A 56,801-nucleotide genomic window follows, 5' to 3' on the forward strand; every position below is an offset into this window, starting at 1 on the left:
TTGCACTCGATGGCGACGCCGATCGCGTGATCCTAGTCGACGAGCGCGGGCATCTGGTCGATGGCGATCAGCTGTTGGCCGTGATTGCGCAAAGCTGGAAAGACGACGGCCGCCTGGCGAAGCCCGGCATCGTCGCCACCGTGATGTCGAATCTCGGCCTCGAACGCTTCCTCAAGGATATCGGCGTTGAGCTCATTCGTACCCCCGTCGGCGACCGCTACGTGCTCGAGCGAATGCTCGCCGGCGGCTACAATCTCGGCGGCGAACCCTCCGGCCACATTATCCTGTCGGACTATGCCACCACCGGCGACGGCTTCGTCGCCGCACTTCAGGTGCTCGCGGTCGTGCAGAAACTTCGTCGCCCGGTATCCGAAGTCTGCCGCCGCTTCGATCCGCTGCCGCAGATCCTCAAGAACGTGCGCTACCGTTCCGGCAAGCCGCTCGACAATGCCGACGTCAAATCGGCGATTGTTGCCGGCGAGAAACGACTCAACGGCCACGGCCGTCTGCTGGTGCGCTCGTCCGGAACCGAGCCCGTGATCCGCGTGATGGGCGAGGGCGACGATCGGCTGCTGGTCGAGGAAGTCGTCGACCATATCGTTTCAGCGCTCGGCCAGGCCGCGGCCTGATGCGGCGCGGCACACGCATCGCAGCCATTTTCTAATGACGGTGGTCGCAAGGACACCCTCGGCGTAGGAGATGCGCATTGCATGCCGCCGGGAATGATTCCGTGAACAAGCCTGTTATCGTCTCCGATGAAACCTTGACCGAGCCGGTCGTTGTCGAGCCCGCGTCGCTGAAGGCAGCCGTGGCCGGGCCGGCCTATATCGTGCTCATCGGCATCAGCTTCTCGCACTTCCTCAACGACACGATGCAGTCGCTGATCGCATCGGTGTATCCGATCCTGAAGGACAATTATGCGCTAGATTTTGCGCAAATCGGATTGATCACGCTGGCGTTCCAGTTCACGGCGTCCTTGTTGCAGCCGCTGGTCGGACATTTCACCGACAAGAAAGCGCAGCCGTTCTCGCTGGCGATCGGCATGTCCTCGACTTTCTTCGGTCTGCTGCTGCTCAGTATCGCCCATCAATATTCAGTCATTCTGATCGCAGCTGCGCTGATCGGTCTTGGCTCTGCGGTGTTTCATCCGGAGTCAGCGCGTATCGCGCGGCTGGCCTCCGGTGGCCGCTACGGCTTTGCGCAATCGGTGTTCCAGCTCGGCGGCAGTTTCGGCACCTCGATGGGACCGGTGCTTGCGGCGCTGATCGTCGTTCCGTTCGGCCAGCCGTCAATCGCCTGGTTCTCTTCGATCGCATTTCTTGCGATCGTCGTGCTGTGGCGGATCGGCCAATGGTACAAGCCGCAGATCAAAGCCAAAAAAATGAATGCGATGGTCGCCCATCCGGACGCGCCGTCTCCGCGCCGGGTTCAGATCGCGCTCGCGGTGCTGGTGATGCTGTTGTTCTCCAAGCAGCTCTACGTCTCGAGCCTTTCGAGCTACTACATCTTCTATTTGATCGAGCGCTTCGGCGTCTCGACCCAGGCGGCGCAGCTTTATCTTTTCGTCTTCCTTGCCGCGAACGCGGCCGGTGCGTTCTTCGGCGGCCCATTAGGGGATCGCTTCGGCCGCAAGATCGTCATCTGGTTCTCGATTGTCGGTGCGCTGCCATTCACGCTGGCGTTGCCTTATGTCGGGCTTGGAATGAGCGCGGTGCTGACCGTGTTCATCGGCCTCATCATCTCCTCGACGACGTCGTCGATCATCGTGTTCGCGCAGGAATTGGTGCCGCATCGCTTCGGCATGATCTCCGGCGTGTTCTTCGGCGTTGCGTTCGGCATCGGCGGCCTGGGTGCTGCGGTTCTCGGCAAACTCGCCGACCACACCGGAATCGCTTTCGTGTATCAGATCTGTTCGTTTCTGCCGGCGATCGGATTGCTCGCGGTGTTCCTGCCGAAGATGCCGCAACACGCAGTGAGATAGCGAATATCAAGCGACCGTCTATTCGCTGCTTGCTCTTCGCCACTCGCCATTTCTCATTCACACCTCGTTAGCACTTGTGACGGCGCTCGCTTTTTTGCCCGAGTGAAATTTACAGCGATAGCTTCGTTCGCGAAATATCAACCTTAAAAATTAGGGTTAAGCGGCGCTTAAACATTTGGTGCCATCGTCCCGGACGTGAGTTTTAGATGTGAGGCCGTTTGCCTCACCGGCCAAAGGGACGAGACCGATGCGTAGCGTGAAGTTTTTTATTGTCGCCGGAGCGGCATCCTTGTTGTCATCGATGGCTTGCGCCGCGGACATGGCGATTGCGCCCCCGCCGATGGGTTACGCTCCACCGCCGGCCGATTTCGGCGGTTGGTATCTGCGCGGCGACATTGGATTCAGCAACCAGCGCGTCGACAACGTTCGCAACACCAATCCTGCGCTCTACGCCAACCTGACGTCTTTCCAGGAAAAAACTGGATTTGACACCGGCGGCATCTACCAGATCGGCGCCGGTTATCAGTTCAATCACTGGTTCCGCGTCGACGTGACCGGCGAGTATCGCGGCAATACCAACTTCCACGGTCTCGACCTGATCAGCTTCCCGAACGGCGGAGCCACGGGCTTCGGCTCGGATGTTTACAACGCTCAGAAGTCCGAATGGCTGTTCCTCGCCAACGCCTATGCCGATCTCGGCACCTGGTATTGCATCACGCCCTATATCGGCGCCGGCATCGGTACCGCGCGGGTGACGATTGCGAACTTCACCGATCAGGGCGTGGGTTCGCTCGGCGGTGGTGGTGTCGGCCCGAGCCTGGTGTCGGCTGCAACCGGTTCGCAGTGGAACTTCGCCTGGGCCCTGCATGCGGGTCTGGCCTACAAGGTCAATCCGAACATGACGGTCGAACTCGGCTACAGCTATGTCGATCTCGGCAATGGCACGACCGGGGTGGACAGCGCCTTCGATCACTCGGCAGGCGGACATGTCTTCCAGTTCCACAACATCACCTCGCAGGACGTGAAGCTCGGCGTGCGCTGGAATCTCGAAAGCCCGCCGGCCTACATGCCGCCACCGCTTGTCACCAAGGGCTGATCGAACAAGTCCTAAGTCAACTCTTGTTAACGGCGCGGGATGTCCCCGCGCCGTTTTGTTTTGCGCAACGCGATCTTCCGAAAAGCGGATGCCGGTTTTCGGACAAGATCTTGCCAATGAAGCGCGCCTGAAAACGATTGATTAAGGTTAACGAGCGATGATCACGCCAGGTTCGAAAGTGTGGATGGGAGTGGTCGATGCGTAGAGTCCTGTTGGCGGTAGCGATGTTCGCGATCTCGGCGAGTGCGCACGCCGCCGATATGCCCGACTTCCTGCGTGGCTCGGTAGGTGAACCGACCGTGCCCAGCAACTGGCAGGGCTTTTTTGTCGGCGGCCAGTACGGCTACGGATCTTCCGACGAGCACTTCAGTGGCTCGAACACCAGCATGCTGAACACCCTGATTGCCAATAACGTCATTCAGCAAATGGGGGTTGGGCAGTGGAATCTTCAACTCGGAGGCGTCTCTGCGCGCTCGTCGGGATATGGAGCCTTCACAGGATATAACTGGCAATGGGACGACGTTGTCGCCGGCCTCGAAATGTCCTATCTGCACGGCTCGTTCGGCGGGGCAACGACGGCCACCGCGGGGCCTCTCATCGGCGGACCGTTGTCTGATACTTTCTATCACAACGTTTCGGTCACTTCCACGGATTCGATCGCGATTTCAGATATGGCGACATTCCGCGCGCGCGCGGCCTATGCCTATGGAGTCTTCCTGCCATACGTGTTCGCTGGACTTGCGCTTGGCAACGCCGATATATCGCAGTCGGTCACGGTCCACGACCAATACGGACCGACCTTTGCAAACGCAGCGTCATCATGTTCTGGTCCGACGCCGCCGACGGTCTGCTATTCGATACACGCCGATAACACGCTCCATAACCACCTGATCTACGGTTACACGGCTGGCCTTGGCGTCGATATCAAGCTGGTCGGTGGTCTGTTCATGCGCGCCGAGTGGGAATATGTCCGCTTCGTCGACCTGATCGAGGTCAACATGAACACGGTGCGCGCCGGTCTCGGCTACAAGTTCTGATCGGCCGCCGGAGCCGATCGACCATGATTGACATCATGGATCGCGCCTGCTGCTCTGTCGCTCTCTCGGCGAAGGCGGCGGATCATGAAGATTTACGGCGACACTAATTCGGGCAATTGCCTCAAGGTGAAATGGGTCTGCGACCGCCTGGGTCTGCCCTACACCTGGATGCCGGTCGACATCATCAAGCAAGAAAGTCGAACGCCGCAATTCCTCAAACTCAACAGCGCCGGCCAGGTGCCCGTCGCCGACTTCGAGGATGGCCGTACGCTGGCCCAGTCCAACGCCATCATTCGCTACCTCGCCCGCGCCAGCGATCTCATTCCGTCCGATGCTTTTGCTGCTGCCAAGATGGACGAATGGCTGTTCTGGGAACAGTTCAGCCACGAACCTTATATTGCCAACTGCCGTTTCCAGATCGTCTATCTCGGCCGGCCGGCTTCCGATCTCGATCCCGAGAAGGTCAAACGCGGCTATGCGGCTTTGGCGCGAATGGAGCATGAACTTGCGGCGCGCCGGTTTTTCGTCGGTGACGCGCTGACGCTCGCCGATATCGCGCTGTTGGCCTATACGCGGGTCGCGCACGAAGGCGGCTTTCGCCTGGACGGCTATGCCTCGGTGCGGCGCTGGATCGGCGAGGCCGAAAAATCCTTGAGGCTCCCTGCCTCGCGCTGATGCGGGCGCCGGATTCGCGCTTTGGTTTTGCCGCAGTTTCGACCGCTCGATGAAGCGGCGCTTGCGAACATTGCGAAAATGAGTGCCGCCCTTCGTTCTCATTAACGCACGATAAACTAATCAGACCATCGGAAATTCTTCGGCGGAACGATCCGTGACACCTTGGCGTCTGTCCGGCGCGGACAACTTTGGTGATGCCACATGAAGAGCTATTCGATCGTCCGGATCGGCGATGACTATGTCGTGCGCGCCGATGACAAGAATATCCTGAAAGTCGGAAGCCGCCGCCGCGCGGTGCAACTCGTGACGGACGCCGCCGAACTGCTGAATGCACAGCCACAGCCGGAATCCGATGCCGGTCCCTCGGAGGTGGAGGTGGAGCGAAACGAAGTTTCTTGACGATTCAGGATGATTCCCTTATTCACGACGGCGGGACACCTCCCCCCAACGGGAGGCTCGCTATCTGGAAGGGTAGATCATGACTGCAGCGAAGCCCGCTTCGCGGCCTCACGTGCCGCACTTTTCTTCCGGCCCTTGCGCCAAGCGCCCCGGCTGGACCCCGCAAAATCTCAAGGACGCAGCCCTTGGCCGTTCGCATCGCGCGAAAATCGGCAAGGAAAAGCTCAAACGCGCCATCGATCTGACGCGCGAAGTGCTTGAAGTGCCCGCCGATTACCGGATCGGTATCGTTCCGGCCTCCGACACCGGCGCGGTCGAAATGGCGCTGTGGTCGCTGCTCGGTGCGCGGCCCGTCACGGCGATCTCCTGGGAATCGTTCGGCGAAACCTGGACCGGCGACATCCTCAATCAACTGAAGCTCAAGGACGTGACCAAGCTCGCCGCGACCTACGGCGAGATTCCCGATCTCTCCAAGGTCGATCCGGCGTCCGATATCGTCTTCACCTGGAACGGCACGACATCCGGCGTGCGCGTTCCGAACGCCGACTGGATCAGCGCGAAGCGCGAAGGCCTTGCGATCTGCGACGCCACGTCGGCAGCGTTTGCGCAGCCTTTGGATTGGCCGAAGCTCGATGTCGTGACCTTCTCGTGGCAGAAGGCGCTGGGCGGCGAGGCCGGCCACGGCATGCTGGTGCTTTCGCCGCGCGCGGTCGAACGGCTCGAGACCTACAAGCCGGCCTGGCCGTTGCCGAAGATCTTCCGCATGACCAAGGGCGGCAAGCTCAACGAAGGCATCTTTGTCGGCGAGACCATCAACACGCCATCGATGCTCTGCGTCGAGGATTATCTCGACGCGTTGAACTGGGCCAAGTCGGTCGGCGGTCTCAAGGCGCTAATGGCGCGTGCGGACAAGAACCTCAAGGTGCTCGCCGATTGGCAGGCCAAAACGCCCTGGATCGATTTTCTCGCAGGGACGCCGGCGATCCGCTCCAATACCTCGGTGTGCATGAAGGTGACCGATCCCGCGATCGCCTCGCTGACCTCGGACGCGCAGATCGACTTCATCAAGAAGATGGTCGGCCTGGTCGAGAAGGAAGGCGCCGGTTACGACTTCGCGGGCCACCGCGATGCGCCGGCGGGTTTGCGCATCTGGTGCGGTGCCACGGTCGAGGCGAGCGACGTTGCGCTGTTGACCCAGTGGATCGACTGGGCGTTTGCCGAAACCAAGGCGCAACTTTCGAAGGCTGCTTGATTTGTATTCTTACCCTCTCCCCTTGTGGGAGAGGGTACTGAAGCGGCGTAGCCGCGAAGCGGGTGAGGGGTCCTGACGAACCTTTTCCCTCACCCGGCTCAATCTCGCTTTGCTCGATTTCGCCAACCTCTCCCACAAGGGGAGAGGGTTTCAGTGGCACACCCCGAATTCTGCTTTCAGGATCGAACCATGACAAAACCCAAAGTGCTCATTTCCGACGCGCTGTCGCCGGCCGCGGTACAGATCTTCAAGGACCGCGGCATCGAGGTCGATTTCCAGCCGAACCTTGGCAAGGACAAGGAAAAGCTCGCCGCGATCATCGGCGACTATGATGGCCTTGCGATCCGTTCGGCGACCAAGGCAACCGCGAAGATCATCGAGAAGGCATTGAAGCTGAAGGTGATCGGACGCGCCGGCATCGGCGTCGACAATGTCGAAATACCGGCCGCGACCGCCAAGGGCATCATTGTGATGAATACGCCGTTCGGCAATTCAATCACGACCGCCGAGCACGCAATCACGTTGATGCTGGCGCTCGCCCGTGAAATTCCCCAGGCTGATGCGTCGACACAGGCCGGCAAGTGGGAAAAGAACCGCTTCATGGGCGTCGAAATCACCGGCAAGACGTTAGGTGTGATCGGCTGCGGCAACATTGGCTCGATTGTTGCCGATCGTGCGCAGGGGTTGCGCATGAAGGTGGTCGCGTTCGATCCGTTCCTGTCGCCCGAACGGGCCAAGGACATCGGCGTGGAGAAGGTCGAACTGGACGAATTGCTCAAGCGCGCCGATTTCATCACGCTGCATACGCCGCTCACCGAAAAGACCCGCAACATCATCGATGCGGCAGCGCTTGCGAAAACCAAGAAAGGCGTGCGGATCGTCAATTGCGCGCGCGGCGGACTGGTCGACGAGCAGGCGCTGGTCGATGCGCTGAATTCCAAACAGGTGGCGGGGGCTGCTTTCGATGTGTTCGTCGAGGAGCCGGCGACCTCGAACGTCCTGTTCGGTCATCCCAACGCGATCTGCACCCCGCATCTCGGCGCTGCCACCACCGAAGCGCAGGAAAATGTCGCGCTCCAGGTCGCCGAGCAGATGTCCGACTATCTGCTGCACGGCGCGATCTCAAACGCGGTCAACTTTCCATCGATCACGGCGGAAGAAGCGCCCAAGCTGAGGCCGTTCATCGAACTCGCCGAGAAGCTCGGTTCGTTCGCCGGCCAGTTGACCGAGACCGGCATCGCCAAGGTGCAGATCACCTATGAGGGGCACGTCGCCGAGATGAAGATCAAGGCGCTGACCTCGGCGGTGCTCTCGGGTCTGCTGCGGCCGATGCTCGGCGACGTCAACGTCGTCTCGGCGCCGGCGGTTGCCAAGGAACGCGGCATGGTGGTCGACGAAGTCGTGCGCGCGGCGCAGAGCGACTACGAAAGCCTGATTACGGTCACCGTGACCACCGAGCGGCAGGAGCGCTCGGTATCGGGTACGGTCTATGCCGACGGCAAGCCGCGGCTGGTCGACATCAAGGGCATCCGGGTCGATGCCGAATTCGGCAAGTCGATGATCTACGTCACCAATGAGGACAAGCCGGGCTTCATCGGCCATTTTGCCAGCCTCCTTGGCGACGCCAGGATCAACATCGCGACCTTCCATCTCGGCCGCACTAAGCAGGGCGGGGACGCGATTGCGCTCGTCGAAATTGACGGCGTGGTTCCGGAAGAGGTGCTGTCGAAGGTGAAGGCGCTGCCGCAGGTGAAACAGGCGAAGGCGCTGGCGTTCTAGGCTGCCGATACCTTTCGCGAGGCGATCACGACGCCGGCGAGCACCATGATGTAGCCGGCGAGATGAAACAGCCGCGGTTCTTCGCCGAGCAGAAGGATCGCCATCACCGAGCCGAACACCGGCACCAGATGGAAAAACGGCGCGGCGCGGTTCGGACCGATCGCTGCAATGCCCCGGTTGAAAAACAGATAGGCAAGCGTCGAGGGAAAGATCACGACGTAAACCAGCGTCATCATCGTGGTCGCGTCGAATTGTAGGCGGATGCCATTGGCATATTCCCAGATCGAGGGCGGCAGCAACAACAGCGCGCCGGCAGCCATGGTGAAGCAGATCAGCGACAATTGGTGCGTCACCGGCCGGCGCAGCATCAGCGCGGAATAGAGACCGAATGCGACCAGCGCCCCCGTCATCATGAGGTCGCCGAGATTGAAGCGGATGGCGGCGAGCGCGCAAGGGTCGCCGCGCAAAATAATCGTGAGGACGCCGACCAGCGAAAGTGCGATGCCCGCAAGCTGCGCCCATGTCAGCTTGATGCCGAACAGGACGAGCGCCCACAGCGCGATAAACAAAGGCCCGGACGACTGGATGAGCAGCGCGTTGAGCGCCTGGGTGAATTGCAGTCCCCAATAGGACAGCGCGTTATTGAGGGCAAAACCCGTTGTCGCCAGCGCAAGCATGAGCGGAAGATGCCGGCGCAGCACCGGCCAATCCCTGATCAAATGCGGCCACGCGAACGGCAGCAGCATCACGCAGGACCCGATCCATCGGATACATGACAGCGTCATCGGCGGCACATGGCCGGCGACGTAGCGGCCGAGCACGATATTGCCGGCCCAGAACAGCGCTGCCAGACTCAGGAGCAGATAGGGTTGATGGTTGAGCCAGCGGATGGGATCAAAAGATGGCGGCTCGCTCGCGCTCATCTTGATGCCGCAGACGGTTTTCGTGACGCCACGAAGACGCCGGTCAGCACCAGCGCAAAACCGATGACATGAAAAGCCTGCGGCCGCTCGCCGAGAAAAACGATGGCCATCACCGATCCGAAGACCGGCACGACATGAAAGAAGGGCGCGGTGCGATTGGCGCCGATCAGATGGATGCTGCGATTGTAGCAGAGGTAGGCGATGGTAGAGGGAAAGACCGCGACGTAAAGCACCGACAGGAGATTGGTGACGTCGAGCTGCATGACGGGACGAAAGATCAACTCCGGGATCAGCGCCGGAACAAGGCAGGCAGAGCCGCAGGCGAACGTGAAAGCGAGGAATGACAGGTCATGGATGGCCGGTCGCTTGAACGACATCACCGAATAGAGCCCGAAGATCAGGAGCGCGGCGGTAAAGATGAGATCGCCCCGGTTGAAGTCGATCGCCGTAATAGTGGTGAGGTCGCCGTGCAACAGGATCACCAGCACGCCGGTCAGCGACACCGCGATGCCGATTGCCTGCGCCAAGGTCAGTCGAATGCCGAGCAGGATCAGCGACCAGCCTGCGACGAACAGCGGCCCGGCGGATTGCAGCAGCAGCGTGTTCAGCGCCTGGGTATGCTCCAGCGCCCAGTATTGCAGGGCGTTGAATCCGGCGATGCCGGTGAGCGACAGGAAGACCATCAGGCCGAGCTTGGCGTGGATCGCCGCCCGGTCGTGCTTGAGATGTTTCCAGGCAAAAGGAAGGATGATCAGAAAGCCGAGCGACCAGCGCAGGAAGGCGAGCGTTACCGGCGGAATGTGACCGGCGGCGAGCCGGCCGACGATAGCGTTACCGGCCCAGCAAAAAGCAGCGATCGAAAGCAGCGCATAAGGCTGGTTGGCAAGCCAGTTGCGGGGTGCGGCGTCGGATATCTGGTCGGAAGCGGACATGCGGCGGTTGGTCTCGGACCGAATCGTACGCCGCGCCCGGACCGGTGTCGGTCCGGAAATTCTTGGCCCGGCTCTTTCAAAGACACGGATTTTAGTGGGCCATCAATGCTGCCGGATGCATCGCGACCATGCGCTAGTGTGGCGGTTCAGAAGTTCGCATCATTGTCGTCGCGAGCTCGTTATGCGGACTTCTGAACCAAGGCCACACTAGATCAACAGGTTTGCTAATGTCCTTTCGATTCCGAAGTTCGAAACGTGGCTCCGTAAAATGATGCGAGCTTCGGAATCGGGACACGAGCGCCCACTATCCGAAGTTCGTGCGCTGCTTCGGCGATGCGGCGCGATCACTCCGCGCTGACGTTCGCCGCCTCGATGATCGGCGTCCATTTGACACGGTCGAATGCGATCAGGCGGGCGAAATCCGCTGGTTGCATTTGCTCGATGGGATCGAGGCCTGCTTCGTCGAGTTTCGCCTTGACGCTGGGATCGGCCGCGGTTTTGGCAAAATCGTCGCGAAGCCGTTGCACGATTTCCGGCGGCGTACCGGACGGTGCGCCGAAACCGAACCACGTTACGAGGTCATAGCCCTTCAGCCCGGAGGCGTCGAGCGTCGGCGCGCCGGGCAGATGCGGCGAGCGTGCGAGCGACGTCGCCGCCAATGGCTTGAGCTTTCCCGCTTTGATCTGGTCGATCACGGTCGGCAGGTTGAAGAAGCCCATGGTGATTTCGCCGTTGACGGTTCTGTTGACGCCGTCCACGGAAACCAGATGCGGCACGTGCTTGATGTCGACACCGGCGATCGATGCGTGTGACGTGCCGATGCCGCCGGAAGCAAAGGTGAGTTGTCCTGGCGCCGCTCTCGCCGCGGCGGCGACTTCCAGCGGCGTATTAGCCGGATTGGATGGGTGAACGGTCATCACATTGGAGACCGCCGATATCGGCGTGATCGGAACGATGCGATCTGGATCGTAACGCAGCGTCTTGTACAGGCTGAGATTGAAGACGTGGGTGCCTTGCGTGATCATGGCAAGCGTAGTGCCGTCGGGCGCGGCGTTCTCGACCTCGCCATTGCCAGGCCGCCGCCCGCGCCGGGCTTGAGTTCGACGATGACTTTTTGGCCGATGTTTGTGGACATGGCCTGCGCCACGACGGTGGCGATGAGATCGGCGGTGGTGCCTTTGCCGAAGGGTACGACGATGGTGATTGGCCGGTCCGGATAAGGAGCCGCTTGCAGTGTCGTGCCGATCAGACATGCGAGCAGGCCGCCGAATGCGGCCGGTCTGAATTCCTCGGCATAAGGTCTACAAAACTTGAGGTCTTTGGGCAGAACCTAGCATGCACCGGCGGACCCGACAGCGGCGTCCCGTGCGGCCAAAGGCCAAGGAAGGGCCATGCGATCTGCCTTGGCGCCGCCTCAATAGGCAAAAGCTTTTGAACCATCCTCCGGGCGACGCCCGGGGGCGCATATTTTTGGGGGATATCAATGGGTTGATGGGCCTTCTCGGCGTGAAATAAAGCGCCTTCTTGCTTGCGTCGGTAGCCCGCATCCTTTATCCGATGGTGTGCCTCGCATGCGGCTGGCCCCCGGGCATGCCCTGGACAGTGATCCATGGGCCAAGACCGGTTTTTCGAACGGATCATGCCTGAACTAACAGGGTTGCAGAGGGAATAGCTGCGGATGGGGAATGTCGTCGTCGTCGGCGCCCAATGGGGCGACGAGGGAAAGGGCAAGATTGTCGACTGGTTGTCGGAGCAGGCCGATATCGTCGTGCGTTTTCAGGGCGGCCACAATGCCGGCCATACGCTCGTCATCAACGGCGAGACCTACAAGCTCGCGCTGCTGCCCTCCGGCGTCCTGCGGCCGTCGAAACTGGCGGTGATCGGCAACGGTGTGGTGTTCGACCCGCAGGCGTTTCTCGATGAGGTGACGAAGCTGAAGGGGCAGGGCGTTGCGATCAGCCCGGAGAATCTTCGGGTTGCCGAAAACGTCACCCTGATCCTGCCGCTCCACCGCGAACTCGATGCGCTTCGGGAATCCTCCAACGCAGGGACCGCGATCGGCACCACGCGGCGCGGCATCGGCCCGGCCTATGAGGACAAGGTCGGCCGGCGCGCGATTCGCCTGATGGATCTCGCCGATCTCGACACGCTGCCGCACAAGATCGACCGGTTGCTGGCGCATCACAATGCGCTGCGCCGCGGGCTCAGCCTGGAAGAGATCGACGGCAAACAGATTCTGCGGGATTTGACGGCGCTGGCGCCGCAGCTTTTGCCCTATGCCGAAACCGTATGGCGTCTGCTCGACATCAAGCGGCGCGAAGGCAAGCGCATTTTGTTCGAGGGCGCGCAGGGCGCGCTGCTCGACGTCGATCACGGCACCTATCCCTACGTCACCTCGTCCAACACGGTTGCAGCGCAAGCCGCGACCGGCACCGGCATGGGCCCGGGCGCGGTCGGTTATGTTCTCGGAATCTGCAAGGCCTATACGACCCGGGTCGGCCAGGGCCCGTTTCCGACCGAATTGCATGATGAGACTGGCGAGGAGATCGGCCGCCGCGGCAAGGAATTCGGCGTCAACACCGGACGCAAACGCCGCTGCGGCTGGTTTGACGCCGCGCTGGTCCGTCAGACCGTGCGCACCTGTGGCATCAACGGCCTGGCGCTGACCAAACTCGATATCCTCGATGGCTTCGACACCATCGAGGTCTGCACCGGCTATCTCCTGGACGGCAAGGAAATCGACCATTTGCCGGCCGGTGAGGGTGCCCAGTCCCGGGTCAAGCCGATCTACGAGACGATCGAAGGCTGGAAGGAGCCCACCGCCAACGCCCGCTCCTGGGCGGACCTGCCGGCGCAGGCGATCAAATATGTTCGCCGTGTGGAGGAATTGGTGGGTTGCCCGATTGCGTTGCTTTCCACAAGTCCCGAACGCGAGGATACTATCCTGGTGCAGAATCCGTTCGAGGCTTAACGAGATTAACGAGATATTACCGCAGAGCGTGGATTGTTGAGTTGAGATGGCTGACTACTACCCGCTGATTGCCCGCGCCATCGCCGGACTGGACCCCAGTGCTCCCGGCGAAAGCCGCCGTGCGCTCTATGAGCGGGCGCGAGCGGCGTTGATCGCGCAGCTCCGCAGCGTCGAGCCGCCACTCAGCGAGTCCGAAATCACCCGCGAGCGGCTGTCGCTGGAAGAGGCCGTCCGCAAGGTGGAATCCGAGGCCGCCCAGCGGGCGCGCGAGGCCTCGCGCGGGGCGCCGGATCCGACGCGTACCGCTTCAAGGGCCAGCACGGCGCTGCGCGCCAATGCCCGTCCCGGTGCGCGGCCGGGAGACACCGCGCCGACCGGAGCACCGCCGCCGCAACCACGCCAGCGGCAAGGCGCGCCGCCGCCATTGCCGCGCAACGATCGGCCGCCTTTGGGGCAGGAAACGCGGCAGGAAGACCGGCCGGATCAGTGGCAGGCGCGCAGCGCTCGCCCGGAGCAGCCGCGCCAGCCGCAGATTTCGATGCAGGATCCGCAACTGCCGCCCACGCGTGAGCGGCAGGCGGTGTCACGCCGCGGATCGGACGCAGTCCCTCCCGAACCGCCGGGTGTCCGTGGGTTTCGCGACATCACCGCCGATACCGACGATCTTGGCCGCGCCGCGGCGCAAGCGAGCCGCGCGGCGCGGAAAACCTATGCCAACGTGCCGTCGCCGTCGCCCGAGTTCGACCGGCTCGAACCGGTCATGGAAGATCGCGGTTTCGATTCCGAAGCGCCCTATTCGTACGATGAATCTGCCGCGGAGGCGGAACGCTACGTCCCGCCGCAGCCGTCCTCGCCGCGTCCGCGGATCGCGCCCGGCCGCGGAAGTGAGCCGAAGCGGGGGGCGATATTTCCGTTCAAGAGCGCGATCGCGGTCGGTATCGTTCTGATCCTCGTCGGCGCGGCGATCCTGTGGGGCAAGTCGGTCGTCAGCACGGTCAGCGGTTTGTTCAAATCCTCGCCGACCGTCGTCGAAGCTCCCAAGGATCCCGGTGTCCCCGGCACAAAGCCGAAGATTGCCGATCGCGTCGGACAACCGTCGTCGAGCGATCAACTGGCGCCGGTGGCGCAGAAGGTCGTGCTGTATGACGAGGATCCGTCCGATCCCAAGGGCAAGCAATATGTCGGCTCTGTGATCTGGCGCACCGAACCGATCAAGGCCACAGGCAACCAGAAGGCCGACATCGCGGTCCGCGCCGACATCGAGATTCCCGATCGTAAATTCAAGATGACTATGTCGTTCCGCCGCAATACCGATACATCGCTGCCGGCGAGCCACACGGCGGAATTGACCTTCATTCTGCCGCCGGATTTCTCGGGCGGCGGCGTCAGCAACGTGCCGGGTATCCTGATGAAGTCCAACGAGCAGGCGCGCGGCACGCCGCTCGCGGGCCTTGCCGTCAAGGTCACCGACGGCTTCTTCCTGGTCGGCCTGTCGAATGTCGAGGCCGACCGCTCGCGCAACATGCAGCTGTTGAAAGAGCGCTCCTGGTTCGACGTGCCGCTGGTCTATGTCAATCAGCGTCGCGCCATCATCGCCATCGAGAAGGGCGCTCCAGGCGAGCGCGCCTTCAACGACGCCTTCGCGGCATGGGGCGAGTAGGCGAGGGCGCAGGATGAAGCGGTATGTGATCTTTGCTGCACTCGTGCCGTTGTTCGGCGGCTTCCTGCTTCTCCTGGCGACCACGGTAATGTCCGGCTACTGGAGCCACCCGCCGAGCCTGTCGGAGGCGGGCAAGCTGTTTGCAGTGTTTGCCAGGACATTGCAGTATTCCTACCTGTTCGGCCTGTTGCCTGCGCTGATGCTGGGCGCCGTGGACGACATCGTCTTTCACATCAAGCGAATTGGACCGTACCTGCGCCTGTTGATCGTCGGCGTGATCGGCTTTGCGGCGACCGAATTGCTGTACGGATCGCGTGGGCCGGACAGTGGCCTCCTGCAATTCGTTTTGTACGGTCTGGTCGGTTTTATTGGCGGGGCGGTGTCGTCGGGGCTGGCCCATTACCTCATCGACCTGCCGGCCAAGGCCAAAGGTGAGGCGGCGCTGCCGTCCTGACGGGACCGTTCCGACACTAATTTTGTCGTTCGGATGTGGCACTTGCGCCGATACTGTGCATTACCATCTGATGGGCATGGCGAACGAAGAAATCATTTCCTCCTCTGACGCGCGTTTCAACGCTTCGCGCGGAGCGTTCCGCGCCGGCCGGCCGCAAGGTCCTGCACAAGGCCCTGCACAAGGCCCTGTAATTGATCAGGACGGTCGCGAGATTCCGGCCCATTCACTACGCGATGGCTTCCGGCAGTTCCAGTTCGACTTCGGCCATTCCAGCGCCAATCCGTTCGGCAACCTCACCCGGGAACAGCGTCTGGCGCGCTTTGAGATGCTGGCCAAGCTGCTCGACGTCGCCTTCATTCTGCCGGGCACAAAGATCCGTTACGGGGTCGACGGCATCATCAGATTGGTCCCGGTCGTCGGCGACCTGTTGGCTACCGCGTTCGCGCTCTGGCTGGTGCGGGAGGCGCGTGCGATGGGCGCGCCCTGGCATGTCACCGCGCGAATGCTCGGTAACGTCGCTGTCGACGGTGTGGTGGGAATGGTGCCACTGGCGGGCGATGCGTTTGACGTGCTGTTTCGCGCTAATATGCGCAACGTCCGGATCTTACGACGCTGGCTGGACAAGCAGCCGCGATAGAACCACTAGTTCGCGGCTGCTGATGTCATCCCGGTAAAACCCTGAACGGATCAGGCCGCCTTTTCGTCGGTCTTGGCGTCGGCGGCCACCGGTTCAGGCGCGCGCGGACGGCGCTCCAGCGGGAATTCCTGGCTCTCATACAGCGTGCGAATGCCGACCTGATCGAAGCGGGCCTCGTCGACTTGCAAGTAGGCGCCGTTCAGCGAATCCGCCGGCAATTCCTCGATCGCGAAACGAACTGCTTCCGCCGCGGTGCCAAATCGCCGATAGGCGAAGCCCGCCCGCTTTTTCTTGCGGATGGCGGCAGGAAACAATTCGGCAGCAGTGTTGAAGCTAAAGGAAGCCATGGTCGGGGACCTCTGTTCTTTTTAGTGAGAACGCGAACCGCATCGCGAACAGGTCGCACGGGCGCAAAAATCGGGCGGCGCCGGTACACGTCATTTCATTTCGGACAGCCCTTAATATAGGCGTCTCCGCGAGAATTGCGACTCCTGCCGAGCGGGATGATGAATCTCTCTTTCGGGCAGGCGCCTTGATAGAAAGTTATTTATTTACAGTGCTTTACGCGCATTATAGCTTGCCGAGGAGCAGCAAAACCAGCAGCACCACCAAAACTACACCGCCGAGCCCCATTCCGGAATGGCCGAGGCCATAGCCATAGCCGCCGATCCGGCCGCTCCAGCCGCCAAGCAAATAAAGGATCACGAGAATGATGAGGATCGTTCCAACCGACATGGCGCGCCTCCTCTAAAAGGCCGGCTAGTGCGGTGAATTCCGCCAAGCCGACGGAAGAACAGCATATCGAGGCCGCCGGTTCCGGCCGCGGAACCCGATTTTCGAGGCTCCGCGGCAAGGCCGTTAAAAACGCTATTTCGGCTCGAGCTTTAGCGCGGCCGAGTTGATGCAGTAACGCAATCCGGTCGGTCCCGGGCCGTCCTCGAACACATGGCCGAGATGGCCGTTGCAACTTGAGCAAAGCACCTCGGTGCGGATCATGCCGTGGCTCACATCGCGCTCCTCGTCGACGTGACTTTCGGTTGCCGGCTGGGTGAAACTCGGCCAGCCGCAGCCGGAATCGAACTTGGCATCGGACTCAAACAGCGTCTGCCCGCAGCCAGCACAGATATAGGTGCCGGCGCGCTGCTCATGCTCATACTCGCCGGAGAACGGCCTTTCGGTCGCTTTCTCGCGCAGCACGGCGTACTGCATCGGCGTCAGTTCCTTGCGCCACTCGGCCTCGCTCTTTTCTACTTTCGGCATCGTCTTGGCGTCAGACATGAAATCAAGACTCCTAATTAGTGACCTTGATGCTACTCACCAAAGTCGGCTTTTCGATATAGTTCTGGGCGAAAATCTTCTTCAGGTTTTCGACCTTTGGAATGTCGTTGTAAGCAATATAGGGCTGATTGGGGTGAAGCGTCAGGTAGTCCTGATGATAGGCTTCGGCGGCGAAAAACCCTTCCAGCGGCCCGACCTTGGTCACGATCGGCTTGTTGTAGACCTTGGCGGCGTTGAGCTGTGCGATGTAGGCGTCCGCGACCTTTTTCTGCTCGTCATTTGTGGTGAAGATCGCCGAGCGATATTGCGTACCGCTGTCCGGTCCCTGCCGGTTCAATTGCGTCGGATCGTGCGCGACGGAAAAGAAGATCTGCAAGATCTTGCCGTAGCTGATCTTCTTCGGATCGAACTTGATCTCGACCGATTCCGCATGTCCCGTCGTGCCGGTCGAGACCGTGCTGTAGTCCGCGGTCATCTTGCTGCCGCCGGCATAACCGGACACGGCATTAACCACACCGGCAGTGTGCTGGAACACACCCTGCACGCCCCAGAAGCAGCCGCCGGCCAAGACCGCGGTCTGGACGGAACTCGTGTTCTGAATGTCGACCACGGGCGGCGGAATGACCACGGCATCTTCCGCAGCCACCGAAGGCGCGATCTTGATGGCGGAAATCGCCAGCAGGCCGATGGCGGCGGCGTACATGGAAAAGCGGCTGAGGGGGCGGCGGGTCATGGGAGCTTGCTCCTGATTTTCTGTCGGGTTCGGCGGAATGAGGCTTGAGTTTAGGCCGGCAGCGGGGCTTCGCAATCGGCCTTCTGCCTCAAGATACGGGGCAAAAGCCGATCTGTTACAGACGGATACACACGAGTCCGTGAGTTAAAGGCCAAAATGAACCCCGCGCCGGCCGACCGGCACAGCTTAGACGACGATACTCAGCCGTTTGGCCGCTCGCGTCACGCCGGTATAGAGCCAGCGGGCGCGGCTGTCCTGGAACGCAAAGCTCTCGTCGAACAGGACGACGTCGTCCCATTGCGAGCCCTGCGACTTGTGCACCGTGAGCACATAGCCATAGTCGAACTCGTCATAGGGTTTGCGCTGCTCCCACGGGATCGCCTCGATCCCGCCTTCGAAACAATCGCAGCGCACGGAAACTTTCGTCACCTTGTGACTGAATTCCTCGTCGGGCGCGAGCCGCAGGCTGACGATACGCGACTTCGATCGCGACGCGTTGCGCGATTTCACGCGCCACAGGCCGCCGTTGAACAGGCCTTTCTTGCGGTTGTTGCGCAGGCAAACCAGCTTGTCGCCGGCAACCGGCAAGGGGTCTTCGATATTTTGCTTCTGCCGCATCCGCATGTTGTAGGCGCGGCGGGTGTTGTTGCGCCCCACCAGCACCTGGTCCGCCTGCATCACGCGCTCCGGATCGAGCTCGGCGCGCGATACGATTTCGCTCTCGCCGTAGCGGCCGATCTCGAGATCCCGGCCCTCGCGGATATCCATCGACATCCGGACGATCGGATCGTCCTGCGCCTGGCGGTGCACCTCGGTCAGCATGGCGTCGGGTTCGCTGCCGGTAAAAAAGCCGCCGCCCTGGATTGGCGGCAATTGCGCGGGATCGCCGAGCACGAGCAGCGGACAATCGAACGACATCAAGTCGCGGCCCATTTCGGCATCCACCATCGAACATTCGTCGATGATGATCAGCTTTGCCTTCGAGGCCGGCGCGTCGTCCCACAATTCGAAACTCGGCTGTTCGACGCCGGATTCACGGGCGCGGTAGATCAGCGAATGGATCGTGGATGCGTTGTCGCAACCCTTGTTGCGCATCACCAGTGCGGCCTTGCCGGTGAAGGCGGCGAATTTCACCTCGCCGTCGACGTCTTCGGCGATATGCCGCGCGAGTGTCGTCTTGCCGGTGCCGGCATAGCCGAACAGTCGAAACACCGGCGGCGTGCCGTGACGGCCGGGCTTAGCCTTTAGCCAGTCGGCAACGGCCTTTAGCGCGGAATCCTGATGCGGCGTGAAGTTGGTCATGGGGTTCGTTTAGGGGAGGCTGAGGCAACGACTCAGGCGAAGCTGAAAAGCTAACCATTCATGCCGCCGGCGCAAGCCGGCTTCCGCCTGGTGGTCCGATTCTAACATTCGCATCCCTTCAGCCACTTTGCGAATGTTAGAATCAAAGGACCACCAGCAAATATAGGTTCTAGTGGAGTTTTGGATTTGACATTCGCTTTGCGAGTGCGTGGCTGGGTGATTAGCGAACGTCAAATCCACTCCACTACTAGCGGCATGGTCCTCGGCTGGACTTGCCGTTGGCCGAGAATAGACTGGTTTCAACAATAAGCCGGCCCGCGGGTGAGAAGTCATGAAGTTCGGCATCTTCTATGAGCTGCAATTGCCGCGTCCGTGGCAGGCGGACGACGAGCTCAAGCTTTATCAGGATGCCCTGACGCAACTGGAGACCGCCGACCGGCTCGGCTACGATTATGCTTGGGTCGTCGAACATCATTTCCTGGAGGAATATTCGCACTCGCCGTCGCCGGAATCCTTTCTTGCGGCGGCCAGCCAGCGCACCAGGAACATCAGGCTCGGTCACGGCATTTTTCAGCTCACCACCAATCATCCCGCGCGCGTCGCCGAACGCATCGCGGTACTCGATCTCTTGAGCCGCGGCCGCTGCGAATTCGGGATGGGCGAGAGCGCATCCATTACCGAGCTGACGCCGTTTTCCCGCGACATGGAGACCAAGAAGGAAGTGTTCGAGGAAGCCGTCCGCGCCATCTTCCCGATGTTCAAGGACGGCGGCAGCGAGCATCACGGCAAATATTTCGATATTCCCCTGCGCAATGTGGTGCCGAAGCCGGTGCAGAAGCCGCATCCGCCGCTGTGGATGGCGTGTTCGCAATTGCCGACCATCGAACGCGCCGGCCAGAACGGTTTTGGCGCGCTCGGTTTCCAGTTCGTCAGTGCCGACGCAGCGCATGCCTGGGTGCACGCTTATTATAACGCCATCACCAAACGCTTGAAGAAGCTCACCGACTACGAGATCAATCCGAACATGGCGCTGGTGTCGTTCTTCATGTGCGCGAAAACCGATGAGGAGGCTCGGCTACGCGCTGATGGTGCCACGTTTTTTCAGTTTGCGCTGCGCTTCTACGGCGCATCGCAGGACCGCCAGCGTCCGGCGCCGGGTGCCGTCAACATGTGGGACGAATACAACAGATGGAAGCGCGAGAACCCGGAAGCCCAGGAAGCCGCGCTTCGCAGCGGGCTGATCGGCTCGCCGGAAACCATCCGCAAAAAGCTGCGTCGGTTCCGTACTTCGCACATCGATCAGGTCATCCTGCTCAATCAGGCCGGCAAGAACAGCCATGAGCACATCTGTGAATCCCTGGAATTGTTCGCCCGCGAAGTGATGCCGGAATTCCAGCACGACCCCGAGCATGACGCCTGGAAGGCTGGCGTGATGAGCGGCGATATCCGGCTCGAAGAGATCCACACCGCAGCCTTTACCGACCGCTATGGCAAGCTGGCGCTCAATGTCGCGGCTCCAAGGCCGGTCTCCAAGGCCGCCGAATAACCGAAATATCCGCGCTCGGCGGCTGGCGGCTCAGTAGAGAAAATTGGTCTATTATTCTCGCGGTCGATGGAAGAAAGACCCCGTTTGCTGTCGATATGACAGGCCGGACATCGCTTTTTTTCCAAGGTCCTCGACAGTGGGGTCCGGCGCCATCATCCTCAAAGCGAAAAACGGAGGGCTTTTTGGCCCTCCGCCTGATCATTTTGGGGAATTGGAATGTCGGACATTGCGATCAAGACCTCGGCGATCAAGGCCTCGGAGCCATTGACGCTGCGGGCGCAGCTCACCGAAGACTGGCTGGCCGTCGTCATCGGCCTTCTGGTGTTTGGAGCAGCGCTGGTCAGTGTCAGCGGGACCGACCTTCTCGGATGGGCCGTCACCACGTCGGTCTATACCAATCTCACGCAAGCGCTCAATCCGTTTGCCAAGGCCTATGCTTCGTTGGGCGGCGGCGGCGCCTTGATCGCTACCTATCTCGCGCTGCTCGTGGTGCTGAGCGCCGGCGTTGCAACGCTTGGCGCGGACGTTCGGAAATTTGCCCTCGCATTCACGGCCGTTTTTGCCATCGCCTATGCCAGCTGGATCGTCGGCAGCTACGCCTATGTCGCCGCCGTGACGCCAGCCGAGCAGCAGAAATTCGGCATTGACTGGTCGCTCAAGCTGACCAATGAAGGCGGCTTCATCGTAGCACTTCTCTCCGGCATTGTGATCGCCAATTTCTTTCCGCGTTTTGCGGAATGGCTGAAGGAAGCGATCCGGCCAGAGCTCTACATCAAGATCGCGATCGTGATTCTCGGCGCTACCGTTGCGATCACCGCGGCGGGCAAGCTCAATCTGGCGTCGTCGCTGTTGTTGCGGGGCGCTGCCGCGATCGTCGAGGCCTATCTGATCTATTGGGCCGTGATCTATTACGTCGCGCGGAAATGGTTTGGTTTCAGCCGCGAATGGTCGGTGCCGCTCGCTTCCGGCATTTCGATTTGCGGCGTGGCAGCGGCCATCGCCACTGGCGGCGCGATCCGGGCGCGGCCGGCGGTGCCGATCCTGGTGTCGTCGCTTGTTGTTGTGTTCGCGGTCGTCGAAGTCCTGATCCTGCCGTTTCTCGCCCAGACGTTCCTGTGGCAGGAGCCGCTGGTGGCGGGCGCCTGGGTGGGTCTTGCGATCAAGACCGACGGTGCGGCGGTCGCCGGTGGCGGCATCACGGAATCGCTGATCATGGCGAAGGCAGCTGCGGAAGGCATCAAGTATCAGCCGGGCTGGATTCTCGCGACCACCACGACCGTGAAGCTCTTCATCGACATCTTCATCGGCATCTGGGCTTTCATTCTCGGCTATATCTGGACCAATCACATCGACAAGGGGCCGGACCGGGCCAAGCCGATCGAAATCTGGCAGCGGTTTCCGAAGTTCATCCTCGGTTTTATCTTCGTGTTCGCGGTGTCGCTGTGGCTGGCACTCGGCTCGACGCCAGAAATCGCCAAGACGCTTCCTGTGGCTGCTGGCGAGGCCAATGTATTCCGCGTGATCTTCTTCGTGCTCACCTTCTTCTCGATCGGTGTGCTGTCGGATTTCCGCAAACTCTGGCAGCAGGGATTTGGCAAGCTTGCCGCGGTCTATTTCGTCAGCCTGTTCGGATTCGTGATCTGGGTAGGCTTGTTGATCTCCTGGCTGTTCTTCAGCGGTTTCAAGCCGCCGCTTGTCAGCTAATTCATCAAGGACAGCCACATGTCGCAAATTGACCTCAAGAACGAGATTTCCGCGAAGGAAGTCGAGCCGCTGCTGCCGGTCGAAAAGAAGCTGATCGGCTTCAGCCTCGGTCTTGGTATTGCCCTTTTGGTGATCCTGATCGCCATCAATCATTTCGTGCCGATCAAGATCTAACCTTGACGATTGGCAGGCGTATCCACCCGGCTGGCCGGGCGGCTGGCACATTGGTATAGCCTTAAGCCGCAAGATCGATTTTATCAGCGTAGAACCCTATTTTCATGAACGCTCCATTCTCGATTCCCGGAGCGCCGCCGAGCGACGTGCGAGCCCGTCCACTCATCGCCTTCGACGACGTCAGCAAGATCTATCCGTCGCGGGACCGCGCGGCGGAGGTGGTCGCCCTCCGCAACGTCAATCTTGAAGTCCCCGCTGGCGCCATTGTCGGTGTGATCGGCAAAAGCGGCGCCGGCGAATCGACGCTCATTCGTCTGGTCAACGGGCTTGAACGTCCGACCGGTGGCCGCGTCGTCGTCGATGGCATCGACGTCACCGCGCTCGACGAGCCCGGCCTTCGTCAGGCCCGCCGTTCGATCGGCATGATTTTTCAGCACTTCAATCTGCTGTCGTCCCGCACCGCACTCGAAAATATCGCATTGCCGCTCGAGATCGCCGGCTTCGACAAGGCTGCAATCGGAAAACGCGTCGAGCCCTTGCTCGAGATGGTCGGGCTCTCCGGCAAACGCGACCGCTATCCGGCCGAACTGTCCGGTGGACAGAAACAGCGCGTCGGCATTGCCCGGGCGCTGGCGACCAAGCCCAAGGTGTTGCTGTCGGATGAGGCGACGTCCGCGTTCGATCCGGAGACGACCGACCAGATTCTTGCGCTGCTCAAGACGATCAACGCCGAACTCAAGCTGACGATTTTGTTCATTACCCACGAAATGATGGTGGTGAAAAAGCTCGCCGACAGCGTCGCCGTACTCGAGGTCGGCCGCATCGTGGAGCAGGGCACCACTTACGAGATCTTTGCGCGGCCTCGTCACGAAACGACGCAGCGGTTCGTCGGCGCCATCACCGGCAGCCAGGTGCCGGAATGGCTGGCGGCGAAATTGCGGCCACAGCGCCAGCCGGGCGACAGCGCGGTCTTGCGCATCGGATTTGTCGGCGGTAACGCCGATCAACCGATCCTGTCGCGGGTGTCTCGAAACCTTGGCCTCGACGTCAATATCCTGCACGGGCAGGTAGAGGCGATCGCCGGCCATCCGTTCGGATCGCTGTTCATCTCGGTTTCCGCCGATCCGGACGACTTGAGGCGGATCATGGATCAACTGACGTCGGGACAGAATACGGTGGAGCATCTCGGCTATGTCTCCTGAAATTGCCCAGTTGATTGCCTGGTCGACGCTCGACACGCTGATCATGGTCGGTCTTTCCGGCCTGCTTGGGACCGTGTTCGGGCTCCCGCTCGGTGTCTTTCTGGCGACCAGCCGGGCCGGTGAGTTGTTTTCGGCGCCGGCGACCAACCGAATCCTCGGTCTCATCGTCGACGCGACGCGCTCGACACCCTTCATCATTCTCGTCGTCGCCATCGTGCCGTTGACGCGCCTGATTGTCGGAACCTCGATCGGGACCCGCGCGGCGGTGGTGTCCTTGACCATTGCCGCCATTCCCTTCATCGGCCGCGTGGTCGAAGCCGCCATCCGCGAAGTCGATCAGGGATTGGTGGAGGCGGCGCGCGCCTTCGGGGCCAGCCCCTTGCAGATCGTGCGCAAGGTGTTGCTGCCGGAAGCGTTGCCGGCTCTGACGCTGGCGCTGACATTGACGCTGGTGAGTTTGCTTGGTTATTCGGCGATGGTGGGCGCGGTTGGCGGTGGTGGTCTCGGCGATCTCGGCATTCGCTACGGATACCAGCGCTTCATGCCTGAGGTAATGGCGGCCGTCGTTCTCGTGCTGATCGTGCTTGTGCAAGGCGTGCAGTCGCTCGGCGAAACGATTGCGCGCAGCCTCGACAAGCGCAGCCGGAATTCGTGAGTGAGTATTTTCGAAAAGGATCAAACCATGATTTCCCTCCGTCTTCTCCTGGCCTCGATCGTCGTGGCGGCATCGCTGGTGCGTCCGGCCCACGCCGAAACCATCAAGGTCGGCGTCACGCCGGGCCCGCACGCCCAGATCCTCGAAGCGGTCAAGCCGATCGCCGCCAAGAACGGCCTCGACATCCAGATCGTTGAATTCACCGATTATGTAGTTCCGAATGCCGCGCTCGATGCCGGCGATTTGCAGGCGAACTCGTTTCAGAACCAGCCTTATCTGGACAATCAGAAAGCCGATCGCGGCTACAAGATCGAAGCGGTGGCGCTTACGGTGAATTTTCCGATGGGCGTCTACTCGAAGAAATACAAGAGCTGGGATGCGGTGCCACAGGGCGCGACGGTGTCGATCCCCAACGATCCGACCAATGGCGGCCGCGTGCTGCTGCTGCTGCAGGACAAGGGCGGGCTGAAGCTTAAGGCGAATGTCGGGTTCAAGCCGACGGTTGCCGACATCGTCGACAATCCGAAGAAATTCAAGATCGTGGAAGTCGATGCCGCGCAAACGGCGCGAACGCTGGATGATGTCGATGTCGCCGGCATCAACACCAATTATGCGACGCAGGCAGGTCTCGATCCGACCAAGGACGCGATCTTGCGCGAAGACCCCAAGGGGCCCTACACCAACCTGATCGCGGTGCGCAGCGCCGACAAGGACAAGCCATGGGTCAAGGCGCTGGTGCAGAGCTACCAGACGCCGGAAGTTCGCGAATTCGTCCTCACCAAATTCAAGGGCGCCGTGCTGCCGTCGTGGTAGGCTCGCAGCATGTTCGCTGCTGACATAGCCGGCCGATGAAACGCGCCGCCACCTGGGTGTTCTACGCCGTCGGCGCGCTGGCGATCGCGTATCTCGCGCTTTACGCCTATGTGATATTCACAGGTCGCGACTTTGAGCCCGGCGATCCCATTCACATCTTCCGCAAACCCGACGCGCCGAATTACTCGGCGGCGGAAGCAGATTTTGCCTGATGGCGTGAGACAAAGGTACGGCCCAGGGTGACGTTCTTTTGGGCCCGGATCTGGGTGTTGTTGTAGGTCCAGCACTCCCCGGAATCGTCAAGAAAACATACCCAGAGCAGATGGTATTCGGGGCCATAGTCGATCAGCATATGGGCATATCCGTCTCCCTTCGGAGTGATCACCGGAAGGGGCGGATCGAGCTGTAAAATCGACATCAAACGCTTTCAAACAGGAATAGAATACCTGTGTAAACGCGGCGGTTATAAAACAGTTCCGGCGCGAGGTTGCCCCCGCGCCGGATTGGTGGCTGTTGTTGCTGCTAGTGCTTACGCCGTTGCGGCCGCGCGCTGCATGTCGCCTGCGCCCGCGGGCGTGATCGGCAGACCGCCGTCGGCATATTCGTTCAGCTTGTTACGCAGCGTCCGGATCGAAATGCCGAGAATATTGGCGGCATGGGTGCGGTTGCCGAGGCAATGCTTCAGCGTTTCCAGGATCAAGTCGCGCTCGACGTCGGCCACGGTGCGGCCGACCAGAGCGCGCGTCACCTGTTCGGCGGCGAAAGTGGCGTGCGCCACTGCCGGAACGGTCTTGGGGCCATCGAGGCGGTCGCCGTCGGGGGTAAGGATCGCATCGACGCCGATCTCGTCGCCCTGCGCCATCAGCACCGAACGATGAATGGTGTTTTCGAGTTCGCGGACGTTACCCTGCCAACGATTGGTGGTCAGCACGCGGCGAGCCTCAGTGGAGAGGGGCCGCAGCGGGACGCCATTGGCGTCGGAGTACTTCTTAGCGAAGTGCTGCGCGAGTTCCAGGATATCGGCCGGGCGTTCGCGAAGCGGTGGAATCTTCAGGTTGACGACGTTGAGGCGGAAGAGAAGGTCTTCGCGGAAGCTGCCTTCGCGCACCGCGTCCGCCAGATTGCGGTTCGAGGTTGCGAGGATGCGAATATCGACCGGAACCGGTCGCGTCCCCCCGACGCGGTCGATCACGCGCTCCTGGATCGCGCGCAACAGCTTGGATTGCAACCGCACGTCCATCTCGGAAATTTCATCGAGCAGGAGCGTGCCGCCTGTGGCTTCTTCGAACTTTCCGATCCGCCGCGCGATGGCACCGGTGAACGCGCCCTTTTCGTGGCCGAACAGTTCAGATTCCAGGAGGTGCTCGGGGATGGCGGCGCAGTTGATCGAGATAAACGGTCGCTTGGCGCGGTTGGACCGGGTGTGGACATAACGCGCCAGCACTTCCTTGCCGGTGCCGGACTCGCCGGTGATCATGACGGAGGCGTCTGAACCTGCGATCTGCTGCGCCAGTTTGATGACCCTGGCCATGGCGTCGTCGCGATAGACGAGGTCGCGCGAGTCGTTGGCGACGGCGGCGAGGACGGCTGCGATCAGTTCCGGGTCCGGCGGCAGCGGAATATATTCCTTGGCGCCGGCATGGATCGCGGCGACCGCGGCGCGGGCATCGTTGGAGATGCCGCAGGCGACGATCGGCACGTGGATGTGTTCGGCCTCGAGCCGCATGACGAGATCGCGGATATCGAGGGAAACGTCGACCAGCAGCAGGTCGGCGCCCTTGCCGCCGCGCAAGACCCGCATCGCCTGTTCGTTATCCTCCGCGTGGGTGACGGAAGCGCCATTATCCATCGCGATCTTGGTCGCTGTTGTGAGCTGCCCCTTCAGGGTGCCAACGATAAGAAGCCGCATGGTATTCTCCTGTTCGTCTGTTCGCGCCGGTCAGGCGCGCTTTATTGGAAACTGTGCTTAGTTGCGTTCGGCCTTGATGATTTCCGTCATCGTGACGCCAAGCTTGTCTTCGACCAGAACCACCTCGCCGCGGGCGACGAGGCGGTTGTTGACGAAAATATCGATGGCTTCGCCGACCCGGCGGTCGAGTTCGAGAACCGTGCCGGGCCCAAGCTTGAGCAACTCACCGACTTCCATTTTAGAGCGGCCGAGCACGGCTGAAACCTGCACCGGCACGTCGAACACGGCCTCGAGATCGGCCGCGACGCGGGCGGCATTCTCGTCCTCGCGATAGGCGATATCGCCCACCGTCGCCGCGTCGGCAGCGTTCAGATCCGGCAGCGGAACCTGTGTGTCGGGGTCACTCATGGTTCATTTCTCCTCAGCCGGTTCAGGCCTGGTTTCGGGACGCGATATAGCGCCCGACAAGTTCGTTGATTTTGGCTTCGATGGCGCTGCGTTCCAGAACGACGCCGCCGTCCGCCCATTCGATCCGGCAGTCGCCGGTCTGGATATCCGGCTCGGCCAGGATCACCAGACGGCCGGCAAAGCCGCTCTGTTTGGCCAGTGCCTCGATGCGGGCGTGAGCCGCCTCGTAAAGGGAATCGTTGATTCTGACCACGAGATGCGGCGTCGAAACCAGCTGGGCAAAGCAGTCGGAAACGAGCGAAGTGACCTCGCCGAGCGGCTCGCGCGCGATCAGGTCGCCGGCGAGCTTGCGGGCGACCGCGAGCGCGACATCGACGGCTTCGGTTTCCATGCGGCTCTCGATTGTCGAGTAACGCGCGGCAATGCCCTTGATGGCAACGCCGATTGTCTCCAGTGCGAGCGCGGCGCGGCGGTCGCTTTCCACCTTGGCCTCGCGTAGCGCCGCGTCATAGCCGTCGCGGTAGGCGCGCGCCTCGGCCGCCGCGATCTTCTGGGCGACCTCTGCTGGCGTGGCGGGGCGTTCGCGCATCCGGTCGGGTGCCGAGAAGTCCGTGTCGAACAGGAATTTTGCGGGAGCTGCCATCAGTACACCAGCTCGTCGTCGGCGCGGTTCTTGGTCAGCGTGATTTCACCCTTGGCCGCGAGATCCTTGGCGAGGTTGACCAGCAACGCCTGGGCCTCGTCGACGTCGCGCAACCGCACCGGTCCCATCGCCGCCATGTCGTCGAGCAGCATCTTGCCGGCGCGCGAGGACATGTTGCCGAGGAAGAAGCCGCGGACTTCCTCGTTGGCGCTCTTGAGCGCGATGCCGAGCTTGTCCTTGTCGACGTTGCGCATCAGCGTCTGCGCCGAGGCCGAGTCGAGCTTGATGAGATCGTCGAAGGTGAACATCAAGGCCTTGATGCGTTCGGCGGATTCGCGGTTGTCTTCTTCCAGCGAGGTAATGAACCGGGTTTCGGTCTGGCGGTCGAAATTGTTGAAGATCTCGGCCATCACCTCATGCGCGTCGCGCCGCCTGGTCTGCGAAAGGTTCGACATGAATTCGACCCGCAGCGTCTGTTCGACGCGCTCGATCACTTCCTTTTGCACCGCCTCCATCTTCAGCATGCGGTTGACGACGTCGAGCGCCATGTCCTCGGGCAGGATCGCGAGCACCCGCGCGGAGTGCTCGGGCTTGAGCTTGGACAGCACCACGGCAATGGTCTGCGGGTATTCGTTCTTGAGGTAGTTGGCGAGAACTTCTTCCTGAACGTTGGAGAGCTTCTCCCACATGTTGCGGCCCGCAGGCCCGCGGATCTCGTCCATGATTCCGACGACCCGCTCCGCCGGCAGATATTGCTGCAACAGCCGCTCGGTGGCGTCGAAATTGCCCATCAAGGCGCCAGACGCCGACATCCGCGACACGAACTCCAGCAGCATGTCCTCGACGGTGTCGGCTTCCACCGTGCCAAGCGTCGACATGTGGATCGACAGTTCGCGCACTTCGTCGTCGTCAAGCAGCGACCAGACCTTGCCGCCATATTGCTCGCCGAGTGCCAGCATCAGGATCGCAGCGCGCTTGGGGCCCGGAAGCGGTTCGGCCTTGGCCCGATTGCCCTGGCGCGCCGCCAGCGAGGAAATCACGCTGGTGATGTCGTTGGCGTTGACGTTTTGTGGCACGGCCATATCAGATCACGCGGCGGGTTCGGAGAGCCATTGACGAATAATGGCTGCGGTTTCGTTGGGATTGCGCTCGGCCAGTTCGCCGACGCGATGAACGGATTGGGCGTGGACCTGTCCCTGGACCTGGGCCACGTCGATGAGCTGCGCGGTGTTGTTGATGCCGGGAACGAGACTGGAGCCGGTCGTCGCCTGCGCGCCGCTGCCATCCGTGACCGCCGCGACCGCGCCGTCCCCGGCGGGTGCTGCAGCTACCTCGTCGGCAATGATACGCTTCACCAGCGGGCGGATCACCATGAACAGCACGACCAGGCCGAGCAGCATCATGACGCCGAGCTCGATAACGTACATGACGTCGTCCTTGGTGAACTGCAGCATGCCGAGCAGGCCCGCGGGCTCGGCCAGCGGCGCAACGATCGGTGCTTCGGCAAAGCGCAGGTTGACGACCTCAACCTGGTCGCCGCGCTTCTGGTCGAAGCCGATCGCCGAGCGCACCAGCGTGGCGATCCGGTCAAGCTGCTCCTTGCCGCGGTCCTGATAGACCATCTCGCCTTTGTCGTTCTTGACGTAGCTGCCATCGACCAGGACTGCGACCGAGATGCGGTTGACCCGTCCCGCTTCGGTCACTTCGGTCTTGGTGGTGCGCGAAATCTCGTAATTGTTAGTTTCTTCGGTCTTCTTGCTCTGGTCGCGCGCGACCGGCGTCGTCGAGTTACCCTGATTTCCCGGCAACTCGTTGCCGACCGTGACCTGACCGTTGTTTTCGGCGGTGGCGCTCGATTCTTCACGGGTCTGGCTCGAACGCAGCACCCGGCCTTCGGGGTCGAATTTGTCGGATGTCTGGGTGATCTTGTTGTAGTCGAAATCGGCCGAGAGCTGGACCCGCGCCCGTCCCGAGCCGACCACCGAAGACACGATCCCTTCTACCTCGTTGCGCAGCCGCTTCTCGAAAGCGCCGCGGCGCTCGTCGGCGACCGTATTGTCTTGCTCGCCGCCGGCGCCGTCGGCGAGCAACTGGCCGGCTTCGTCGACGATCGAGACGCGCTGCGGCTTCAACCCGTTGACGGCGGAAGCGACGAGATGGCGGATCGCCCTGATCTGCTGCGGCTCCAGGCTGCCGCGCACCCGCACGACGATGGAGGCCGACGGCTCAGGCGTCTCCCGCGCAAACAGCGGCCGCTCGGGCAGCACCAGGTGGACCCGTGCCGCCTGGACGCGATCGATGGCGCGGATGGTGCGCGCGAGTTCGCCTTCCAGCGCGCGCAAATGGTTGATGTTCTGGACGAAACTCGTGGTGCCGAGCGCGTCGGACTTGTCGAAGATTTCGTAACCGACGCCGCCGCCCTTGGGCAGGCCGCCTTCGGCGAGCTTCATCCGCAGCCGCGTGACCTTGTCCTTCGGCACCATGATGATGGCGCCGTCGTTACGGATTTCGAAAGGAATGGCCTGCCGCTCCAGATCCTTGATGACGGCGCTGGAGTCCTCGAGGCTGAGGTCGGTGAAGAGGGTGGTCATCTGCGGCGTGGTGACGCGCATGATGACGAACGCGAAGAAGCCGATCAGCGCGGCCGTCACCGCCACCATCGCCATCAGCCGCGAAGCGCCCAGGCCCCTCAGAAAGCTCACGAGACTCTGCAAACCAACCGCCCCTCAGACCAGGTCCCAATCGGGATCGGACCACTGGGCAATTATTGCCTACGGGATGGTTTCGATATGGTTAACAAAGGTAAATGGCGGTGGCGAAAGTTCAAAACAGCAAAGATCGACCTCGGCGCGTATTCCGCAAAAGTGGATACCGGTTTTGCGATCAGAATACGCGCCATCTTAAGAGCGAGCGTTTTCTTACGGCAAACCGGCTTCCACTTTGCCGGAAAAAGCTCCGGGAGGTCGATTTTCTTCAAATGCCAATCAGGCGACGATTATTGGCGATATTGCTGGATGCGGGTGGTTCGCAAGCCGGCAAGGCCGTGCTGGTCGATGGAAAACTGCCACGACAGGAATTCGTCGACGGTCAGCGTATAGCGGCTGCAGGCTTCCTCGAGGGAAAGCAGGCCGCCGCGAACCGCGGCAACGACTTCGGCCTTGCGACGGATAACCCATCGCTTGGTTCCGGGTGCGGGCAGATCCGCGATCGTCAGCGGACTGCCGTCGGGCCCGATGACGTATTTTACCCTCGGGCGATGGGGTTCTGTCATGGCGTACTCACAAACTCTCAACCACTGAACTGACGCCATTAAGCTACGCCCAGCGGCTTAAAATTTGCCTAAGCCCAAGGCTTCAATACGAATCTCCTTTGAAAAGGCCTTCCCAAGCCTGTTGTGGCGTCTCAAACCGGCGCGTTTTAACCAGGTCTTAAGTCCTGTGAACGGGTTGGATCGCCGCCGGCGCCCTAATTTATAATGCTCTCGACCTGATTGACGGTGAAGGTCTGGCCGCCGATCGACAGTAGCGGCGGCGACTGGGTGAGATCGACCGAACTGACCACGCCCGCCACCGAGGTGGTAACTCCAACCGTGTTGCCGGCGGAGTCCTTGGCGGTCGCCGTGAGCGTGTAATTGCCGTCGGGCTCCTGGGTACCATCGGTGCCGAGGCCGTTCCATCCGAAGGCCTGGTTGTTGCCGGCAGCGACGGCGAAGCTGTTAGTGTAGACGGTCGCGCCCGTGCTGTTGGCGATCGATATGTTGATGGTGGAGGCGCTGGGGATGTTGAATTCCCACTCCGCCTGGCTGTTGGTCAGCGCCGCAGTGTTGCCCTTGACGACGGCGGTCTTGCCGACGAACTCCAGAGCCTGGCTGGATTGCGCGGTCTGCTGCAGCGACACCAGCGTGGCCAGCGAATCGTTGGTGTTGATCTGCTGCTGGACGCCGGCGAATTCGACCAGCTGCTGGGTGAACTGGTTGGTGTCGAGCGGGCTGAGCGGGTTCTGGTTCTGCAATTGGGTCGTCAACAGTTGCAGAAAGCTCTGAAAGTTGCCGGCGATCTGCGTGTTCGCCAGCGCATTGGCGGCCGCGGCCGAACTTGAGGAGGAGGAAGAAGATGAGGTCGTCTGTGGTGTCGTTCCTGAAACAACGGTCATATCGTTCTCCTCAAACTCTGATGTCGACGCCGGTGCTCGATCCGAGCGACCGGCCATAGCTGCGGCCTGCGACCGCGGCGGGGACGGCATCCTCGTCGCTGACGATCAGCCGTTGGGCGTTGGGGTTGCTGTCGTTGCCGCTGTTCTGGCCGGAAGACTGGTCGCGCAGGCTGAATTGCAGGCCTCCGCTATCGGTCTTCAGCCCGGCATCGCTCAGCGCCTGCTGCAATTGGGGCGCGTCCTGGCGCAGCATCGACAGCGTTTCAGGCTTTTCCACCGTCAGATGCGATGTGACCTGGCCGTTCTGATCGATCTGGACACGGACGTCGATCCGGCCGAGATCGGCGGGATCGAGCCGGATTTCAAAGCTGCTCTTGCCGCTCTTTACGTTGGCGGCGATTTCCATCGCTACTCCGCTTAAAGGCACGGTCCCGTTGGCAGCCGACGTCACGGTCAGGTTGCTCGTCGAATTCAGTGCCGAAGTGGAGTTGATCTGCGGCTGCAGCGCGCCGATCGCCTGGGTGTTGGTGTCGGTCACATCGGCTGCGGCTGCGGGGGTCGCATTGGCGACCGCGTGGTCACGGGCGGCTGCGGCGGGCGCTTGAGCTGCCGCATCCGCCGGCGTTGCCTGGACGGCGGCATTGGTCGTCTCCTGCTTTCCGGTGGTCGGAGCCTGCGGTGTCGCGGCGTTCGCGGTGGTATCCGCGGTCGCGTCGGCCGACGCCGAGTTGGTCGCGGAGCCGCTGGCGGCCGGGCCTTCAGTCTTTCCTTGGCCGGTCTTCGGTGTGCCGGGCGCGGTCACCTTGGTCAGTGTCGTCGCATCGACGGAAGTCAAATCGGCTGTGGTGGCCGGCGTACCCGAGCTTGTAACGGGTTCGGGAGCTGCAACAGCGGTCTTCGCTGCCGTCTTGTCGGCTGCCGTTGTCGAGGTCGTGGCCGTGCCCGTATCGGTTTTGCCCGCGACCGAAGGTCCGGGCGGCGGCGCGATCGGTTGCGAGCTCGCGGCTATCGCGGCAGCGGCAATGGCCAGCGGCGCCGTCGGACCGCCGGGGGTAGGGGTCGGCGTTGGTGCTGTATTGGTCGTAGGCGCAGATGTCGGGACTGCGACGGCAACCGGCGTCGGCGTGGAAGTGCCGATCTGTTGAGCCAGGATGGTCGCATCCACCGCGGTCGAATCCGGATCGGTTTGCGAATCCTTGGACTTGTGATCGGTCGATTGCGTCGAGCCCGATTTGGTCGGGGACGATGATGGACTGGTGCTGTTGCCCGTCGCCCCATTGGTGTTCGCGCCGGAATCAGCGTTGTTGGAGTCGTTCGTCTGGTTGGCATCTGCCGCGTTGCTGGAGTTATCGTTCGATGGCGGCCGATTGGGCGCGTTGTTGTTGTTGGCTGGTGCCGTATTGTTATTGGCCGCGTCATTGGCCGCCGAATTGTTGTCGGGTGGAGGCGGCCCGGCGTCTGCATTATTATTTGCATTGTTCTGGGGCGGCGGGACCGGTGGCAGCGACGCCGCGGAATCGTTCGGCGTGTTCTGGTTGACCAGATTCCCAAAAAGGTCGTTGGCCGACGGCGTGTTGGCGCGCGTCAGCCACGATGGCGCGGATTGGAACGCGGCATTGGCTGTAGCTGCGGCATCTGGGGTAGCACTGACCACTGGGCGGCCTCCGACGAAGGAACTCATCAGGTGGTCAGCAAGGACCGGGCCAGCCAAAGGATTAATAAATACCTCGTTATTTCAATGGCTTATTCTGCCGACCTGCTTCCTGAAAGCTGGCCTTGGCCCCATCCTTTCTGCCCGGCGGCAACTTTTGCCGTCCCAAATCCGCATGTGGCCTGATTGCTTCGCGCGCATACGGCCTATATTAAAGAGCAGCTTTCCGGCCGTCCCCAATGAGGGGAGACCTAAGCAAAACGCCCCGACGCCTCTAACCACCGCAAGATCACCTTGTGGCCGCGAAGCGCGTGGCGCTATCTCGGTGACATTGGTGATTTAAGCGATGCGCAACAGTCTGGATCTTGACGGCCGTCCCCAGGACACCCGCGTGGTCGTCGCCATGTCGGGCGGCGTCGATTCGTCGGTGACCGCGGCGCTGTTGAAATCGCAGGGTTACGATGTCGTCGGCATTACCTTGCAGCTCTATGACCATGGCGCGGCAACCCACCGCAAGGGCGCTTGCTGCGCCGGTCAGGACATTCACGACGCCCGCAATGTCGCCGAACGGATCGGCATCCCGCATTATGTGCTGGATTACGAGAGCCGCTTTCGCGAGTCGGTGATCGACAATTTCGCCGAGAGTTATGCTTCCGGCGAAACGCCCGTGCCTTGCATCGAATGCAACCGCTCGATCAAGTTTCGCGATTTGCTGGGGACCGCACGCGAACTCGGCGCCTCCGTGCTGGCAACCGGGCACTATGTCGCCTCGCGCGCTTTGGCTGACGGCTCGCGTGCGCTGGTATGCGCGGCAGACAGCGATCGCGACCAGAGCTATTTTCTGTTTGCGACCACGCGCGAGCAGCTTCAGTACTTGCGCTTTCCGCTCGGCGACATGACCAAGCCCGAAACGCGCGAACTGGCGCGCCGCTTCGGACTGGAAGTCGCCGACAAGCATGACAGCCAGGACATCTGCTTCGTGCCGACCGGCCGCTACACGGACGTGATCGGCCGGCTGCGCCCGAACGCCATCGAGCCCGGCGATATCGTCGCCCTCGACGGTCGCATCATCGGCCGCCATCCGGGAATCATTCATTTCACCGTCGGCCAGCGCCGCGGACTGGGCATTGCTTCAGACGCGCCGTTGTACGTGGTGCGGCTGGATGCAGCACACCGTCGCGTCGTCGTCGGGCCGCGCGAAGCGCTGCGGATGGATCGCATTAGCCTGCGCGAGGTCAACTGGATCGGCGATGGCCCGCTTGATCGCGCGGTTGGCGCGGGGTTGGAGATTTTCGTGCGTGTTCGTTCGACGCGCGCGCCGCAGCCGGCATGGTTGCGCGCGACAGACGACGGATATGCGGTCGAACTCGTCGCCGGCGAAGAGGGTGTTTCCCCTGGCCAGGCCTGCGTATTCTACGATGCGCCGTCGGGCCGCGCGCGGGTGCTTGGCGGCGGCTTTATTCAAAGCGCGAGCGCAAAGAGGCTGACGGGTAGCGCGGCGAAGGGAATTGTCGCACCGCCGTTGGTCGAAGCGGTGCGCGGATAAAATAAAATTCAGGGCGGGGCATGGCGTCAGATATCGACCGCGCGGGGGTCGCGAAAGCATATGGGCGCTGGGCGCCGGTCTATGACCTCGTGTTCGGCAAAGTCTTCGACCACGGCCGTCAATCCACCATTGCCGAAGCCGACCGGATCGGCGGACGGATTCTCGACGTCGGTGTCGGCACCGGATTGTCGCTGTCGGACTATGCCGCGACGACGAAGGTATGCGGCGTCGACATTTCCGAGCCGATGTTGCGCAAGGCACAGCAACGGGTGCGATCGCTGGGCCTGGAGAACGTCGAGACGCTCGCGGTCATGGACGCCAAGAATCTTGCTTTCGCGGATTCGTTCTTCGATGCGGTGGTCGCGCAATATGTCATCACCGCGGTTCCGGATCCGGAAGCTACACTCGATGATTTTGTTCGTGTGTTGAAGCCCGGCGGCGAACTCATCCTGGTCAATCACATCGGCGCCGAAAGTGGTCCGCGGCGCGCCTTTGAACTGGCTTTCGCGCCGCTCGCCCGACGGCTTGGCTGGCGGCCCGAATTTCCTTGGGCGCGATTGGTGAACTGGGCGGCCAAACACGACGGCGTTGTTCTCGCCGAGCGCCGTCCGATGCCGCCGATGGGGCATTTCTCGCTGATCCGTTATCGAAAAGCGCAAAATCGCTAATGTGCAAAAATCACTGATGCGAGCTACGGAACCAGCGCTCGCCTCGTCCGTTTTCCCTGCATGACGAAACATGCGCTTGTTCTGGCTTTCGGCTTGATGGTCTGGGTGGAGGGGGCGGCAGCCCAAGCGCCGCCTTCGCCGACGACCCCATCGCAACCCATTGCGTCAGCTCCGCCAACCGAACTGGCCGCCAATTGCGCACCAACGTCAGCGGCGCCATCGCGTGGCGCCGTCACCACCGCTCCCCCGGACGGCACGACGACCGGGCAGGCCAACGAGCCCTTGACCGACAAGCTCGCCAAGTCCGACGGTGTGCTGTGCCCGCCCGCGGGCGTCGATCCGGAAATACATGCGCCGACGCCGGATGCCGGCAACACGCCGGTGATTCCGCCGCCCGGCAGCCCCGGCGGCAATCCGGACATCCGGCCGAAATAGCAGGATATTTCAGGCGTTTCTGCCAAAAAGCGAGCTTTGCTTGACAGCACCAAGACCTGCTTCTTATATGCCGCGCGTTCGCGACCGCGGCATATATAAAGTCCGCGTTTGCCTGCGCCGTGGCGGGGTAGCTCAGCTGGCTAGAGCACGGGAATCATAATCCTGGGGTCGGGGGTTCGAGTCCCTCCCCCGCTACCACCTTTCCCCACACTCCTTTGACCTGGTTTGGATAGGCCTTTTCCCCGAGCAGGGCATTTAATCGGCCTGCTATCTCCACGGCTACACCACCTGGGCGTGCTGGATCGCGGAATACGGTGACCGTGTCGACTAGGTCCCTGATGGCTTCTGCGGCCTCTCCGTCGCCCGCGTCGGCCCCTTTCGCTAGCGCTTCTTCAAGCCGACCGAGTTGCTCCTCGTATCGTTTGAGCATAGCCGGATGCAGCGCGACTTCTTTCGAGGTAGGCGGTTCACTGAGTAACTCCTCAGATATCCGCTTTCGTTCGGCATCTAAGGCAGTCGATCGCGGTCCGAGCACGGATGGATCGCCATGTCCTTTTGCAATCGCATCCACCAGTCGTTCAATTTCCCGGTTTAGTTGCCCCAGATGCTGCTCGAGGCGCTGCCGTTTTGCATGTGATGAAGCTGCGAGGCGCTTGCGCTCCTCTAGATACGTGCGTACGTATTCGGCAATAGCCTTCGGCGCGCGCAATTCGGCTTTTAGCCCGCTGCGGACTGCACTCTCGACTGTGTCTAAATAGAATGTCTTGGCGTCAGAGCACGTGCCGCTCTCCGTCGCCGCCGAGCAGCGAATTCGAACGCGCCCTGATTTGTCACGCCCATTGGTTGCCATGCCCGAGCCACATGAGCCGCAACGGAGCAAGCCAGATAGCATTCGACGAGGTCGACGCTGATGACTTGGGTGCGTGTGACTGCGGCGTTCTTTACGTTGCTGAGCAGCGCTGAATAGCTCTGGATCGACAATTGCAAGATGCGGTACTTCAGCAACTTGCCAGTCACTCTTCGGATTTGGTCGTGACAGGCGCTTTCCAGAGTCGGGATCTTTCACCATCCTGACCTTGTTCCAGACGAGGCGCCCTATATAAAGCTCGTTCCGCAAAATGCCGGCACCCCTCTCAAGATTGCCATTAATTGTTGAGGCATTCCACGCCCGTCCTCGCGGAGGTGATACCCTCTCCTTGTTGAGATCATGCGCGATTTCGCGAGGCGTTCGACCATCCACGTATTCCTGAAAGATGCGCCGGATCACTTGTGCCTCGCCCTCGACGATGACCCGTTCGCCGCTTTTTCCGGCGACCGCGGCATATCCGTATGTCAGGCCACCTCCAGCTAAACCTTGCTTGACCCGCCCTGCTTGGCCACGACGCACTTTGTGCGCGTTGTCCTCACGATAGAGTTGTCCGACCAGGCCGCGAAGGCCGACCAGCACGGTGTTAACGACGCCTTCGTGGACCGCCCGGATCTCGATCCCGAGAAAAGATAACCGCTTATGGATGCCTGCGAGATCTTCCATGTCGCGAGAGAGGCGATCGAGCGCTTCGACGATCACTACGTCAAAGGATTTCTCCCGCGCTTGGTCCAACATCTGCAGAAGGCCTTCGCGTCCCATGACCGAGCCGCCTGAACGAGCCCGATCTTCATAGGTGCTGATAACGCTTAAGCCTTCGCGCTCGGCATAGCTTTGACAAAGTGAAAGCTGATCTTCAATCGATCGCTGATTCTGAAGATCGGTTGAGAATCGAGCATAGATCGTCGCTCTCTTTCTTGTCGCTTCGATCGGCGAGCTCGCTTTCATGATCTTCTCTTGCAGCCTGGCGGGCAAGTACGCGCACGAGGCGTAAGATTGCTTCATCTGGATTCGACTGCAAGGACAATTTTTGACTGACGTCTCGCACGATGGTACCTTAAGACGCCGTGAAACTTGACGAGGCATACGCTTTGGCGTTGCCCACCGAGCAAATGTCGGATGTGTTGATCATCCCAAGCATCATGCTCAGGCAAAGCCAAACTGAAAAGACTAGTACGAACTCGTCGTACAATTAGATGCTATAGCGAAGACAAAGAGACTAGGGCCTGTTAGTCGAAATCCAGTCTCATGGTTCGTTCAGATATCAGCTACCGGCCTCATGTGACCTCGTCGCGCTGGCGTTTCGGACGCCACCCGACTGGATCGGCGATCCAGCGGTTGATGTCGGATTCATGCCATCCAGTCCCGTTGGTGCTGATCTTGAGCTGGGCCGGGAACGTGCCCTCAGCGATCTTGCGGTAGATGGTGGAGCGAGACAGCCCGGTCCGGGCAAGAACGGTTTTCAGACGGATGATCCGGTCTGGTTCGCGCATGGCCGCGCTGCCTCCTGTTGGCTGTTTCTGACGGCTGCTGAGACAGACAGAACAAGCAGTAATGGGAGCGCAACAGGGTTTTACCCGTCACCGTACTGTGGCGAAGAACAGGCGGTAGATCGGATGATTCAAATTTCGATTCCCCTGCTTCGACCTCGGCCAAGGTCGATGCCGTGGCTGAAGGCGAGTTCAAGGCCAAGCCGGCGGCCTGATTCCAAGGCGATGCCGAGCTCCCGCTTGCGATTGGCGAGGAGCGATTCCAGTCGCGGATCGCGTTCAAGGCTTCTCGCCATATCGCCCATCGCCGAGCGTGCGGACCTGTAGCCGGAGATGTCGCCCGCCTGGTACCGGCGCAGACTGGCTTGGTCGAGCTTCTGCCAGTCCTCCACGAAGCGGTCGGCGCGACGGCCCGGATTGATGCGCAGTTCGGTCTCCAGCTGGAGCGCGCGGATGGCGCGGTTGAGCCGTCCGCCAGCCGCCTCGCGGACAAGATCCGGGTTCTTCTTGTAGGCGGCTTCGGCATCGTGCGAGCCATACGGCCGCACCTTCTCGAAGACCTCCCGGGCCTGCTGCAATTCTTTCACCTGCTCGGGAGTTGCATCGAAGCCCAGCTCCTGAATATCGAAGATCGTATCTACAGCGCGGGCATGGCGCACGAGCGCTCGGGTACGCAACCGGCGCATTTCCTTTTCGGGATCTTCCGCCGCCTTTCTTTCTGGCGATTCGGTTTCGCGCCGATCCGCTAGCGTACCGCTCCTTTCCCTTTGCGGCGTTTCCCGCTCCGGCTTCCGTCCGCTATCCGGGCCGGACGCATCTGAAGGAGAGCGAAGGCCGTCGAACATGTTGCGTACCTTCTCGGGCACCACCTTGCGCACGATCTCGGCCAGGCGCTCGCGGAAGGTGATCCCACGCCGCTCAGCGTAGCTCTGTACCGGATCGGCACGCTCGTAGTCCGAGGCCATGTCCTTTGCACGATCGCGCGACAGGGTGCGAACAAGCCGGTCCCGACCCGCGAAATCGTCGCGGCCATAATGCAGCTCCACCCAGTCGCGGTGCCGCGACAGGGCCACATAGCTCGAATGGGCATCCATGCCGGGGGTCGCCAGCACATGGGTTCGGTCCACCGTCATGCCCTGCGCCTTGTGAATGGTTGCGGCGTAGCCATGGTCAATTCGGTTATAGTCCTTGAGGTCGAACCGAACGGATCGGCCATCGTCGGTCTGCACGGATATGGATTGCGCGCTGACCTGCGCAACAATCCCAAGCGTGCCATTCTTGACGCCGAGGCCGCGTTCGTTCTGCAGGAACATGACGCGATCCCCGCTAGCGAAATTTCTCGCGCCGCGATCGACTTTCAGTTGAACGTCATCGCCCAGATCGTCGGCGGCCCGCATCCGTATCCGCGCGGCCTCGTTGAGTGAGCGCACCTCGTCATTGGTATGGGTGAGGATGATGCGGCTCTTATCAGGTGACGCCTGCCGGTCGCGGTCCCAGCGGTCGATCAGATCGTCGCGCGCCTGCTCGCGAGTCTGGGCCTCATGCACCATGCCGCGGGAGTGATAGGCTTCGAGCGCAGTGCCGGTTCGGCCCGTCGCCAGATAGCGCGTAGCTTCGCGCTGCCAGTCCTCCCGTTGACGACGAACTTCGCCGATTTCCGCGCCGCCATGACGCTCGTGAATCGAGCGGAACGCCGCACCCGCCTCGATGGCTTGCAGTTGTTGGGGATCGCCGACCAGCACGACCTTGGCCCCGGCCTCAGTGGCACGGGACAGAACACGCTCCAACTGCCGTGTGCCGACCATGCCCGCCTCGTCGATCACCAGAACATCGCGGCTCGTGAGCCCGTCGCGGCCCTGTCCCCAGCCATGTTCCAGACTGGCGATGGTACGTGACGCAATGCCCGATCCGCGTTCCAGATTCTCTGCCGCGATGCCGGACAGCGCTACGCCCCGGACCTCGTAGCCCGCCGCTTCCCAGGCCTCGCGCGCCACGCCCAGCATCGCGCTCTTGCCGGTGCCAGAATGACCGATCACGACGCTCAAATCGCGCCCGTCCGCAATATATGCCAGCGCGTCGGCCTGTTCGCTCGAAAGGACAAGACCGCGCACTTCTGCACGCGCCATCGCCGCCCGCCTGTCGGCGTCGTTCACCTCATGGCGTTGCCGTTTCGCCATGAGTTTGGCGGCATGGTGCAGGCGCTGCTCCGCCTCGATCATGTCGCGGGTCGTGAAGCGGTCCTCGCCGCTGATATCCTTGCCAAGTTCGACCAGACCGGGCGCCTTGCGCATCGCGCCCATGACGTCGTTGAACTGGTCGATCCCGTCGCTGTGCCGGTGGGCGAGTTTGGCAATGTCGCGATGGGTGAAAGTCGATTGCTGCTGGGTGATCGCGTCTAGCCCCAGATCGGGATTCGCGATGATCCGCGCGCCATTGCCGCGTGCGATCTCGCGGTGCATCGCGGCGCGATCAGCCCCGATCGCTTCCTCGGTTCCTTGGCCCTCGATGCCTCGGACCTCGATACGTTTGGCGGGCGCGCCGATCTGGCTTTGCGGCTCCAGCGCGATACCCTGCGCTTCCAGGCTGCGATGGTCGATGCGCGCGTCGATGTCGAGTTCCACCAGCCGCTCATGGGCGATCTCCGCCCAGCGTTCGCGCCAACGCTCGACCATCTCGGTGCGGTTCCAGTCGCGCACCTTCCGACCAAACCCGTTCTCGTCCACTGCCCGCATGGTCAGCATGACATGGGCATGTGGTTTGGCCATGCCGTCTTCGCCGAAATCCCAATGCACGTTGAGATCGGCGATCATGCCGCGATCGACGAATTCGGCCCGAGCGAAGTCGCGGGCAAGCTCAATCCCCTGTGCTTGCGTCATCTCGCGCGGAATGGCGAACTCGACCTCACGGGCCAGCTGGGCATCTTTCCGGACTTCGAACGCCTCAACATCGTTCCAGAGCCGTTGGCGGTCGCGCCACACCTCTGGGGCGTTCTCCGGCAGCAGCACCTCGGAATGGACGACGCCACGTTTGCCGGAAAAATCGTGGCTGCGATCCAGACGCTCGTCGCGCAGCCGCGAGGCGGAGCGGTAGGCGGCTGACGCCACCGCGCTGGAGCCGGACTTGCGGCCAATGACCTTGACGTGAAGATGATAGATCGCCATCGCGATCACCGTCTCAAACCGTCCCGCGAACCTTACAGCATTATGCCCAGGGCTCAACTACCATCCCTTCATCAACATGGTTGGAGAAAGTCATGCGAAAGCCGCGGGATTTCGACGGGGAACTGAAAGCGCTTCAGGACAAGGCGCGTGAGCTCAAGAGCCGCAAGGTGCTTGGGCTCGGCGAATTGGTCATCGCAACCGGGGCAGATAGCCTCAGCGTCGATGAACTGGCAGGCGCGCTGATCGTGCTGACTGAGACCAAAGATGCTGGAAAGAGGGAGGCGTGGGCGAGGCGAGGAGCCGCATTCTTTCAGGGCCGGGCGCGGCGAACTGCACCGGCAGCTGAGCGCCACACTAGCGGCGCTCGAGCGCAACCGGGCGGCGTGCAACCGTCAACTGGCAGCAAGGGCGCGGCATGACATGCGTGCATGGCAGGTCGAGCGCCGTAAGCGCACGCGGCATCTCATCGAACTCGGCGGACTCGTTGTCAAGGCCGGTATCGTGGACCTGACCGGCGATGACCGCACCACGATCCTCGGCGCGCTAGTCTGGATGGCAGACAAGCTCAAAAGCAATCAAGGCGAACAGGCGCGAGCGCTCTGGGCCGCGAAGGGGAAGCAAGCTTTTGCCCCGGACCCGGCGACACGCAAGGGACAGATCGAACTGCTCCAGCGGTTCGGCTTTGATGCATGATGATAGCTTATCAGCCGAGCGACTGCGTGTTGCCGGAGCAGGCATTAGTCGTTCTCGATCGGAGAGGGACCAGTGATGATTCGCGAGATAGTCATCGATCGCCCAATGGATCTTTTTCTTATGGAGTCAAGCCGTCGTTTCAAGCCGCCTCGGACCCTCGTCCGGGATAAATCCGAATGTTACGTGCTGAACAACCAAGCATCACTCTCATAACACTGCGATCCACACTGTCGTTGGAATCACGACGCCTTTAAGTAGGCGGCTCGCCCTCGGCGCCGATTGCGCTTGAAAAGACGAGCTGCTTTTTGCCCTGCTGCCTCTCTTGCCGGACATAAGAAACCGAACCCCGCGGCGCCATCGACAGAGCCCGGAACAGGCTCGCGATTCGTTGGAAGAGATCAATTGCGATGAGTGCCCCGCACTCGAAGGAGCGGGTGTAGGCCGATATACCAAAGAGGGAAGCGAACATACCAAGGCGTTTCGCTCGCACACATCCGGATAACTATCGAGAGCAGCCTCCGTCGCTATTTAGGAGCAGAGACGAAAATCGTCCCGAACAGGCATCCGACAGCGGAGATCAAAATGCCAAAAATAGCTCTCAAAACTTTCACAAAGCTCGTCATCCCGGTAGTTGTTGCAATGACTACGCAAACGGCCGCCGCCTCCAACCCATACCATGCGGGAGTGCAGGATCGCATTGCAGCCCATCGGCAACTCTGGAACGGCGTGCCCTCATTTGGCGGAACGGCGCTCGACGACACAATGGACGTAGGCCCGGGCACCACGGTCAACGACCCGAATGTGTATCGAGACGGACAGCCGGTTCCAGATTACGATATAAATCCCCATGGCGGCTGAAAATTGAAGCGGTTCAAAGATTAAACTGAAAATCAGTGCCCCGCATCGAGCATAGCGTTGGCGCGTCCGCGGTTGCGGACCAGGCTCTCGTAAACCGCGCCGTTGGAGCGCTGCGGCCGTGCGGCATCGATCCTTCGCGCTAAGCGCCGACCATGCCAACACGGGCTAGATACGAAAAACCGGACCTTTATGCAGCCGCCGCCGTCTGCACAAAGGTCCGATCTTATCTTGTCACTCTTCGATACCTGAAGGCCGCAAAGCGCCGTTCAGATCCTTTGAAGAGATTTGTGTTGCGTCCCTTGCGATCCAGGGCCGCACTCAGTCGCTAATACGACTATTTCTTTTTCTTTGAAGTCTTCTTTGCCACCTTCTTAGTGGCTTTCGCGCTCTTCTTTGCCTTCTTCGCTTTCTTGGCCATGTGGTCCTCTATAACAAACTTGCTCAGTGATCATGCGCACGCCGTGCATCGGCATACCCAACATTGAGACAATACCACGAAAGCAAAATTGATACCAACGCATCGTGATGTTGCTATCGAGTCGCTCGCATTGGGGCAGTCGGTCCCGCGTCTCGCCTTCGGCGACGCTGCGCTGACGCTCCTGCAGCTACCCTGTTAACCGGTCTCGCAGACCGCGAACGGCTCCGCTTGCGCGTTCGCTGATACGCTCTTTCTCCATTGAAGAACTATGGGCTCCGCCCCTCACGCGCCAGGGTGTGCCGGCGCCGATCCGAGCGGTGTCCCCGGCCTTCCGCGCTTTCTCAGCAGATCTCGAATCGTCGCGGCGCGCCATGCGCTTGTGCAGACCCGCTCTTCATGCGGTCCTTAAAGGTGGGCGATGGATCCCCCTCCGCTCGCTCGCCCCGGCGCTTGAGCGTCGAGCGAACGGGGCGTTGAACCTGTTTCACATCGGAGCCGCCTTCGCCGTGCAATATGCGATCGGCCTCTTCGTGCAACCGACGGTTGGCGAAGGGGGCAAACCCTAGCGCAGGAAATTTCTTCGGAGTTGAATCCCAAGAGCCAGAATTCAGATTGAATGGAAGGGGCGTCCTGGCACATGATTTTCCGTTCAGAACAGAACCGGACAAGAGGCACCATGCGTCGACGATCCAAATTACCGGCGGTGGACTCCGCCCGATGTTCCGCCGCCGATATTTGGCATTAGGGTCGAACCGCTCGGCGATGTGTTGATAAAGGCGTTGCCTGAAGGATTCGCGGCGCTGTTGGCTCCAGCGGCAATGCTTCCGGCTCCACTGCCTAGGATCCCGTTGCCGAAACCTGTCGTAGTGCCGGCGCTGGCTCCTGAAGTGAAAAACACTCGAGTCATAATTCCAGCAGCGTTTGATGGAAGACTCAAGGTTGCGACTATCAACCCGGCTACGGTCGATGTGATAAGCGCTTTTTTCATTTGTATCTCCGTTCTTGAAAAATTTTACGTCGGCCGAACGTTCAAGCATTACGTCGATTTAAATTTGCTTGTGCCTGGTCGATGATCCGCGCGTAGCGCTGGTTGGTATTTAGGGTCTCCGAGCGAAATGGCACGCGCTTGCACTTCACGTGTTCGGGTTACTCATTCACGTCCTCTCGACCAATTTCAACGGAGGGATTAATTGATTACGAAAGGGGAGTGGCGCAGATCGTCTGAGATCAATATCTTCCAGGAAGGCGAGGGGTGATGGTATCGTCAAGGCGCGGCCGTCGGTGGAGAGAGGAGTCCAGCCGTATAATTGTCGATCGATCCGGAAGCTGACGAGTGGCTCGGCGGGTAACTAGGATGGTGCAGTCTCGTGACAAAGGCCGCTTCAGGCAGTTTTCCTACTTAACGGCCTTGTTCGTCACTGCGCCGAATTCGACATTCGCGTATAAGGGACCTTCGACAGGTAGGTCCGGAACGCGGAGAGCGCAGCATCCTGAATTACGCGCGCGAGAGGCTTATGCTCCCGTCCGGATCTGTCGCCGTGATGATCCATGCGGTTCGCTCACGTGTGCATTAGGAAATTGGGGTCGATCTGCATTTCCGGGGGCGTCACTTTACTCATGAATACCGGCCTGAGTATGTGTGATTTATATCGCCAGACGTTGTCTTTGTTTAATACACACTCATTGATCAAATCTGCGACCATAGGAGGATTTGATTGATGCTTCGATGGACCACCATAGAAAAGGACGATGCCCAGCACTGTCGCGCTGCGTTCGCTGGTCGATGCTACAGATAGATTCGTGATCAGGTGACGCACTGCTCTCACGCCGCTGATCCCCAGTTGACGCACGGCCTCCGTGGCGCTTTGACGAGAACGCCACTCATAAAATGCTCGGATCTGCTCACGCCCCTCAAACCGGTTGTGACCAACCATCTTCACGCCGTCCGGAATGAAAAATTCATGGGCTGTGCGCCCTTCGTTGACGTCAACGTCGTACCAATATGTTGCCTCAAGACGATGAAGAGCGTGCCAGAGGAGGACTTCGTCGTGAGTATTCATTGGCACTTCAGGCAGATTTGTCATCGAACGGGCCTTTCGATTTGTAACGGCGCCTCGCTGAAGTGATTGGGTTTGTATCTATCGCGGCTAAACCGGCTTCGCCTGCGCGTTCCACTTGAACGCTCTCGCCAGGACCATGAGGCAGAACGCTGTAATGAGGGCGACAAATAAGCGAAGATGTTATCTTTGAGGCCATGCTGAATTCTTGTCGTTCCTCGCAGATTGAGTACCGGCTCTCGGGGTCCCGCTGCTACGTCCGGCATGATCCTGATTTGGGTTTCGCGGATCGCCAAGGACCATTAAATTCTGTTTTAAAGTGACTTTTTTGCGGTGGGTGCTTTGGTTCGATTTCAAACATGGCCGCCTGATTAAAAATGTGCGCTCTTAAGAGGAAGGGCCGACATTCTGTTCAGCTCGATCGACCGATTCTGTTGAAGAAGTCGGAGAGCCGAACGAGGGCAGAGGCTGGCTTCGAAGAACCGCCAATCTTCGCTGAAGTGGTCTGGCCGCGCCATTCTGATGCAGAACTGAGCACGCCGAAGCCCGCCGTTTTTGCGCTTGAGGGCGACGACGACGATACGTAGCAGTTCGCGTTCTCACGCGACGACTTCTTAATCTCAAGTCCCACAACACAATCAACGCGACCGAGTTCCCAGGGATGGGCACTGGGTACGAAACCGAAGTATGAGCGGAGAAAACGAAAGTATGGCGGAATAAGCAGCAGGCGATGAGCAGGTCAATCAAACGACAGTTTGTGAGCCCCGAATAGTGGCAACGCTAACTTCATCAGCCCGCGGGATCTTGAGTGCGAAGAAAGATTCATCCCAGAAGAGGATACGTTTCATGAGAGATGCTCGGATGCGCCGTGGTCAGATGGCCGTAATAACGCTGCACATGGTGGGAATGTTGTTGCTTGCTCCATCGAATTCGTTTGCGCAGGAGGGGCACAACGCGGCCGCAGCGGTCTTGCCCTGTTCGGGTGACAATGGCGGCATCACGCTGCCGCCCGGTTTCTGCGCGACCGTATTCGCCGACCACATCGGCCACGCCCGACAGATGGCGTTTGGACCAAATGGGGTGCTGTACGTCAACACCTGGAGCGGGACCTATTTTCGCAACGATACACCACCGCCAGGCGGACTTCTGGTGGCTCTGCAAGACACAAAGGGTGAAGGCCGCGCAGACGTGGTCAAGCGCTTTGGCCCCGGCGCCGAGAGCGGCAATGCCGGGGGAACTGGAATAGCGTTCTATAATGGGGCGCTTTACGCTGAAACGAACGATCGCATCGTGCGCTACGCATTGTCGGCGGCCGCGATCACGCCGGACGCGGCGCCCGAGACTGTTGTCTCCGGGCTTCCTCTTACCGGCGACCATCCGATGCATCCGTTCAGGATCGACGCGCATGGCGGGCTATATGTCGATCTCGGTACGGCGACCAATTCCTGCCAGGTCGCAAACCGCATGCCGAACTCGCCCGGGAGAGAGCCATGCACCGAACTCGAGACGCGCGGCGGCACCTGGCGCTACGACGCGAACAAGACCGGGCAGCGGTTCTCGCCTGCCGAGCGCTACGCCACCGGTCTGCGCAACGGCGAAGGCTTCGCATTCGACTCCGTAGGCCGAATGTTTGCAACCATGCACGGCCGGGACCAGTTGCGCGAGAACTGGCCGCACCTTTACACACCCGAAAATGGTGCCAACGAGCCGGCGGAGGAACTCGTGCTGCTGGAGCGCGGCGCCGACTACGGCTGGCCCTATTGCTACTTCGATCTGACCCAGCACAAGCTGGTTCTTGCCCCGGAATACGGCGGTGATGGCGGAAAGGCCGTTGGACGTTGTGCCGGCAAAAACGCCCCGATCGCGGCGTTTCCTGCTCATTGGGCGCCCAATGATCTTCTGCTCTACGGCGGGGATCAATTCCCGGCGGCCTATCGCGGCGGCGCGTTCATCGCGTTCCACGGATCATGGAATCGGGCACCATTCCCGCAGGCTGGCTACAACTTGGTGTTTCAGCCGCTCGCGGACGGCAAGGCTTCAGGGCCGTATGTTGTTTTCGCCGATGGCTTCGCCGGCGCAATCGAAGAGCCGGGTCAAGCGGCGTACCGTCCGTCTGGGCTCGCGCTCGGACCGGACGGTGCGATCTACATCTCCGACGACCAGCATGGACGCATCTGGCGCGTGACCTATCACGGTCCCGCCACGGCTGCAGTTGCGGCCGCGCCCACGCCATCATCGCCGGCCGACAACCTGGCTGCTGGGTCGGCGGTGCCGCCAGAAGGTATCCATCCGGATGCCGGCACGCAGGCAGCCCTTCCGACGGCGCCCGGATCAACGCCTGAAGCGGTCGCACTCGGCGGCCAGATATTCGAGGGCCAAGTCGCGAGTGCACCATGCGCCGGATGCCACGGAACGGACGCCAAAGGTAGTCCTCAGGGACCCGATCTCACGACAGGCGACCGGCTATGGGGTGACGGCAGCCTAGCTTCAATCGCTCACACCATCACCGTCGGGGTGCCGAAACCGAAAAAGTATGGGGCTCCAATGCCTCCGATGGGTGGCGCGGAACTGTCCTCGTCGCAGGTCTCAGCCTTGGCGGCTTACATATGGGCCTTGAGCCATCGCGGTGATCATTGAGTGACCAACAGCTTGCGCGACAAGTATTAGCAGCGAGGCAGTTCTGGCCGCTATGCTTGTATGCAAACCCACATGGATAAGTGCGAGGCACCCCTCAATGTAAAAGGAGCGATTATCATGGCTAAGGTTCTTTGTGTTCTCTATCCCGACCCATCACCGGCTATCCGAAATACGCCCGCGACGATATTCCCGCACTCAAGGCCTATCCGAATGGTCGAACGCTGCCTGGCGCGAGGCAAGCGGACACTGGATGGGGAGTTCAGTCCGCTCTCTTGACGCTGACCACGCCGGGTAGCTTGTCGTGATCCTGGATCAGGATGCTGCCGGCATTGTCACGAAACTTCGCTTGGCGAGCGCTTCTGCCACTGCCACCGCGAAAGGCCATATTGCGGCAAGCTTCTAAACGCCAATTTAATAGTGCGAGCTCCAGCCCGCACTACATTCAATGCATCGGCTTTCGGGAACGATCGGAAGGGCCGCAATGTCCTGCCTTTCGGCCGCATGGAGATCGTGTTCGGGTAGGTCCCGGTCCAGAGCTCACTGACGCCTATTGCAGTCAATCTTCCCGACCTCTTCGGGGATGAACTAGGCATGTCTGCAACGGATACACTGACAATTCATGCAAAGAGGCAAATGCCAGGTTGAAAGGTCCGATAATCCAAATTGGGTTCGGCGCGAAACGGAGGACGAAATGAGATTTTCGGCGATCGCTGTAGCCGTGACGGCACTGCTTATGGGCAACGTGGCTCTTGCGCAAATGAATGGAATGGTCGTGCCAACGCCCACGATTGGCGCAACCTCACCACTTGGTAGCGCATCATCAGGCTCATCCGTTTCGCCGACGGGCATCCCGCTTGGCTCCACGGAGATCACGTCCGCAGGGGTAAGCCCCGTTCCGTCCAATCCAACCGGCACGATCGCAATGCCTTCGGGTGGCATGCCGTGTTCGACAGTGGGTACTTCATCAACGCAAACGTACGGCTCGGGTACCACCTATGACGGCGGCGGAATATCGATCGCAAACTCAGTGCCTGCGACGGGGGTAACCGCTGGCGGGATGGCCGGATCCTTGCCGGGTGCTGGCATGTCGGTGATGAGCCCGACTTTGTCTGCTTCGGGGTTGCTGGACACGGCTGGGATGTCAGGTATGTGCGGTTCCGGCTCAAACAGCCTGACCGCATCCTCGACGCCGACATCACCTACGGTGCCCGGAGGCAACCCGCGGACAGGGATTCCCCTAGGTTCGGTCGAGATCGGCAATCTGGGCGTCAGTTCTTCCGCGCCGATACCAACAATGCCCGTCACTGTACCTGGCGTTGTGGCGACGCCGACGATGCCGGTCTCTGGGTCTCAGATTTTTGCTCCCCCAAATACGGTGCCGTGACAGACGCACCCCAACCCAGGTCGGCCCCCAAATCGGCAACCGAGGAGCGCCCATGAAAAAAAGATTCACAATTTCCGCAGTTCTGCTGACGACTGCCGTCGCCGCTGGCGGCGTTTTCCACCTCACTCACGCAAGCTCGGCCCAGAGGACCGCCGCGGCGCCCTCTCCAGTACCGATCGTCTCCGCCGTCGTTACCGCGCATGACGTGCCGATCTATCTGACGGGCGTCGGGACGGTGATCGCCTTCAATACAGATGTGGTGCGCGCCCAGATCCAGGGACAAATTATCAGCATCAATTTCGTTGAAGGCCAGAAGGTGCATGCTGGCGACCTGCTCGCGCAGATCGACCCCCGTCCGTATCAAGCGTTGATCGATCAATACACGGGGAATCTGGAGCGCGATCAGGCTCAACTCGTCAACGCTCAGGCGAATCAAAAGCGCTATGATCAATTGGGAACCCAAGGCTGGGCTACACCCCAGTTGGTGGAGACCCAGAATGCACAAGTGGGGCAATTGCAAGCGGCCATCAAGACCGACCAGGCTCTCATCGAAGGGGCCAAGGTGCAGCTTAGTTACACGCGCTTGACATCGCCGATCGATGGAGTGGTCGGGATTCGTCAGATCGACGTTGGGAATATCATCAGCCCGTCGACGACGAACGGCTTATGCGTCGTCACACAGCTCGACCCAATTTCACTGATTTTCACTCTTCCCGAAACTGTCCTGCCGCAGGTCCAGCAGCAGCAAAAAAAGACACAAGCTCCGCTTTCAGTCGTTGCCAACAACCAGGACAACACCATCGAACTTGGTCAGGGGCAGCTTGGACTTGTCAATAATGAGATTCTGCAGACAACCGGTTCAATCCAGCTCAAGGCAAACTTTCCGAACGGGGAGAATCGATTGTGGCCGGGGGAACTCATCAATGCGCGCTTGCTTCTTGATACACGGCACAACGGTTTGACTGTTCCGGCCGCTGCCGTACAGCAGGGGCCGACCGGCGCCTATGCGTATGTCGTCGGCTCCGACAACTCCGTCTCGATCAGGCAGATCAAGGTTTCCCAAGTCAGTGACGGCCAAGCGTTGATCGATTCTGGTCTCAGCGCAAATGAGCAGGTCGTGGTGGATGGGCAATACAAGTTGCAGCCGGGGGTTCACGTCAGTATTTTGCACGGCAAGGCCGCGGAGGAAGCTGCCGCTCAGGACGCGTTGCAGGCGCCGATCCCGTGAACATCTCTGCGCCCTTCATTCGACGGCCGATCGCAACAGCTCTGCTGATGGTGGGGCTGTTGGTTGGTGGTCTGGTCGCCTATCCGCTCATGCCCGTCGCGGCGTTGCCCAATGTCAACTACCCGACGTTGACCGTCACCGCGCAATTGCCGGGCGCAGATCCGCAGACTATGGCGTCTTCGGTTGCTTCGCCGCTGGAGTTGCAATTCGGCGAGATACCGGGCCTCACCCAGATGACATCGGCGAGCGCGCTGGGTTACACCCAGATCACCCTGCAATTTAACTTGAGCCGTCAGATCGACGGCGCCGTGAGTGACACGTTGTCGGCGATCAATGCCGCGACTCCCTATTTGCCGACAGGCATTCCATATCCACCGATCATCCGGAAGGTGAATCCGGCCGATACGCCGATTCTCGTGCTGGGCATTACCTCCGACAGCTTGCCGCTGACCACGGTAGACGCGTATGCGGAAAACATTCTTCTGCAAAAGATCTCACAAGTACCCGGCGTCGGTCTCGTCGGCATCGGCGGTCAGCAGAAGGCGTCCGTTCGCGTCCAGGTCGACCCGCAAGCTCTGGCTGCGCGCGGTATCAATCTTGAAGACGTGCGTACGGTTCTTGGTCAGGCTAATGTGGACCTCGCCAAGGGTACCCTCAACAGCCCCCGCCAGACCTACACGCTCAAGACCAACGATCAGGTCTTCCAACCGGACCAGTATGCCGACCTGATTATCGCTTATCGCAACGGATCTCCGGTCCGCGTCCGGGACGTCGGACGCGCAATCAGCGCTCCCGAAAACGATTTGATCGCAGCCTGGTACAACAATCAGCGCGCCATCATGCTGGCGGTCCAGCGCCAGCCCGGCGCCAATGTCATCGAGACGGTACAACGCATCAAGGACATGATGCCTGTCCTTCAGGCTTCGATTCCAGCCGCGATCAAGATCAACGTTATTTCCGATCGTACCCAGACCATCCGTGCGTCGATCGACGACGTGCAGTTCACGCTGCTGCTGACGGTTGCACTGGTCGTCATGGTGATTTTTATTTTCCTTCGCAATTTTTGGGCGACCATTATCCCGGCCGTAACGGTGCCACTGTCACTGGTCGGTACTTTCGCGATCCTCTACGAGATGGGTTATAGCCTCGACAACCTCTCGCTGATGGCCTTGTCGATCGCCGTTGGATTTGTCGTCGATGACGCCGTCGTCGAGATCGAAAACATCACCCGGCATATCGAGGAGGGTCTGTCGCCCTATGACGCCGCCATGAAAGGGTCCGCCGAGATCGGCTTCACGGTCATGGCGATCACCTTTTCTCTGATTGCGGTGTTCATCCCGCTTTTCCTGATGAGCGGTTATGTCGGACTTCTGTTCCGTGAATTCGCAATGACCGTTAGTGTGGCCCTTCTACTCTCGCTTGTTATTTCGAGAACGCTGACCCCCATGATGTGCGCTTACCTGCTCAAGCCGGAGAGCAAGGCGCACGGCTGGCTCTACCGTCTCTCGGAGCGCGGTTTCGATGGCTTGCTCAACGCTTACGAGGCGGGCCTCAAGATCGCGTTGCGGCACAGTTTTGTGACCCTGACGGTGATGATCGGCACGATTGCGGTGACAGGTTATCTTTATGTGATCATTCCAAAAGGCTTCTTTCCTCAGCAGGACACGGGATTGATCATCGCCCAATCGGAAGCGGCACAGGATATCTCGTTCCAGGCCATGGCGGAGCGCCAGCAAGCAATGCTCAACGCTATCATGCGGGACCCCGCCGTTGGCTCGATCGGTTCAGCGGTTGGCGCCGGCGGCGGCACCTACACGGTCAACGATGGCCGTGTCTTTATCCAGCTCAAGCCGGCGGCACAGCGCGATCCGATCGACAAGGTGATGGCGCGCCTGCGCACCAACTTGGCCAAAATCCAGGGCATCACTCTATATATGCAGGCGGCGCAGGATATCACAGTCGGCGCACGGCTGAACAAGACCCAGTTCCAATACACAATGAATGACGCCGATCCGGGCGAACTCAGCCACTGGGCGGCATCGTTTCTGGACAAGATCAAGGCGCTTCCGACAGTCGCCGACGTCACGACCGACCAGCTTAACGCAGGGCCGCTGCTCGACATCACCATCAAGCGCGAAGTTGCCTCAAGCTACGGTATCCTGCCCTACACGATCGACAATACGCTCGATGACGCCTTTGGTCAGCGCATTGTCTCGACCATATATACGACATTGCAGCAATATCACGTGGTGCTGGAAGTAAATCCAAAATTCCAGTATTCGCCCGAGGCGCTGAATGGGATCTACGTCAAATCGTCGAGCGGACAGCAGGTGCCGCTGACAACGCTGGTCGATTCGGTGGTGAAAGTCGCACCGCTCGTCGTCAACCACCAGTCTCAATTCCCGTCTATTACGATCTCGTTCAATCTTGCGCCCGGCGCCGCGATCGGACAGGCGGTTAGCGGAATTCAGACCATAGAAAAGGAGCTGCATCCACCTCTATCGCTGCAAACCAGCTTCCAGGGCAATGCGCAGGCCTTCGGCGCATCGCTCAAGAGCACGCCAATTCTGATCCTCGCCTCGCTGTTCGTGATATATCTGATCCTGGGCATGCTCTACGAGAGCACGATCCACCCGATCACGATCATCTCTACCCTGCCTTCGGCCGGTGTGGGCGCCCTGTTGCTGTTGATGGCCGCTCATTTCGATCTTAGTGTCATCGCGATCGTTGGCATCATCCTCCTTATCGGGATCGTCAAAAAGAACGGCATCATGTTAGTCGATTTCGCGCTGCAAGCGGAACAGCGCGAAGGCTTGAATACAGAAGAAGCGATTTATCAGGCCTGCATCAAGCGCTTTCGCCCAATTCTTATGACCACGATGGCGGCACTGCTGGGGGCCGTACCGATGATGGTTGGAACCGGCGTCGGCTCCGAAATTCGCCAGCCGCTCGGATACGCGATCGTCGGTGGCCTCGCGCTGTCGCAGATCCTCACGCTTTACACGACGCCAGTCGTGTATCTCTATCTCGACCGATTGCAAACATGGTTATTCGGGGAAGGGCGTCGGGCGAGTTCCAACACTGGACCGCAGCTTACACCCGCCGAATGATGACGCACGATGCTGGGGCGCGTTCGGCAAAGTGCGACAACTCGAACAGCTTCATCCGCATCTTCGTGCCGCGCCAGTCCTTGCATCTCCTATCTCTACAATCGGCACGCCCGTCGACCAGCTGGATGTCGGGACCGTGCTCAAGGCCGCGCAGGCGGTGTCAGCGAGATCGTCCTCGACAAGCTCATCGAGACGCTGCTGCGGATCGCGGTCGAGCATGCCGGCGCCGACCGTGGCCTGCTTATCCTGTTCCAAGGCGATGAGCCGCAGACTGCGGCCGAAGCGACGACCGGCCGCGGGCAGATCAACGTCATGCTGCGCCAGTCGTCGGTCTCACCGGCGGAGATTCCTGAATCCGTCCTCCAATATGTGATCCGGACCCGGGAAAGCGTGCTCCTTGATGATGCCCTGGCCCAGAACCCGTCTCGGCAGACCAGTACATCCGCGACAAGCACGCCAAGTCGGTGCTTTGCCTGCCTCTGGTGAAGTTGGCCAAGCTGATCGGGCTGCTTTATCTCGAGAACAGCCTGGCCTCGCACGCGTTCACGCCCGCCCGGATCTCGGTACTCGAATTGCTGGCGTCGCAAGCGGCGATCGCGCTGGAGAATGCTCGTCTGTACAACGATCTCAGGGAACGGGAGGCCAGGATCCGTCGCCTGGTTGATGCTAACATTATCGGAGGCTGAACGCAGACACCGCGTCGTGCTGGCGTCCGTAACTCGGTCCCCGTAGGCCCTTCAAAGAACAGGCGTCTCGTCCGCGAGTTCTGCTTCGGGCCACAGCAGACGTCAGCTCCCGACGCGCCCGGCATTGCTTGCACCTCCGATTTCAGGACGAAAGATTCATGCATGGCTTTGGCGCGACGCGCTGGGAGGAGGCGAGGGTGTCGTGACGTCATTGCGAGGGCAGGCGGGTAGAAAAGATGCTGCGCGCGAGCGAGCGGTGTCTTTGAAAGCCGCGCCCGTTGGTAGGAAAGTCACGGCAACAGGCATACCGTTAGCTTTGCGACATACCGCTGCATAAACCAACGTATTGTTACCCAAAACCAATAGAGCGTATGTTTACCCCAACCATTACGATATCCAAGTCAAAGAGCCGGCGGCGCTCGCGCGACATTGGGTTGGCCACGAATGAAGGACCAGTTTGTCGGGCCGTAGCTCGTTTGAGCGCTTCACCTCGAACCGGGAGCCTCATGACTTAACGCGGGCACGATTTCGGAGACCCAACGACTGTCAATGTTGTTGAAAACAAACCGGCAGGAGACGTGCAATGAACATCATTACAACGAATACCGATCTAGCAGGAATCGGAGTTCCAGACAGTAAGCTCGCGCGCGAAATAACGGAGTTAGTGCGGGACACCGAATCGCCGCTTCTGTTTCACCATTCGAGCCGCGTCTATTACTGGGCCGCTCTGGCCGGCAAGCGCCGCGCACTCAGGTTCGATTCCGAATTGCTGTATGCCGGAGCAATGTTTCACGACATGGGTTTGACCCATGAGCACAGCAGCGCGGATGAGCGCTTCGAGGTTGATGGCGCGAATGCCGCCCGTGATTTCCTGAGAAGCCACGGCATCGCACAAGCAGATATCGATACAGTCTGGACTGCGATCGCCCTGCACACCACGCCTGGCATTCCGCAGCATATGCATCCAGTCGTAGCTCTGGTGACCGCCGGCGTCGAAATGGACGTGCTTGGATTGGCTTATTCCGAGTACAGCGATGCGGAGCGCGAGGCTGTGGTGCGTGCACATCCGCGCCCAGCGCATTTCAAGGAGGACATTATTCAGGCCTTCTATGATGGCATCAAGCACAAGCCTGAGACGACCTTTGGCAACGTGAAAGCCGATGTTCTCGCCGATAAGGATCCATCTTTTCGGCGTGGCAATTTCTGCAGCGTAATCCGCGCGTCCGCCTGGCGAGGGTAAATTTTTGCCTCTTGAAAAATCTATCTCAAGTAGAAGTGCTTTGCCAGTTGTTCGGTTGATCCCAAAACCCGAGCGCGAGCGAACCGGTCTAGTCCGGAAAGCTCGCGCGATATATGACGACATCTTTCCGCAGGCCGAGCCGGTTAACAAGCAGCATAAAAAGGAAGCTGCCGGTCGTCGTGACGAGGTCCTATCGTCATGATCAAGATCATCGCCGTACTCTGCAGTCTCTCCTCTCCGACAAATTGTCACGAGCAGGTGGTCACGACCTCGGACGTCGCTGACGTGTCAATGCAGTCCTGTCTGATGGGTGCGCCGCAGCTCGCCGAGTGGATGAAGCAGCGTCCGGCCGAACGCCT

Annotated in this window: 55 protein-coding genes and 1 tRNA gene (2 of these 56 running past the window's edge); 33 read left to right on the forward strand and 23 right to left on the reverse strand. The window is 60.6% G+C overall.

What is annotated here, in order from left to right; translation table 11 throughout:
• The 8 genes from glmM to serA form a co-directional block, all read left to right on the forward strand.
• On the forward strand, positions 1–629 hold the 3' portion of the coding sequence (gene glmM, locus ABSE61_RS09435; RefSeq protein ID WP_423870805.1) for a phosphoglucosamine mutase. The gene continues 715 nt to the left of window position 1, outside the view; the window shows 629 of its 1,344 coding nt (coding positions 716–1,344); the start codon falls outside the window, past its left edge; the stop codon is at positions 627–629.
• Positions 630–730: 101 nt separating this feature from the next.
• Positions 731–1,981 (forward strand): MFS transporter, encoded by a 1,251-nt coding sequence (locus ABSE61_RS09440; protein ID WP_423870806.1) that lies wholly within the window; start codon positions 731–733, stop codon positions 1,979–1,981.
• A 247-nt stretch (positions 1,982–2,228) separates the two neighbouring features.
• Positions 2,229–3,077 carry an outer membrane protein gene (locus tag ABSE61_RS09445; protein ID WP_423870807.1) on the forward strand — a complete coding sequence of 283 codons (849 nt, stop codon included), beginning with the start codon at positions 2,229–2,231 and terminating at the stop codon, positions 3,075–3,077.
• A 197-nt stretch (positions 3,078–3,274) separates the two neighbouring features.
• Positions 3,275–4,114: an outer membrane protein gene (locus ABSE61_RS09450; RefSeq protein WP_423870808.1), complete on the forward strand. Its 840-nt coding sequence runs from the start codon at positions 3,275–3,277 to the stop codon at positions 4,112–4,114.
• An 84-nt stretch (positions 4,115–4,198) separates the two neighbouring features.
• Entirely contained in the window at positions 4,199–4,789 is a 591-nt protein-coding gene (locus tag ABSE61_RS09455) for a glutathione S-transferase family protein (protein ID WP_423870809.1), read from the forward strand.
• Positions 4,790–4,990: 201 nt separating this feature from the next.
• Positions 4,991–5,188, forward strand: a complete 198-nt coding sequence (locus ABSE61_RS09460) for a hypothetical protein (protein ID WP_423870810.1) — start codon at positions 4,991–4,993, stop codon at positions 5,186–5,188.
• 79 nt (positions 5,189–5,267) lie between these two features.
• On the forward strand, positions 5,268–6,440 hold the full coding sequence (locus ABSE61_RS09465) for a phosphoserine transaminase (RefSeq protein ID WP_423870811.1): 1,173 nt from the start codon (positions 5,268–5,270) through the stop codon (positions 6,438–6,440).
• A gap of 189 nt (positions 6,441–6,629) precedes the next feature.
• Positions 6,630–8,219, forward strand: coding sequence for a phosphoglycerate dehydrogenase (gene serA / locus ABSE61_RS09470; protein WP_423870812.1), 1,590 nt, complete (start codon positions 6,630–6,632; stop codon positions 8,217–8,219).
• On the opposite strand, the gene ABSE61_RS09475 is transcribed toward serA, so the two are convergent.
• The 3 genes from ABSE61_RS09475 to ABSE61_RS09485 form a co-directional block, all read right to left on the reverse strand.
• Positions 8,216–9,142, reverse strand: a complete 927-nt coding sequence (locus ABSE61_RS09475) for a DMT family transporter (protein ID WP_423870813.1) — start codon at positions 9,140–9,142, stop codon at positions 8,216–8,218. The genes serA and ABSE61_RS09475 overlap by 4 nt on opposite strands.
• Complete coding sequence (locus ABSE61_RS09480; RefSeq protein WP_423870814.1) at positions 9,139–10,074, reverse strand: DMT family transporter; 936 nt, start codon at positions 10,072–10,074, stop codon at positions 9,139–9,141. The genes ABSE61_RS09475 and ABSE61_RS09480 overlap by 4 nt, the downstream gene beginning before the upstream one ends.
• Positions 10,075–10,418: 344 nt before the next feature.
• A complete protein-coding gene (locus tag ABSE61_RS09485; RefSeq protein WP_423870815.1) occupies positions 10,419–11,327 on the reverse strand; it encodes a Bug family tripartite tricarboxylate transporter substrate binding protein in 909 nt (302 codons plus the stop codon).
• Positions 11,328–11,752: 425 nt separating this feature from the next.
• Here ABSE61_RS09485 and ABSE61_RS09490 point away from each other — a divergent pair, with 425 nt between their 5' ends.
• The 4 genes from ABSE61_RS09490 (at position 11,753) to ABSE61_RS09505 (ending at position 15,796) form a co-directional block, all read left to right on the forward strand.
• Complete coding sequence (locus ABSE61_RS09490; protein WP_423870816.1) at positions 11,753–13,045, forward strand: adenylosuccinate synthase; 1,293 nt, start codon at positions 11,753–11,755, stop codon at positions 13,043–13,045.
• Positions 13,046–13,091: 46 nt separating this feature from the next.
• Complete coding sequence (locus ABSE61_RS09495) at positions 13,092–14,705, forward strand: hypothetical protein (protein WP_423870817.1); 1,614 nt, start codon at positions 13,092–13,094, stop codon at positions 14,703–14,705.
• A gap of 13 nt (positions 14,706–14,718) precedes the next feature.
• Entirely contained in the window at positions 14,719–15,159 is a 441-nt protein-coding gene (locus ABSE61_RS09500; protein WP_423870818.1) for a DUF5413 family protein, read from the forward strand.
• Between the two features lie 76 nt (positions 15,160–15,235).
• Positions 15,236–15,796, forward strand: coding sequence for a DUF4112 domain-containing protein (locus tag ABSE61_RS09505; RefSeq protein ID WP_423870819.1), 561 nt, complete (start codon positions 15,236–15,238; stop codon positions 15,794–15,796).
• 50 nt (positions 15,797–15,846) lie between these two features.
• Here the strand turns inward: ABSE61_RS09505 and ABSE61_RS09510 are convergent, their stop codons facing one another.
• From ABSE61_RS09510 to ABSE61_RS09530, 5 genes are all read right to left on the reverse strand, one after another.
• Positions 15,847–16,143 (reverse strand): hypothetical protein, encoded by a 297-nt coding sequence (locus tag ABSE61_RS09510; protein ID WP_423870820.1) that lies wholly within the window; start codon positions 16,141–16,143, stop codon positions 15,847–15,849.
• 223 nt (positions 16,144–16,366) lie between these two features.
• Positions 16,367–16,531 carry a DUF3309 family protein gene (locus ABSE61_RS09515; RefSeq protein ID WP_423870821.1) on the reverse strand — a complete coding sequence of 55 codons (165 nt, stop codon included), beginning with the start codon at positions 16,529–16,531 and terminating at the stop codon, positions 16,367–16,369.
• A gap of 132 nt (positions 16,532–16,663) precedes the next feature.
• The gene (msrB, locus tag ABSE61_RS09520) at positions 16,664–17,074 is read right to left on the reverse strand and encodes a peptide-methionine (R)-S-oxide reductase MsrB (protein ID WP_423870822.1); all 411 of its coding nucleotides are present in this window, start codon (positions 17,072–17,074) and stop codon (positions 16,664–16,666) included.
• A 13-nt stretch (positions 17,075–17,087) separates the two neighbouring features.
• Positions 17,088–17,807 (reverse strand): peptide-methionine (S)-S-oxide reductase MsrA, encoded by a 720-nt coding sequence (gene msrA / locus ABSE61_RS09525; protein WP_423870823.1) that lies wholly within the window; start codon positions 17,805–17,807, stop codon positions 17,088–17,090.
• Positions 17,808–17,993: 186 nt separating this feature from the next.
• Complete coding sequence (locus tag ABSE61_RS09530; RefSeq protein ID WP_423870824.1) at positions 17,994–19,109, reverse strand: ATP-dependent DNA helicase; 1,116 nt, start codon at positions 19,107–19,109, stop codon at positions 17,994–17,996.
• Between the two features lie 331 nt (positions 19,110–19,440).
• On the opposite strand from ABSE61_RS09530, the gene ABSE61_RS09535 reads away from it, so the two are divergent.
• The 7 genes from ABSE61_RS09535 to ABSE61_RS09565 all read left to right on the forward strand — a co-directional run bounded on the left by ABSE61_RS09535 (position 19,441) and on the right by ABSE61_RS09565 (position 25,415).
• On the forward strand, positions 19,441–20,655 hold the full coding sequence (locus ABSE61_RS09535; protein ID WP_423870825.1) for an LLM class flavin-dependent oxidoreductase: 1,215 nt from the start codon (positions 19,441–19,443) through the stop codon (positions 20,653–20,655).
• 216 nt (positions 20,656–20,871) lie between these two features.
• Positions 20,872–22,359 (forward strand): putative sulfate exporter family transporter, encoded by a 1,488-nt coding sequence (locus ABSE61_RS09540; protein WP_423870826.1) that lies wholly within the window; start codon positions 20,872–20,874, stop codon positions 22,357–22,359.
• Between the two features lie 18 nt (positions 22,360–22,377).
• On the forward strand, positions 22,378–22,533 hold the full coding sequence (locus tag ABSE61_RS09545) for a hypothetical protein (RefSeq protein ID WP_423870827.1): 156 nt from the start codon (positions 22,378–22,380) through the stop codon (positions 22,531–22,533).
• A 104-nt stretch (positions 22,534–22,637) separates the two neighbouring features.
• Positions 22,638–23,735: a methionine ABC transporter ATP-binding protein gene (locus ABSE61_RS09550; RefSeq protein WP_423870828.1), complete on the forward strand. Its 1,098-nt coding sequence runs from the start codon at positions 22,638–22,640 to the stop codon at positions 23,733–23,735.
• Entirely contained in the window at positions 23,725–24,390 is a 666-nt protein-coding gene (locus ABSE61_RS09555; RefSeq protein WP_423870829.1) for a methionine ABC transporter permease, read from the forward strand. Before ABSE61_RS09550 ends, ABSE61_RS09555 begins: the two co-directional genes overlap by 11 nt.
• 27 nt (positions 24,391–24,417) lie before the next feature.
• A complete protein-coding gene (locus ABSE61_RS09560) occupies positions 24,418–25,203 on the forward strand; it encodes a MetQ/NlpA family ABC transporter substrate-binding protein (protein WP_423870830.1) in 786 nt (261 codons plus the stop codon).
• Positions 25,204–25,238: 35 nt separating this feature from the next.
• A complete protein-coding gene (locus ABSE61_RS09565; RefSeq protein WP_423870831.1) occupies positions 25,239–25,415 on the forward strand; it encodes a hypothetical protein in 177 nt (58 codons plus the stop codon).
• Here ABSE61_RS09565 and ABSE61_RS09570 read toward each other — a convergent pair.
• From ABSE61_RS09570 to ABSE61_RS09610, 9 genes are all read right to left on the reverse strand, one after another.
• A complete protein-coding gene (locus ABSE61_RS09570) occupies positions 25,385–25,621 on the reverse strand; it encodes a hypothetical protein (RefSeq protein WP_423870832.1) in 237 nt (78 codons plus the stop codon). The genes ABSE61_RS09565 and ABSE61_RS09570 overlap by 31 nt on opposite strands.
• Positions 25,622–25,732: 111 nt before the next feature.
• The gene (gene flbD, locus ABSE61_RS09575) at positions 25,733–27,112 is read right to left on the reverse strand and encodes a sigma-54-dependent transcriptional regulator FlbD (RefSeq protein ID WP_423870833.1); all 1,380 of its coding nucleotides are present in this window, start codon (positions 27,110–27,112) and stop codon (positions 25,733–25,735) included.
• 57 nt (positions 27,113–27,169) lie between these two features.
• Positions 27,170–27,520, reverse strand: coding sequence for a flagellar motor switch protein FliN (fliN, locus tag ABSE61_RS09580; RefSeq protein WP_423870834.1), 351 nt, complete (start codon positions 27,518–27,520; stop codon positions 27,170–27,172).
• A 22-nt stretch (positions 27,521–27,542) separates the two neighbouring features.
• On the reverse strand, positions 27,543–28,163 hold the full coding sequence (locus ABSE61_RS09585) for a FliH/SctL family protein (protein ID WP_423870835.1): 621 nt from the start codon (positions 28,161–28,163) through the stop codon (positions 27,543–27,545).
• Positions 28,163–29,245: a flagellar motor switch protein FliG gene (gene fliG / locus ABSE61_RS09590; protein WP_423870836.1), complete on the reverse strand. Its 1,083-nt coding sequence runs from the start codon at positions 29,243–29,245 to the stop codon at positions 28,163–28,165. Before fliG ends, ABSE61_RS09585 begins: the two co-directional genes overlap by 1 nt.
• A 6-nt stretch (positions 29,246–29,251) precedes the next feature.
• Positions 29,252–30,877, reverse strand: coding sequence for a flagellar basal-body MS-ring/collar protein FliF (gene fliF, locus ABSE61_RS09595; protein WP_423870837.1), 1,626 nt, complete (start codon positions 30,875–30,877; stop codon positions 29,252–29,254).
• A gap of 281 nt (positions 30,878–31,158) precedes the next feature.
• Complete coding sequence (sciP, locus tag ABSE61_RS09600) at positions 31,159–31,434, reverse strand: CtrA inhibitor SciP (RefSeq protein WP_002714638.1); 276 nt, start codon at positions 31,432–31,434, stop codon at positions 31,159–31,161.
• A 194-nt stretch (positions 31,435–31,628) separates the two neighbouring features.
• Complete coding sequence (locus ABSE61_RS09605; protein WP_423870838.1) at positions 31,629–32,315, reverse strand: flagellar hook assembly protein FlgD; 687 nt, start codon at positions 32,313–32,315, stop codon at positions 31,629–31,631.
• Between the two features lie 10 nt (positions 32,316–32,325).
• Positions 32,326–33,969, reverse strand: coding sequence for a flagellar hook-length control protein FliK (locus ABSE61_RS09610; RefSeq protein WP_423870839.1), 1,644 nt, complete (start codon positions 33,967–33,969; stop codon positions 32,326–32,328).
• Between the two features lie 343 nt (positions 33,970–34,312).
• Between ABSE61_RS09610 and mnmA the strand changes: the two genes are divergently transcribed.
• From mnmA to ABSE61_RS09630, 4 genes are all read left to right on the forward strand, one after another.
• The gene (mnmA, locus tag ABSE61_RS09615) at positions 34,313–35,512 is read left to right on the forward strand and encodes a tRNA 2-thiouridine(34) synthase MnmA (RefSeq protein WP_423870840.1); all 1,200 of its coding nucleotides are present in this window, start codon (positions 34,313–34,315) and stop codon (positions 35,510–35,512) included.
• Between the two features lie 20 nt (positions 35,513–35,532).
• A complete protein-coding gene (locus tag ABSE61_RS09620) occupies positions 35,533–36,180 on the forward strand; it encodes a class I SAM-dependent methyltransferase (RefSeq protein WP_423870841.1) in 648 nt (215 codons plus the stop codon).
• Between the two features lie 60 nt (positions 36,181–36,240).
• A complete protein-coding gene (locus ABSE61_RS09625) occupies positions 36,241–36,615 on the forward strand; it encodes a hypothetical protein (RefSeq protein ID WP_423870842.1) in 375 nt (124 codons plus the stop codon).
• Positions 36,616–36,736: 121 nt separating this feature from the next.
• A tRNA-Met gene (locus tag ABSE61_RS09630) sits at positions 36,737–36,813 on the forward strand.
• On the opposite strand, the gene ABSE61_RS09635 is transcribed toward ABSE61_RS09630, so the two are convergent.
• From ABSE61_RS09635 to traA, 3 genes are all read right to left on the reverse strand, one after another.
• Positions 36,770–38,566 carry a recombinase family protein gene (locus tag ABSE61_RS09635; protein ID WP_423870891.1) on the reverse strand — a complete coding sequence of 599 codons (1,797 nt, stop codon included), beginning with the start codon at positions 38,564–38,566 and terminating at the stop codon, positions 36,770–36,772. The genes ABSE61_RS09630 and ABSE61_RS09635 overlap by 44 nt on opposite strands.
• Positions 38,567–38,757: 191 nt before the next feature.
• On the reverse strand, positions 38,758–38,973 hold the full coding sequence (locus ABSE61_RS09640) for a helix-turn-helix transcriptional regulator (RefSeq protein ID WP_423870843.1): 216 nt from the start codon (positions 38,971–38,973) through the stop codon (positions 38,758–38,760).
• Positions 38,974–39,101: 128 nt separating this feature from the next.
• Positions 39,102–42,131, reverse strand: coding sequence for a Ti-type conjugative transfer relaxase TraA (traA, locus tag ABSE61_RS09645; RefSeq protein WP_423870844.1), 3,030 nt, complete (start codon positions 42,129–42,131; stop codon positions 39,102–39,104).
• A 92-nt stretch (positions 42,132–42,223) separates the two neighbouring features.
• Here traA and ABSE61_RS09650 point away from each other — a divergent pair, with 92 nt between their 5' ends.
• The 3 genes from ABSE61_RS09650 to ABSE61_RS09660 all read left to right on the forward strand — a co-directional run bounded on the left by ABSE61_RS09650 (position 42,224) and on the right by ABSE61_RS09660 (position 43,682).
• Positions 42,224–42,550 (forward strand): conjugal transfer protein TraD, encoded by a 327-nt coding sequence (locus tag ABSE61_RS09650; protein WP_423870845.1) that lies wholly within the window; start codon positions 42,224–42,226, stop codon positions 42,548–42,550.
• Between the two features lies 1 nt (position 42,551).
• Positions 42,552–42,824, forward strand: a complete 273-nt coding sequence (locus ABSE61_RS09655) for a conjugal transfer protein TraD (protein ID WP_423870846.1) — start codon at positions 42,552–42,554, stop codon at positions 42,822–42,824.
• A gap of 582 nt (positions 42,825–43,406) precedes the next feature.
• Complete coding sequence (locus ABSE61_RS09660) at positions 43,407–43,682, forward strand: hypothetical protein (protein ID WP_423870847.1); 276 nt, start codon at positions 43,407–43,409, stop codon at positions 43,680–43,682.
• A gap of 1,112 nt (positions 43,683–44,794) precedes the next feature.
• Here ABSE61_RS09660 and ABSE61_RS09665 read toward each other — a convergent pair.
• Both ABSE61_RS09665 and ABSE61_RS09670 read right to left on the reverse strand, forming a co-directional pair.
• Complete coding sequence (locus ABSE61_RS09665; protein ID WP_423870848.1) at positions 44,795–45,088, reverse strand: hypothetical protein; 294 nt, start codon at positions 45,086–45,088, stop codon at positions 44,795–44,797.
• Between the two features lie 571 nt (positions 45,089–45,659).
• A complete protein-coding gene (locus ABSE61_RS09670) occupies positions 45,660–46,184 on the reverse strand; it encodes a nuclear transport factor 2 family protein (protein ID WP_423870849.1) in 525 nt (174 codons plus the stop codon).
• An 819-nt stretch (positions 46,185–47,003) separates the two neighbouring features.
• Here ABSE61_RS09670 and ABSE61_RS09675 point away from each other — a divergent pair.
• A complete protein-coding gene (locus ABSE61_RS09675) occupies positions 47,004–48,794 on the forward strand; it encodes a c-type cytochrome (protein WP_423870850.1) in 1,791 nt (596 codons plus the stop codon).
• 993 nt (positions 48,795–49,787) lie between these two features.
• Here the strand turns inward: ABSE61_RS09675 and ABSE61_RS09680 are convergent.
• Positions 49,788–50,099, reverse strand: coding sequence for a hypothetical protein (locus ABSE61_RS09680; protein ID WP_423870851.1), 312 nt, complete (start codon positions 50,097–50,099; stop codon positions 49,788–49,790).
• A 131-nt stretch (positions 50,100–50,230) separates the two neighbouring features.
• Here ABSE61_RS09680 and ABSE61_RS09685 point away from each other — a divergent pair, with 131 nt between their 5' ends.
• The 6 genes from ABSE61_RS09685 to ABSE61_RS09710 form a co-directional block, all read left to right on the forward strand.
• Positions 50,231–51,406, forward strand: a complete 1,176-nt coding sequence (locus tag ABSE61_RS09685) for an efflux RND transporter periplasmic adaptor subunit (RefSeq protein ID WP_423870852.1) — start codon at positions 50,231–50,233, stop codon at positions 51,404–51,406.
• Positions 51,403–54,516, forward strand: a complete 3,114-nt coding sequence (locus tag ABSE61_RS09690; RefSeq protein ID WP_423870853.1) for an efflux RND transporter permease subunit — start codon at positions 51,403–51,405, stop codon at positions 54,514–54,516. The genes ABSE61_RS09685 and ABSE61_RS09690 overlap by 4 nt, the downstream gene beginning before the upstream one ends.
• A gap of 9 nt (positions 54,517–54,525) precedes the next feature.
• Positions 54,526–55,002 (forward strand): hypothetical protein, encoded by a 477-nt coding sequence (locus ABSE61_RS09695; RefSeq protein WP_423870854.1) that lies wholly within the window; start codon positions 54,526–54,528, stop codon positions 55,000–55,002.
• Between the two features lie 2 nt (positions 55,003–55,004).
• Complete coding sequence (locus ABSE61_RS09700; RefSeq protein WP_423870855.1) at positions 55,005–55,202, forward strand: GAF domain-containing protein; 198 nt, start codon at positions 55,005–55,007, stop codon at positions 55,200–55,202.
• 583 nt (positions 55,203–55,785) lie between these two features.
• On the forward strand, positions 55,786–56,442 hold the full coding sequence (locus tag ABSE61_RS09705; RefSeq protein ID WP_423870856.1) for an HD domain-containing protein: 657 nt from the start codon (positions 55,786–55,788) through the stop codon (positions 56,440–56,442).
• Positions 56,443–56,640: 198 nt separating this feature from the next.
• Positions 56,641–56,801 carry the 5' portion of a hypothetical protein gene (locus ABSE61_RS09710; RefSeq protein ID WP_423870857.1) on the forward strand. The gene runs 49 nt beyond the window's last position, so 161 of the gene's 210 nt are visible here — the first part of the coding sequence; its start codon is at positions 56,641–56,643; the stop codon falls past the right edge of the window.

The sequence above is a fragment of the Bradyrhizobium sp. genome, assembly GCF_049519115.1.
Classification (GTDB): domain Bacteria; phylum Pseudomonadota; class Alphaproteobacteria; order Rhizobiales; family Xanthobacteraceae; genus Bradyrhizobium.

Coding starts and splice junctions, on each gene's coding strand:
- ABSE61_RS09445 (WP_423870807.1), top strand. CDS start 2,229: ATGCGTAGCGTGAAGTTTTTTATTGTCGCCGGAGCGGCATCCTTGTTG.
- ABSE61_RS09450 (WP_423870808.1), top strand. CDS start 3,275: ATGCGTAGAGTCCTGTTGGCGGTAGCGATGTTCGCGATCTCGGCGAGT.
- ABSE61_RS09455 (WP_423870809.1), top strand. CDS start 4,199: ATGAAGATTTACGGCGACACTAATTCGGGCAATTGCCTCAAGGTGAAA.
- ABSE61_RS09460 (WP_423870810.1), top strand. CDS start 4,991: ATGAAGAGCTATTCGATCGTCCGGATCGGCGATGACTATGTCGTGCGC.
- ABSE61_RS09465 (WP_423870811.1), top strand. CDS start 5,268: ATGACTGCAGCGAAGCCCGCTTCGCGGCCTCACGTGCCGCACTTTTCT.
- serA (WP_423870812.1), top strand. CDS start 6,630: ATGACAAAACCCAAAGTGCTCATTTCCGACGCGCTGTCGCCGGCCGCG.
- ABSE61_RS09475 (WP_423870813.1), bottom strand. CDS start 9,142: ATGAGCGCGAGCGAGCCGCCATCTTTTGATCCCATCCGCTGGCTCAAC.
- ABSE61_RS09480 (WP_423870814.1), bottom strand. CDS start 10,074: ATGTCCGCTTCCGACCAGATATCCGACGCCGCACCCCGCAACTGGCTT.
- ABSE61_RS09485 (WP_423870815.1), bottom strand. CDS start 11,327: ATGTCTGATCGGCACGACACTGCAAGCGGCTCCTTATCCGGACCGGCC.
- ABSE61_RS09490 (WP_423870816.1), top strand. CDS start 11,753: ATGGGGAATGTCGTCGTCGTCGGCGCCCAATGGGGCGACGAGGGAAAG.
- ABSE61_RS09495 (WP_423870817.1), top strand. CDS start 13,092: ATGGCTGACTACTACCCGCTGATTGCCCGCGCCATCGCCGGACTGGAC.
- ABSE61_RS09500 (WP_423870818.1), top strand. CDS start 14,719: ATGAAGCGGTATGTGATCTTTGCTGCACTCGTGCCGTTGTTCGGCGGC.
- ABSE61_RS09505 (WP_423870819.1), top strand. CDS start 15,236: ATGGCGAACGAAGAAATCATTTCCTCCTCTGACGCGCGTTTCAACGCT.
- ABSE61_RS09510 (WP_423870820.1), bottom strand. CDS start 16,143: ATGGCTTCCTTTAGCTTCAACACTGCTGCCGAATTGTTTCCTGCCGCC.
- ABSE61_RS09515 (WP_423870821.1), bottom strand. CDS start 16,531: ATGTCGGTTGGAACGATCCTCATCATTCTCGTGATCCTTTATTTGCTT.
- msrB (WP_423870822.1), bottom strand. CDS start 17,074: ATGTCTGACGCCAAGACGATGCCGAAAGTAGAAAAGAGCGAGGCCGAG.
- msrA (WP_423870823.1), bottom strand. CDS start 17,807: ATGACCCGCCGCCCCCTCAGCCGCTTTTCCATGTACGCCGCCGCCATC.
- ABSE61_RS09530 (WP_423870824.1), bottom strand. CDS start 19,109: ATGACCAACTTCACGCCGCATCAGGATTCCGCGCTAAAGGCCGTTGCC.
- ABSE61_RS09535 (WP_423870825.1), top strand. CDS start 19,441: ATGAAGTTCGGCATCTTCTATGAGCTGCAATTGCCGCGTCCGTGGCAG.
- ABSE61_RS09540 (WP_423870826.1), top strand. CDS start 20,872: ATGTCGGACATTGCGATCAAGACCTCGGCGATCAAGGCCTCGGAGCCA.
- ABSE61_RS09545 (WP_423870827.1), top strand. CDS start 22,378: ATGTCGCAAATTGACCTCAAGAACGAGATTTCCGCGAAGGAAGTCGAG.
- ABSE61_RS09550 (WP_423870828.1), top strand. CDS start 22,638: ATGAACGCTCCATTCTCGATTCCCGGAGCGCCGCCGAGCGACGTGCGA.
- ABSE61_RS09555 (WP_423870829.1), top strand. CDS start 23,725: ATGTCTCCTGAAATTGCCCAGTTGATTGCCTGGTCGACGCTCGACACG.
- ABSE61_RS09560 (WP_423870830.1), top strand. CDS start 24,418: ATGATTTCCCTCCGTCTTCTCCTGGCCTCGATCGTCGTGGCGGCATCG.
- ABSE61_RS09565 (WP_423870831.1), top strand. CDS start 25,239: ATGAAACGCGCCGCCACCTGGGTGTTCTACGCCGTCGGCGCGCTGGCG.
- ABSE61_RS09570 (WP_423870832.1), bottom strand. CDS start 25,621: ATGTCGATTTTACAGCTCGATCCGCCCCTTCCGGTGATCACTCCGAAG.
- flbD (WP_423870833.1), bottom strand. CDS start 27,112: ATGCGGCTTCTTATCGTTGGCACCCTGAAGGGGCAGCTCACAACAGCG.
- fliN (WP_423870834.1), bottom strand. CDS start 27,520: ATGAGTGACCCCGACACACAGGTTCCGCTGCCGGATCTGAACGCTGCC.
- ABSE61_RS09585 (WP_423870835.1), bottom strand. CDS start 28,163: ATGGCAGCTCCCGCAAAATTCCTGTTCGACACGGACTTCTCGGCACCC.
- fliG (WP_423870836.1), bottom strand. CDS start 29,245: ATGGCCGTGCCACAAAACGTCAACGCCAACGACATCACCAGCGTGATT.
- sciP (WP_002714638.1), bottom strand. CDS start 31,434: ATGACAGAACCCCATCGCCCGAGGGTAAAATACGTCATCGGGCCCGAC.
- ABSE61_RS09605 (WP_423870838.1), bottom strand. CDS start 32,315: ATGACCGTTGTTTCAGGAACGACACCACAGACGACCTCATCTTCTTCC.
- mnmA (WP_423870840.1), top strand. CDS start 34,313: ATGCGCAACAGTCTGGATCTTGACGGCCGTCCCCAGGACACCCGCGTG.
- ABSE61_RS09620 (WP_423870841.1), top strand. CDS start 35,533: ATGGCGTCAGATATCGACCGCGCGGGGGTCGCGAAAGCATATGGGCGC.
- ABSE61_RS09625 (WP_423870842.1), top strand. CDS start 36,241: ATGACGAAACATGCGCTTGTTCTGGCTTTCGGCTTGATGGTCTGGGTG.
- ABSE61_RS09635 (WP_423870891.1), bottom strand. CDS start 38,566: ATGCCTCGTCAAGTTTCACGGCGTCTTAAGGTACCATCGTGCGAGACG.
- ABSE61_RS09640 (WP_423870843.1), bottom strand. CDS start 38,973: ATGCGCGAACCAGACCGGATCATCCGTCTGAAAACCGTTCTTGCCCGG.
- traA (WP_423870844.1), bottom strand. CDS start 42,131: ATGGCGATCTATCATCTTCACGTCAAGGTCATTGGCCGCAAGTCCGGC.
- ABSE61_RS09650 (WP_423870845.1), top strand. CDS start 42,224: ATGCGAAAGCCGCGGGATTTCGACGGGGAACTGAAAGCGCTTCAGGAC.
- ABSE61_RS09655 (WP_423870846.1), top strand. CDS start 42,552: ATGCGTGCATGGCAGGTCGAGCGCCGTAAGCGCACGCGGCATCTCATC.
- ABSE61_RS09660 (WP_423870847.1), top strand. CDS start 43,407: ATGCCAAAAATAGCTCTCAAAACTTTCACAAAGCTCGTCATCCCGGTA.
- ABSE61_RS09665 (WP_423870848.1), bottom strand. CDS start 45,088: ATGAAAAAAGCGCTTATCACATCGACCGTAGCCGGGTTGATAGTCGCA.
- ABSE61_RS09670 (WP_423870849.1), bottom strand. CDS start 46,184: ATGACAAATCTGCCTGAAGTGCCAATGAATACTCACGACGAAGTCCTC.
- ABSE61_RS09675 (WP_423870850.1), top strand. CDS start 47,004: ATGAGAGATGCTCGGATGCGCCGTGGTCAGATGGCCGTAATAACGCTG.
- ABSE61_RS09685 (WP_423870852.1), top strand. CDS start 50,231: ATGAAAAAAAGATTCACAATTTCCGCAGTTCTGCTGACGACTGCCGTC.
- ABSE61_RS09695 (WP_423870854.1), top strand. CDS start 54,526: ATGCTGGGGCGCGTTCGGCAAAGTGCGACAACTCGAACAGCTTCATCC.
- ABSE61_RS09705 (WP_423870856.1), top strand. CDS start 55,786: ATGAACATCATTACAACGAATACCGATCTAGCAGGAATCGGAGTTCCA.